The sequence below is a fragment of the Streptomyces sp. NPDC004126 genome, assembly GCF_050275515.1.
Taxonomy (GTDB): domain Bacteria; phylum Actinomycetota; class Actinomycetes; order Streptomycetales; family Streptomycetaceae; genus Streptomyces.
On the sequence record NZ_JBNNPF010000001.1, the window covers coordinates 290786 to 347932 of the forward strand.

The window sequence follows — 57147 nt, forward strand, 5'->3', positions numbered from 1 at the left end:
ATGAGACGAACCTTGCGCGGGTTGCACTCATTCGACCAGTCATGGGGCGTCATGCAGATCAGCGATCTTCCCTATCCGGATCCGGGGGTACCCGACGCCCGCTCCGGGCCCCGGTTCCTCTGGTGGCTGGGCCGGGGACAGCTCGGCGGCCAGGCCCGGAGCCTGGCCTGGGGCCTCGTGCACTTCTGCGGGGTGGCCGGGCTGCCCTACACCGTCGGGGTGGGCGTCGAGGCCGTCGTGGACCGCGACGGCTCCGGGCTGCTGCTGGCCGGCGGACTGCTGCTGCTGTTCGGGGCGGCCATCTCGGCCGGCGACGCCATGCTCCACCGCACCGCCGTCACCAACTGGATCACCGCGGCCGCGCGGGTGCAGCAGCTCCTCGCCCGCAAGACCGCCGAGCTGGGCTCCGCGCTGACCCGCCGGGTCGCGGCGGGAGAGGTCACGACCGTGTCGACGGGTGACGTCGAGAAGATCGGATGGTTCGTGGAGGCGGTGTCCCGCTTCCTCGCCGCCGCCTTCGCGGTCGTCGCCATCTGCGTGGGCCTGCTCTTCTACGCGCCGGCCATCGGCGTGGTCGTCGCGGCGGGCGTACCGGTGCTCGCCCTGTCGGTGCTGCCGCTGCTGCCGCGCGCCACGCGGCGCGCGGACCTCCAGCGGGAGAAGGCCGGCCGGGCCACCGAGCTGGCCTCGGACACCGTGGCGGGCCTGCGGGTACTGCGCGGCATCGGCGGTGAGGAACTGTTCCTGGGCCGCTACCGGGAGGCCTCCCAGGAGGTCCGCGAGGCGGCCGTGCGCAGCGCCCGGATGTGGGCGCTGATCTCCGCGATCCAGGTGCTGCTGCCGGGCGCCCTGCTGATCACCGTGGTCTGGTACGGCGCGGTGCTCGTGCGGGACGGCCGGCTGGCGGTCGGCGAACTCGTCGCGGCCTTCAGCGCCGTGGCCACGATGCTGTACCCGCTGCGGCACTTCGAGGAGATCGCGCAGGCCTACTCCTTCTCGCGGCCCTCGGCCGCGCGGGCGGCCCGGGTGCTGTCGCTGACGCGCACGGAGGACGGGGCCGAGAACGGGGCGGAGGGTGCCGCGGCCGGGCCGGCGGCCGCTCCGGCGCCGGGCGGGGACCTGTACGACCCGGGGACGGGGCTGCTGGCGCCGGGCGGGCGGTTCACGGCGGTCGTCTGCGGGGACCCGGACCTGGCGGGACGGCTCGCGGAGCGGCTCGGCGGGCATCCGGTGGACGGCGCGGGCGCGGCGGCCCCGGTGCTGCTGGGCGGGGTCGCGCTGGACGAACTCGCGCTGGACGCGGCGCGCGGGCTCGTCCTCGTACAGGACAAGGATCCGGTGCTGCTGTCCGGGACGCTGCGGGAGCTGTTCGACGTACCGGCCTCCGGGTCGGTCACGGCGGCCGCCGCGCTGGCCGCCGCCCGGTGCGGGGACGTCCTGGACGCCCTGCTCCAGTCGGCTCCCGAGGGCGTGGAGGACCCGATGGACGCCCGGATCACCGAGCGCGGCCGGTCCCTGTCGGGCGGGCAGCGCCAGCGGCTCGCGCTGGCCAGGTCCCTGGTGACCGACCCGGAGGTGCTCGTGCTGGACGAGCCGACGTCGGCGGTGGACTCGCACACCGAGGCGCGGATCGCCCAGGGGATCGCGGGGCTGCGCGCCGGGCGCACGACGGTGGTGCTGGCCTCCTCGCCGCTGCTGCTGGACCGCGCGGACCGGGTCGTCCTGGTCCACGAGGGGAAGGCGGTGGCGGCGGGCACCCACCGCGAGCTGATGCGCGGGGAGCCCCGCTACCGGGCGGTCGTCACGCGGGAGACGGAAGAGGAACAGCGGTCGGCCGCGTCCGGCGCGTCCGTACCGGGCGTACCAGCCGTACCGGGCGCACCGGCCGTACCGGCCGAGGAACTCACAGGGATCGAGGAATCCGCATGATCGGCGTGGCTCCGCCGCCCTACGACCCGGCGGCCCCCGAGACGGCCACCACCCTGCCGGTGGGCACGCCGGCGACCGTACGGGGCTACGTGCGCGGGCTGCTGCTGCGGCACCGGCGGGCCTTCGTGCTGCTGGTGGCGGTCAACGCGGTCGCGGTGGTCGCCTCCATGGCCGGCCCGTACTTGCTGGGCCAGGTCGTGGACGACCTCTCGGCGGGGACGCGCGAACTCCATCTGGGGCGCGTGGCGCTGCTGTTCGCGCTGGCGCTGGCCGTGCAGACCTGCTTCGTCCGGCTGGTGCGGCTGCGCGGGGCGATGCTCGGCGAGGAGATGCTGGCCGACCTGCGCGAGGACTTCCTCGTGCGGTCGGTCGGCCTGCCGCCGGGCGTCCTGGAGCGGGCCGGCACCGGCGACCTGCTGTCGCGGATCACCACCGACGTCGACCGGCTGGCCAACGCGATGCGCGAGGCCGTGCCGCAGCTGGCGATCGGCGTGGTGTGGGCCGGGCTGCTGTACGGCGCGCTCGCGGTCACCGCGCCGCCGCTGGCGCTGGCCGCGCTGGTGGCGCTGCCGGTGCTGGTCGCCGGGTGCCGCTGGTACTTCCGGCGGGCTCCCTCGGCCTACCGTTCGGAGTCCGCCGGGTACGCGGCGGTCGCGGCCGTGCTGACCGAGACGGTCGACGCGGGGCGCACCGTCGAGGCGCACCGCCTGGGCGGGCGGCGGATCGAGCTGTCGGAGCGGCGGATCAAGGAGTGGACGGCGTGGGAGCGGTACACGCTGTTCCTGCGGACGGTCCTGTTCCCCGTCGTCAACGTCACCTATGTGACGATCCTCGGCGCGGTGCTGCTGGTCGGCGGCTACTGCGTGCTGCGGGGCTGGATGTCGGTGGGCCAGCTGACCACGGGGGCGCTGCTGGCGCAGATGATGGTCGACCCGATCGGCCTGATCCTGCGCTGGTACGACGAGCTGCAGATCGCGCAGGTGTCGCTGGCGCGGCTGGTGGGCGTACGGGAGATCGAGCCGGACGCCGGTGACCGGGCGGTCGCCCCGGAGGGCCGGGACGTGCGGGCGCAGGAGGTCCGCTTCGGCTACCGGGAGGGCGTGGACGTCCTGCACCGGGTGTCGATGTCCGTGCCGCCGGGCACCCGGATGGCGCTGGTGGGCCCCTCGGGCGCGGGCAAGTCGACGCTGGGCCGGCTGCTGGCGGGCGTCTACGCGCCGCGGACGGGCGAGGTCACGCTCGGCGGGGCCCGGCTGTCGCGGATGCCCGCGGAGCGGGTGCGCGAGCACGTGGCGCTGGTCAACCAGGAGCACCACGTGTTCGTGGGCACCCTGCGGGACAACCTGCGCCTGGCCCGGCCGGGTGCGGCGGACGCCGAGCTGTGGGCGGCGCTGGGCGCGGTGGACGCCGACGGCTGGGCGCGGGCCCTGGAGGCGGGGCTCGACACCGAGGTGGGCTCCGGCGGGAGCACGCTGACCCCGGCTCAGGCCCAGCAGGTCGCCCTGGCCCGGCTGGTGCTGGCGGATCCGCACACGCTGGTGCTGGACGAGGCGACCTCGCTGCTGGACCCGCGGGCGGCCCGGCACCTGGAGCGTTCGCTGGCGCGGGTGCTGGACGGCCGTACCGTCATCGCGATCGCGCACCGGCTGCACACCGCGCACGACGCGGACGTGATCGCGGTGGTCGAGGGCGGCCGGATCAGCGAACTCGGCTCGCACGACGAACTGGTGGCGGCCGACGGGGCGTACGCGGCCCTGTGGCGGTCCTGGCACGGCTGACGGGGCCGTCGCCGGGGCGTGGAGGCGGCGGGCGGCCGGGGCTCAGATGAAGCCGAGGGCCGCCGCGCCGCCCACGCCGCCGAGGAGCATGAAGACCGGCATGAGCACCTTGAGCTCGACCCAGCTCCCGGCGCGGAAGCGCATCGCCTTCGGCGGGCCCACGGCGTACCAGCGCTTCCCGGCGATGGGCAGGGGCCACAGGACCGGGCAGCCGGAGACCGTCAGCGCGTCGCCGATGTCGTGGACCAGCGCGCCGAGCATGATCGGCAGGCCGAGCCAGAGGTATTCCTGGCCCGGGCCGGTGAACAGCCAGCCCGCGCCGTTGCCGGGCTCGTCGAGGACCCCGGCCAGGATCCACGCGCTGGTCGCGCCGAGCAGCCAGACCAGGACGTCGCTGGACATCCGGGCCGCCCGCCACAGCAGTCCCTCGACGGCCAGCACCAGGTGCACGAAGAGGAGTCCCAGCACGCCCCAGCGGTCGAAGCCGACCGCTACGGCCGAGGATCCCGCGCCTATGAGCACGGCCCAGAGCCAGGTGTGCGTCAGGGTGCGGTGGCCCCCGCTGCGGCGGGCGTCGCGCGGGGAGCGGGTCGCCTTGTAGACGGCGTAGGAGATCTTGTCGACCACCTCGCACAGGCCCCGGGAGAGGGGGCCGAAGGCGCGCGAGATCGTCGCCGACTTGTGGTCGAGGTCGGGGGCGAGGGCCGCACCGGCGCAGATGAGGGCGCCGACGACCAGCACGGGCCAGGGCATCGGGTGTCCGAACGCGGCCGCGCCCGCACCCACCCCCAGCCAGGCCGCCGCCCCTGACAGTGAGTGCGCCGGACCCATCATGGTCTTTTCCCGCCCCGGTCTTGTTGTGGTGGGGCCCTGTGGAGGGTTCCGGTCGGGCCGCCGCGACGGCCCAGCGTACCCGCGGTGATCTTCGTTCCGTCCGCCGGTTCCCTCTTCCAGGGGGAAGCCAGGCAAGATGGGGGGCGTGACCCTCATTGATCAGCTCCCGCCGACCGCCGACCCCGACGCCCTCTTCGAGGCCTTCTCCTCGTGGGCGGAGGACCAGGGCATCACCCTGTACCCGGCGCAGGAGGAGGCGCTGATCGAGGTCGTCTCCGGCGCGAACGTGATCCTGTCGACCCCGACCGGCTCCGGCAAGAGCCTCGTGGCGGCCGGGGCTCACTTCACCGCGCTGGCCCAGGACAAGGTCACCTTCTACACCGCGCCCATCAAGGCTCTGGTGTCGGAGAAGTTCTTCGACCTGTGCAAGCTCTTCGGCACCGAGAACGTCGGCATGCTGACCGGCGACGCGTCCGTGAACGCCGACGCCCCGGTGATCTGCTGCACCGCGGAGGTGCTGGCCTCCATCGCCCTGCGCGACGGCAAGTACGCCGACATCGGCCAGGTCGTGATGGACGAGTTCCACTTCTACGCGGAGCCGGACCGCGGCTGGGCCTGGCAGATCCCGCTGCTGGAACTGCCCCAGGCGCAGTTCGTGCTGATGTCGGCGACCCTCGGCGACGTGAAGCGGTTCGAGGAGGACCTGACCCGCCGGACCGGCCGCCCGACCTCGGTGGTCCGCTCCGCGACCCGGCCCGTGCCGCTCTCGTACGAGTACGTGACCACGCCGATCACCGACACCATCACCGAGCTGCTGGAGACCCGGCAGGCGCCGGTCTACATCGTGCACTTCACCCAGGCCCAGGCGGTCGAGCGGGCGCAGTCGCTGATGAGCATCAACATGTGCACCCGCGAGGAGAAGGACAAGATCGCGGAGCTGATCGGCAACTTCCGCTTCACCACCAAGTTCGGCCAGAACCTCTCCCGCTACGTCCGCCACGGCATCGGCGTCCACCACGCGGGCATGCTGCCCAAGTACCGGCGCCTGGTCGAGAAGCTGGCCCAGGCCGGCCTGCTGAAGGTCATCTGCGGCACCGACACCCTCGGCGTCGGCGTCAACGTCCCGATCCGCACGGTGCTGTTCACCGCGCTCACCAAGTACGACGGCAACCGCGTCCGCACGCTGCGCGCCCGGGAGTTCCACCAGATCGCCGGCCGGGCCGGCCGCGCCGGCTTCGACACCGCCGGCTTCGTGGTCGCTCAGGCGCCCGAGCACGTCATCGAGAACGAGAAGGCCCTCGCGAAGGCCGGCGACGACCCGAAGAAGCGCCGCAAGGTGGTCCGCAAGAAGGCCCCCGAGGGCTTCGTCGCCTGGTCGGACACCACCTTCGAGAAGCTGATCGCGGCCGACCCGGAGCCGCTGACCTCCCGCTTCAAGGTCACCAACATCATGCTGCTCTCGGTGATCGCCCGCCCCGGCGACGCCTTCCAGGCGATGCGCCACCTCCTGGAGGACAACCACGAGCCGCGCAAGGCCCAGCTGCGCCACATTCGCCGGGCCATCGCGATCTACCGTTCGCTGCTGGACGGCGGCGTCGTCGAGAAGCTCGACACCCCGGACGCCGAGGGCCGCACGATCCGGCTCACCGTCGACCTCCAGCAGGACTTCGCGCTGAACCAGCCGCTGTCCACCTTCGCGCTGGCCGCCTTCGACCTGCTGGACCCGGAGTCCCCCTCCTACGCCCTGGACATGGTCTCCGTCGTCGAGTCCACGCTGGACGACCCGCGCCAGATCCTGGCGGCCCAGCAGAACAAGGAGCGGGGCATCGCGGTCGGCGCGATGAAGGCCGACGGGATCGAGTACGAGGAGCGGATGGAGCGCCTCCAGGAGGTGACCTATCCCAAGCCCCTCGAAGAGCTGCTCGTCCACGCCTACGACGTCTACAGCAAGAGCCACCCGTGGGTGCGGGACCACCCCGTCTCCCCGAAGTCGATCATCCGCGACATGTACGAGCGGGCGATGACCTTCACCGAGTTCACCTCCTTCTACGAGCTGGCCCGCACCGAGGGCATCGTGCTGCGCTACCTGGCGAGCGCGTACAAGGCGCTGGACCACACCATCCCCGACGACCTGAAGTCCGAGGACCTGGAAGACCTCATCGCCTGGCTGGGCGAGCTGGTCCGCCAGGTCGACTCCAGCCTCCTCGACGAGTGGGAGCAGCTGGCGAACCCGGAGGTGGAGACGGCGGAGCAGGCCCAGGAGAAGGCCGACCAGGTCAAGCCGGTCACGGCCAACTCCCGCGCCTTCCGCGTGCTGGTCCGCAACGCGATGTTCCGCCGGGTCGAGCTCGCGGCCCTGGACCACGTCGACCAGCTGGGCGAGCTCGACGCCGAGTCCGGCTGGGACGCCGACGCCTGGGGCGAGGCCATGGACGCGTACTGGGACGAGTACGACGACCTCGGCACCGGCCCCGACGCGCGCGGCCCGAAGCTGCTCCAGATCGAGGAGGACCCGGCGCACGGCCTGTGGCGCGTCCGCCAGACCTTCGCCGACCCGAACGGCGACCATGGCTGGGGCATCAGCGCCGAGGTCGACCTCGCCGCGTCCGACGAGGAGGGCCGGGCCGTCATCCGGGTCACCTCGGTCGGCGAGCTCGGCGAGCTCTGACCGGAATCCGCAAGCCACCGCGGGCGGCCCCGCCCGGCCCGCCGGACCCGACAGTGGAGAACCTGTGATGACGAACCCCGCCGAGAGACTGGTCGATCTGCTCGACCTGGAGCAGATCGAGGTCAACATCTTCCGGGGGGCCAGCCCCCAGGAGTCCCTCCAGCGCGTGTTCGGCGGGCAGGTCGCCGGCCAGGCGCTGGTGGCCGCCGGCCGGACCACCGAGAGCGACCGGCCGGTCCACTCGCTGCACTCGTACTTCCTGCGCCCGGGCATCCCGGGGGTACCGATCGTGTACCAGGTGGAGCGGGTGCGTGACGGGCGCTCCTTCACCACGCGCCGGGTCACCGCCGTCCAGCAGGGCAAGACCATCTTCAACCTGACCGCCTCCTTCCATCACCCGGAGGAGGGCAGCATCGAGCACCAGCTGCCTCCCCGCCTCGACTTCCCGCACCCGGACACGCTCCCGAAGGTCGCGGACGAGATCCGCGAGCACCTGGGCACCCTGCCCGAGGCGCTGGAGCGGATGGCCCGCCGCCAGCCCTTCGACATCCGGTACGTGGACCGGCTCCGCTGGACCCCCGAGGAGCTCAAGGACGCCGATCCGCGCAGCGCGGTGTGGATGCGCGCGGTCGGCCCGCTGGGCGACGACCCGCTCGTGCACACCTGCGCCCTCACCTACGCCAGTGACATGACCCTCCTCGACGCCGTGCGCATCCCCGTGGAGCCGCTGTGGGGCATGCGCGGTTTCGACATGGCCTCGCTGGACCACGCCATGTGGTTCCACCGGCCGTTCCGGGCCGACGAGTGGTTCCTGTACGACCAGGAGTCGCCCATCGCCCACGGCGGCCGCGGGCTGGCCCGCGGCCGCATCTACGACCTGGAGGGCAGGCTCCTGGTGTCCGTGGTGCAGGAGGGGCTCTTCCGCCCGTACCCGGCCGAGAAGGCCAGGCCCGCCGTCTCGCCCCAGTGACACCCGGGGCGCCCGCGGTCTCCCGGGCGCCCGCTTCCTGCTGACCGGCCGTGCCTTCCCGACCGCCCGCGTCCTTCCGACCGCCCGCGCCTTTCCGACCGCCCGCCCTCCTCACCGAAGAGCTGATCGCACCGATGCCGACCCCAGCCCTCCCCTGCCCCTGCGGGCTGCCCGCCTCCTACGCGGACTGCTGCGGCCGCTTCCACTCCGGCGCCCGCCAGGCGCCCACCGCCGAGCTGCTGATGCGGTCCCGCTTCAGCGCCTTCGCGGTCGGCGACACCGCCTACCTCATGCGCTCCTGGCACCCCTCGACCCGCCCGGGCCGGCTCGACCTGGATCCGGACCAGCGCTGGGAGCGCCTGGAGATCCTCGCCACCGAGCGCGGCGGGATGTTCGAGACGGAGGGGTCGGTGGAGTTCCGCGCCCACTACCGCGAGGGCGGCCACACCGGCTCGCTGCACGAGCACAGCTCCTTCTCCCGCGAGGGCGGGGCCTGGGTCTACGTCGGCCCCCTCTCCCCCGTCGAGTTCGACTGACCGCGCGCGCCGGCCAGGGCGGAGTCCAGGCCGGCGCGGTAGCCGCGCACCTCCTCCGGCGGCTCCGCCAGCAGCAGCAGCCGGGCCACCGCCTCGGCCGCCGGAACCCGTGGGTGGCCGTAGGGCGGGGGCGGGGCCAGGGCGGCGAGCACGATCCGCTCCGCCGGTTCGGGCACGGCCTCCCGCACTTCCTCCTCCGGGAGCACGGACGCCAGTACGGCCGCCCGCGCCCAGGGGTCGGCGGTCCGTCTGAGCAGCAGCCCCACGTGCCGCTCCCGCCACCTGCGCGGCCGCAGGTCCGCCCCGGCCGCCATCAGCTCCCGGTCCTCCGGGGGCGCGGCCCCGGTCAGCAGCCCCGGCTGCCGGGCGGCGAACTCCCGCAGCTCCGCGGCCAGGTAGAGCCAGACGACGGCCCGGTAGCGGTTGATCCGGTAGCCGACGGGCGTGAGGTGCCCGCAGCGCGCGAGCCGGGTGAACCGGCTCGGCCCCACCTCCAGCACCCGCGCCCCCGCGTCGGCGCCGGCCGTGGTCTCGACCCGCGCGCGCAGCTCCCGCGGGAACCCCTCCCCCGCCCTGACCCGGTCCAGCTCGGCCCGGGTGAAGCGGACGGACCCGCCCGCCGAGCGGGGGCCCGGGCGGACCAGCCCCAGCTGGACGGCCCGGGCGAACTCGCCCCGGCTCAGCCCCAGTTCCCCGGCCGCGCGAATCCCGTTGAGCGGCGCGCACGCCGACGTCTCCACCTTCATCACAGTCCTCCCCCACGAGTGCCGATCACTCTGTGTGAAGACCGTAACCGGGAGTGAAGTCGACGCGCGAGGCCTGTGGACAACCGCGGACCAGGCCCGGGCCGTCAGCCCCCGGTGATCCGCCGCTCCGCGACGCCCAGGTGCTCCCCGACCCGGTTGACCAGCAGCGTCATCTCGTAAGCCACCTGCACGATGTCGGCCTCCGCGGCGCTCAGCGCGCACAGGCAGCTGCCGGAGCCGGCCGCCACCACGAAGAGGAACCCCTCGTCGTACTCGACCATCGTCTGACGGACCTCGCCCGCCCGGAAGTGCCGTCCGGAGCCCTTCGCGAGGCTCTGCAGGCCGGCCGCGACGGCCGCCAGGTGCTCAGCGTCCTCCCGCGCCAGCCCCGCGCTCGCGGCCGTCACCAGCCCGTCGTTCGACAGGACCACCGCGTGCCGGACCTGCTGGACCCTGCGCGTCAGATCGTCCAGCAGCCAGTCGAGCTGCTTGTCCAGTGCCATTTCCAGCCCCTCCCCGTTGACCCGGCCGACGTGGCCGCGGCCCGCCCCGCTTGGTCGTGCCGCAAGCCTTCCCCACCAGGGGCTTTCCGGCAAGGAGGATGGACGCATGGCACGGAAGATGACTCAAGAGGAATGGCGGGCGTTCGGCCGCCGCCGTGCCCGGACCCCGACGCCGTCCGCGGCCGGCGGGGACGGAACCCCGCACACCGCTCCCATCTGCTCCGTTCCGACCGGTTCCGACCGCGGGTGCCACCGTCTTCACCACCGGCGAGAAGGCCGTCAAGGGGCGGAATCCGGCCCCTTGACGGCCCGCCGGATCCCGCGGCGGGCCGCCCGGATCCGGCGGCGTCCCGGCCCGGTCCGCACGGCACGGCCTACGGGCCGACGGCGTCGAGGAGCCGGGCCGTGTGCACGCGGCCCGCGTACTCCACCAGCCTGATCAGCACTTCCTTCCCCGAGTCCTTGTCCCGCGCGTCACACAGCACCACCGGGGTGCCCTGCTCCAGGTCCAGCGCCCGCGACACCTCGTCCGAGGCGTAACTGCGTGCGCCACTGAAGCAGTTGACGGCCACCACGAACGGGATCCGCCGGTGCTCGAAGTAGTCCACCGCCGGGAAGCAGTCCTCCAGCCGCCGGGTGTCGGCGAGTACGACCGCCCCGAGCGCGCCCTGCGACAGCTCGTCCCACAGGAACCAGAACCGGTCCTGGCCGGGCGTCCCGAACAGGTAGAGCGACAGGCCCGACCGGATGGTGATCCGGCCGAAGTCCATGGCCACGGTGGTCGTGGTCTTCTGGTCCACCCCGCCCGTGTCGTCGACGAGTTCGCCCGCCTCGCTCAGCAGCTCCTCCGTGCGCAGCGGCCTGATCTCGCTGACCGCGCCCACGAGCGTGGTCTTGCCGACGCCGAAGCCGCCCGCCACGAGGATCTTCAGGGCGAGCGCGGCGAGTTCCTCCTCGGACGCGGCGCCCGCGCCGGAACTCCCGGGACCCGTCGTGCCGTTGTCGTGCAGTCCCATCACAGTGCTCGCAATCCCTCGATGACTTCCCGCAGAATCCGCTCGTCCGGCAGCTGCGCGGGCGGCACCGGCCGGCTGACCCGCACGTGTCCCGCCTCCAGCAGGTCGCCCAGCAGCACCCGCACCACGCCCACCGGCAGGTCCGCCTCGGCGGCGAGCTCCGCGACCGACTGCGTCTCGGAGCGGCAGAGCCCGAGCAGGGTCCGGTGCTCCGGGCCGAGCAGGGCCTCGTCCCCCGCCCCGGCCGCGTCCGGGTCCACCACGACCAGGGCGATCAGGTCGAACCGGACCCCGTGCGGGCCCGGTTTCGTACGCCCTCCGGTCATGGCGTACGGGCGGACCAGCGGGCCCGCCTCGGCGTCGTACCACTGGCCGTCCATGTGCCGGACCGCCGTCCTCACCCGGCGGCCGGGGGCCGGACCGCGAACCGGGGCGGTGTGTAGAGGTGCTCGCCGACCCGTCTGACCAGCCGGGCCATCTCGTACGCGATCAGCCCGATGTCGGCGCCGGCGGTGCTGAGGACGGCCAGGCAGGACCCGTCCCCGGCCGCCGCGACGAAGAGGAACCCCTCGTCCATCTCGACCATCGTCTGCCGCACGGTCCCGGCGTGGAAGTGCCGGCCGGCGCCCTTGGCGAGGCTGTGGAAGCCGGAGGCGACCGCCGCCAGGTGCTCGGCGTCCTCCCGGCCGAGGGCGCTGGAGGAACCCACCGCCAGCCCGTCGTTGGACAGCACCACCGCGTGGCGGACCTCGCGGACCCGCATGACGAGCTCGTCGAGCAGCCAGTCCAGTTCGCCGGATCTGCGGAGGCCGTCGAGGGCGGTCCTGTGGTGTTCGATCATCACACTTCTCCTTCGGTGCCTGCGTGGGGGGAGTCGTCCCGGGAGCCGCGCGCCCACCCGGCCCGGTAGGCGGCCATCCGGTCACGTGCCTGCTCCGGACTGCGCTCCGGCAGGTCCGCGGGGGGCCGCGCACCGTCCGGGGCCCGGTCGGCCGCGGGGGCCTCGCGCAGCTGCGGGACCAGGCTGGCCTGGCGTACGCGACGCGGCAGTTCGGTCACCGAGGCGGCCGGAGCGGCCGGCCCGGACACGGCCGCGGGCGCGGCCGCCGGTGCGGTACGGACGACCGTGCCGCCGGGGCCGCGCGGCCGCAGCGGCGCCACGGGGGCGGGTGCCCGGGCCGGCCGCGGTCCGGGACCGGGACCGGGTACGGCCGACGCCGCGGTCGCGGTCGCGCGCGCGGCGCCGGGCACCGGCTCCGGCGCCGCGGGCTCCGGCGCGGACCCGGACGAGGGCTCCGGCTCCGGACCGGCGGCGGCAGCGGCAGCGGCAGCGGGCGGGGCCTCGATCGCGCCCTGGAGCAGGGAGTTGGGCAGCAGCACCACCGCGGTGGTGCCCCCGTACGGCGAGGGCCGCAGGTGGACCTGGATCCCGTGGCGCGCCGAGAGCCTGCTGACCACGAACAGGCCGAGGCGGTCGCTGTCGAAGAGGTCGAGGTCCTCGCAGTGCTCGATGCGGCGGTTGGCCTCCGCGAGCGCCTCGCGTCCCATGCCGAGCCCGCGGTCCTCGACCTCCAGCACGTATCCGGCGCCGACGGGTTCGCCGCTGACGCGGACCCTGGTGTGCGGAGGGGAGAACTGGGTGGCGTTCTCGATCAGTTCGGCGAGCAGGTGGGTGAGGTCGGCGACGGATCCGCCGCTGACGGCCGCCTCGGCGAGGCGGCGGACCTCCACGCGCGGGTAGTCCTCGATCTCGGAGACGGCGGCGCGCACCACGTTGGTCAGCGGCACCGGCATCCGCCAGGCCCGGCCCGGGGCCGCGCCCGAGAGGATGATCAGGCTTTCGGCGTGGCGGCGCATCCGGGTGGTGAGGTGGTCGAGGCGGAAGAGGTCGCCGAGTTCGCCCGGGTCGTCGGCACGGCGCTCCATCGAGTCGAGGAGGTCGAGCTGCTTGTGGACCAGGACCTGGCTGCGCCGGGCGAGGTTGACGAAGACCCCGCTCACCCCGCCGGCGAGTTCGGCGCGTTCGACGGCGGCGCTGAGGGCGGCCCGGTGGACGGTGGACAGGGCTTCGCCGACCTGGGTGATCTCGTCCTCGGCGGGCGGCCCGGCCGGGGCCTCGGCCTCGACGTCGATGTCCGCGGCCCGTCCGGCGCGCAGCCGTTCCATGGCCTGCGGGAGCTTGCGGTGGGCGATCTCCAGCGCGGTGTTGCGCAGCGACACCAGCTCCACCACGAGCGCGCGGCCGATCCGTACGGAGATCACCAGCGAGGCCGCCACGGCCGCCAGGCCCAGCAGCACCGCGGCGCCCGCCGGGCTGAACGCGCCTTCGGCGAGCGGGTCGGCGCGCCCGGCGGACCCGGCGTGCGCGGCCTGCCGCACCTCGCGCATCGAGCCGCTCACGGCCGCGAAGGCGGAGTCCCAGCCGGCGGGCACCCCGCGGACCTCGCGCGCCGCCGAGGCGGCCGCCGACGCCGCGGGGGCGGAGGTCGCGGCGGCGGGGACGGGGTTCGGGGCCGGTGCGGGGGCCGCGGCCAGGGCCCGGTCCTCGGCGGCGGTGAGCTCGGCGTAGGGGGTGCCCTTCGAGACGGCCTCCCAGACGGAGCGCTGGGCCGCCGGCAGGTCCCGTGCGGTGGCGGCGGTGAGGGTGCGGCGGGCCTCCACGGCACCGGCCAGGCGGCGCTGCGCGTCGGCGGTGCGGGGGCCGGGCAGGGCCAGCAGCGCGTCCTCCCGTGACAGCAGCTCGCCGGCCCGGGCGAACTCCAGCAGCACCCGGGCGTCGGGGCCGAGTTCGGCGTCGGAGCCGCCGGAGAGGGTGCCCTCCGCGGCGAGGGCGGAGTCGGCGGCACGGGTGTAGGTCTCGTAGGCGCCCTCGGGGGTGGCGCGGCGGGCGGCGACGTCCTTGCGGGCGGGCCCGAGGGCCTCCGCGGCGGCGACGAAGGCGCCGAGGCGGGCGACGGTGTCGGTGCGGTAGTCGCCGGAGTCGGCGACGGTGTGCCGGTCGCCGAGGCGCAGCCGGCGTACGGCTTCGTCGGTGCGGCGGGACTGCTGTTCGAGGGCGGAGGCCTCCCCGGAGGCGGGGTCGGCCAGGAAGCGGACGGCGGCCCGGCGCTCGGCCTGGATCTCGGTGAGGGCGGCGGCGACGGGGGTGCGTATCTCGGCGTCGACCTGGCGGATCCGGCTGAGCCGGGCTATGTCCTGGGCGGTGCTGACGGTGGCGAAGCCCCAGAGGGCGAGCAGGGAGACGACCGGGACCATCAGCAGGGAGACGATCTTCGCCCGGACGGTGGCGGGCCGCAGCCGCTCCCACGGCCCGCCGGCCCGGCCGGTGCCGGCGCCGGCGCCCCCGGCCGGGGCGGGGCGGGGTGCGGGCTCCGGCGGTTCCGCGGCGGGGGGACCGGCGTGCGCGCGGCGGCCGCGCGACGGGGGTTCGGGGAGCCGTGGCGGCGCGGCTTCCGGTCTGCTGCGGGGTCTGCGCATGGGCTCCTCGTTCCGGGGCGGTACGGATCCTCAGGGGGCGGGCGGGGGTCAGCGGGAGGGGAGGGGGCCTTCGCCGAGCCGCCGAGCCGCCGCGCCGACGGCGGCTGTGGCTGCTGTGTCGGCTGTGGCTGCTGCGGTGCCGGCGGCGCGGGCGGCTGCTGACGGCGGGGCGGAGGCCGGGGCGGAGGCCGACGCCGCCCGCTCGTCCGCCGTCGGGGAGAGCGCCACGAAGGCGGCGGTGATGAAGAGGTAGGAGCCGAGCCCGACCGCGAGCGGGAAGATGAACTGCAGGGCGGTGGCTCCGGGCAGGGCCGCGTCCGAGGGGCTGACGCGGACGGAGACGGCGATCATCCCGGTGTAGTGCATGCTGCTGACGGCGGCGCCCATGACGAGGGAGGCCACGGCGACGGCCACCGGCGACTTGATGTTGAGGGCGGCCCACAGCGCGGCGGTGGCGGCGACGACGGCGATGGCGACCGAGAGGCCGACGGTGAGCGGGTCGTACTCGATCCGGCCGTGCAGGCGCAGGGCGGCCATGCCGAGGTAGTGCATGCTCGCGACCCCGAGTCCGGTGGTGAGGCCGCCGAGGACGAGGGAGCGGCCGCGGTCCCTGCCGTAGCCGACGGCGAAGACGCCGGCGCCGACGACGACCACGGCGACGAGCAGGCTCAGCAGGGTCATCGGCACGTTGTAGTGGATCTCGGTGCCGGTGACGTGGAAGCCGAGCATGGCGATGAAGTGCATCGTCCAGATGCCGGTGCCGATGGCGGAGGCGGCGGTGAGGAGCCAGTTGCGGCGGGAGGCGCCGGTCGCGGCGAGCGCGCGGACGGTACAGCGCAGACCGAGGGCGGCGCCGATCGACGCCATCGCGTACGACAGTGCGGGTGTCAGCCAGCCATAGGCGGCGTGGTCCAGGTGTCCCATGGCCACGGGACGCTAGTCCGGGTGAGGGCGCGAACAAGGGGCGCATTTCGAAAGACGCTGCAACTGCTGGAATATGACAGAGAGACGTTCATCTCCGATCACACCACGTGTCACCTTGTGCACGGTCCGCAGGGGTAGGGGCGGTGCGGGATCATGTGCGCATGAGCCGTATGAGTCGTACGAACGAAGACCACACGCATGTGCAGGAGTTCTTCGGGGCACGCGCAGCCGCCTGGGACGGGAAGTTCCCGGAGGACGGGCCCGCCTTCGCGACCGCCGTGGCGGAGTTCGGCGTGGGGCCCGGGGAGCGGGTGCTCGACGCGGGCTGCGGGACCGGGCGGGCGCTGACCCCGCTCCGCGCGGCCGTCGGGCCGGCCGGAACCGTGCTCGGCGTGGACCTGACCGCGGAGATGCTGGCCGAGGCGCGACGGGCCGGCCACGACCGCGAGGGGACCCTGCTGCGGGCCGACGTGGCCCGGCTGCCACTGCGGGACGGGGTGCTGGACGCGGTCTTCGCCGCCGGGCTGATCGCCCACCTGCCCGATCCCGCCGAGAACCTGCGCGAGCTCGCCCGCGTGGTCCGCCCCGGCGGCCGGCTCGCGCTCTTTCACCCCATCGGGCGAGCCGCGCTCGCCGCGCGCCACGGCCGCGAACTGACCCCGGACGACCTGCGGGCCGAGCACAACCTCGGCCCGCTGCTGTCCGGTTCCGGCTGGCGGATGACCTCGTACGCCGATGAGGACGCCCGCTTCCTGGTCCTGGCCGTGCGCGCGGGCTGAGCGGGGCGCGTCCCGGAGGTCTACGCCGGGGGCTGGGCCTCGGCCCCGGCCGGGCGGCGGGGGTGCGGCACGGGGCAGCCGCCGGCGCCGGCTACGGGGAACGTGCCGAGCTCGCCGACGTCGTAACCGTCGCGGTAGCCCTTGACCTCCGGGTTCTGCCGGGCGTAGTGCGGGGCGGTGCGCGGGGGCAGCAGCCGCACCGCGCGGCCGCGCAGCCGCAGCGCGCCCCGGACCAGGCGCTGGAGCCCGGGGCGGGGGGCCTCGTACCGGAAGGCGGTCAGCAGCGGCTCGTCGAGCAGGGCGAGGCTCGCGCGGCGCACGGCGGGGGCGAGCGGAGCCGGGTACCAGGAGGCCATCAGGTCGAGGGTGGAGTCGGCGACCGAGCGGCCGCCCTCGTCCCAGCCGAAGTGGGCCTCCTCGTAGGCGTCCAGGGTGGCCTCGAACTCCTCGTAGGAGCCCGGGATGTCCGTGATGCCCAGGTGCCGGCCGAGGGCCGCGTAGTAGTTGGCGCAGGCCCGGCGCTCGTGGTGGGTCAGCGGGCGCCAGCCGTAGACGTCGAGCCAGCGTGCCGGGATCACCACGAAGGTGCACAGGACGTACCGCATGTCGTCGTTCGAGATGTCGTAGCTGCGGTGCATCTGGTTGACGCGGCGGATCGCGGTGCGCGCGGTGTCGCTCTCGAAGCCGTGCTCGACGACCGCGTCGAGGAGCAGGGAGGTGTCGTCGTACCGCTTCTGGGCGCGCTCGGTGAACTCGGCGGTCTCGGCGAGGAGGGCCCCGATGGAGGGGACGGCGTAGGTCCTGAAGAGCGCGAGCTCCAGGGCGCGGGTGAAGTCCCAGGGGAACTCGTAGGTGGCGGTGAGCCGGTAGATGGCGAGGAAGTCCTTGTCGGGGTCGAGCCGGAGGATCTCCCTCAGCCGGTCGTAACGCTGCACCGGTCTCCCTTTCTGTGGCGGGTCCCCAACTCTACGTGCAGGTAGCGGGCTTGGAAATCGATGCCCGTCGGGTCTCGACGTGCGAGTTACCCGCTGGTTAAGGTGCGCCGACGAGAACGCGATCGGGAAGCACCGGGAGGCCACGTGTCCGACGAGGAGGACGGGGGCTCGCTGTACGTGCTGACGGCCGTGCTGCTGACCCCCGCGCAGTTCCCGGCGGTGCTCGGCGACGACTTCCCCGAGGCGTGCGCGCACCTGGGCGTGGAGCCGGCCTCCGACGGGTACGGGCTGGTGCTGGGACAGGACGAGGAGGGGGCGCGCTGGACGGTCGTCGTGGACGACGTCTCGCTCGTGGCCGCGGCCATCGCCTCCTGGGACTGCGGCATGGAGTACGACCTGTCCCCCGACGAGCGCACGATCGTTGCCTCGCTGGCGGGCTGGCCGCTGGAGCTGACGGTGTCGACGGCGGGCATCCCCGAGCCGCACGACCCGGAACAGGGCGCGGACGGCACGGGGCGGGTGCCGCTGGCGCCGCCGTCGGCCGAGGCGTGGGGGCCGGTGCAGCGGCGCCTGGGCGCGGACCAGATCGCCCGCGAGTGGGGGGACTGGCGCGAGCGCGTCGCGGAGGACGGCGGGGCCGCGGCGGCCTCGCACCCCGGGCTCGCGCGGGCGCTGGAGGAGGCCGCCGGTTACGCGCGGCAGGCCCCGCCGCCGGGACGGGTCCGGTCGGCCTTCGCGGGCGAGGGCGTACGGACCCTGCGGGCCGACGGGCCCGGCTGGTCGCTGGTGGCCCGGACGGGCGGCCCGGCGTTCGTCCTGCTGGACGAGGAACCGGGCGGGGTCCTCTCCGTCCCCCGCGAAGGGGACGCCGGGCTGCCGGAGCTGTCCGGCCTGCTGACGGCACTGGACGGCGTGGCGGCCCGGCCGGCCTGAGCGCCCGTGGCACGGGTCGCGGTCGCGGGCCACGGCTCACGGGCGGCCGGACGTCGGAGAATCGGCAATCCGCAGTCGGCAATCTGCAATCTGCAATCTGCAATCTGCAATCTGCAATCGGAACACGGGGGAACGTGATGGCGGGATCGATCGAGCCGGTGGAGTCCCGGCCGGTGGGTGTGGTCGTGGGCGGCCGGGCGGAGGTCGTCGACGACGACTGGGGACGCGAGCGGGCGGTGATCCGGCTGGACGCCGACCGCTTCGGCCCCGAAGCCCTGTACGGGCTGGAGGACTTCTCCCACATCGAGGTCGTGTACCACTTCGACCGGGTGCCGGAGGAGAAGGTCGAGACGGGCGCCCGGCATCCGCGGGGGAACGAGGACTGGCCCCTGGTCGGGATCTTCGCCCAGCGCGGCAAGAACCGCCCCAACCGCATCGGCCTGTCCCGGTGCAGGGTGCTCGCGGTCGACGGCCTGGACGTGCACGTGGAGGGCCTGGACGCGGTGGACGGCACCCCCGTGCTCGACCTGAAGCCGTACATGACGGAATTCGCCCCCCGCGGCGAGACCCGCCAGCCCCCGTGGGCGACGGCCCTGATGCGGGACTACTACTAGGAAAGCCCCTCCAGACACCCCCGCAGCCGTCCCCGCAGGGACGGGACGGCCGCGGCGTCACAGGACATGACGACGACGAACCTGCCCCGCTCGATGCCCTCGGGCCGCTGCGTCCAGGACCAGTGCCGCCCCGCCCTCAGCAGGACGTCGAACAGCAGCCGCTGCTCGCAGCGTACGTCCGGCCGGTCACGGGAAGCAGCAGGTCGACGGGCACGGCGCCCCGCTTCTCGACCACGTGCAGCCACGGCGGACCGTCCACCGCCACCCGCTCCGCCGGCCCGGTCAGACGCGTTCGAGCGGGACGTGCGGGAGCGGCGGGAGGGTGGTCGTGACGGGGTCGCCGGGGCGGATCGTGCCGCCCCGGTGGACCACGCCCATGATCCCGGCCTTGCGGACCACCCGGCCCTCCTCGTCCCGGCCGACGACCTGCTTGAGCAGGCCGTCCTGGAAGGCGTTGATCTGCGGGCACGGATTGCGCAGGCCCGTCACCTCCACCACCGCCTCCTCGCCTATGCGCAGCAGCGTGCCCGTCGGCAGGGCGTGCAGGTCTATGCCCTCGGTGGTCACGTTCTCCCCGAGCTGGCCCGGGGCGACGCTGAAGCCCGCTTCGGCGACCTCGTCGAACAGCTCCCGGTGGATCAGGTGGACCTGGCGCAGGTTCGGCAGGGTCGGGTCCTGCGCCACGCGCGAGCGGTGCTTGACCGTGACCCCGGCGTGGACGTCGCCCTCGACGCCGAGGCCGGCGAGGAGGGTGATGCTCTCCCGGTTGGGCTTGGTGAAGGAGTACTCGGCGTTGCTGCTGACGGCCGCGACCGTCGCGCCGTTCGCCGCCGTGCCGTGCCCCGTGGTGGTGCTCATGTGAAAGTCCCGTGTCCCCTCCTGCCGCCCCCGGCGGCCGAACTCCTGCTTCCGCCTGGTCAACGTGCGGGCGCGACCGTGTGTTCCCGGCCGGGTTCCGCCGCGGACTGGCCGACGCGACGCTTGCCGGGGTGCGGGAGCCGCATGACGATGGGGCCCTCCGCTCCGCCGGCTCCACGACCCCTCGGGAGGGTGACATGGGCGATCCGTCGTTGGCTCTGCCGGGCGGGGCCGATCCCGTCGAGCGCACGCGCGTCCTGCGGCGGGCGCACGAGGCCTTCACCCGGGACGGCCGGGTCGAGCCGCCGGTCCGGGCCGTCATCGCGCAGTCCTGGCGGCGGTGCGCGCGGGCGCGGGTCAGCCCGGAGTCCGCGCCCCGCCAGGCCCGGCCGGAGGCGGAGCTGCCGGCCTACCGGGAGCAGCACCCGCTGGCTCCGGTGATGCCGCTGTTCCGGGATCTGGTGGGGGCGTTCGCGGCGCGCGGGGCCCATCTGCTCGCGGTGTGCGACGCCCGCGGCGAGCTGCTCTGGGTCGAGGGGGAGACGGCCACCCTGGGCCGCGCCGAGCGGCTCGGCTTCGTCCCGGGCGCGCGCTGGGCGGAGTCGGCGATGGGGACCAACGCACCCGGTACGGCGGTCGCCGTCGGGGAGCCCGTGCAGGTCTTCGGCGCGGAGCACTTCAGCCGTCTCGTGCACCCCTGGACGTGCGCGGCGGCCCCGGTGCGGGACCCGGGCACGGGCCGGGTGCTCGGGGCGGTCGACATCACCGGCGGCGACGGGCTGGCCCATCCCCATTCGCTGGCGTTCGTCCAGGCGGTGGCACGGGCCGCCGAGTCCCAGCTGGCGCTGCTGGCACCGCAGCCGCCGGCCCCCCGCGACATCCTCGCCGCGCTCGGGCGGGACGAGGCGCTGCTGGTGCTCGGCGGCCGGCGGATCCCGCTGGGGCGGCGGCACAGCGAGATCCTGACGCTGCTCGCGCACCACCCAGAGGGGCTGTCCGGGGAGGAGCTGGCCTTCGCCCTGTACGAGGAGGAGTCGGTGGCGGCGGTGACGCTGCGGGCGGAGATGTCCCGGCTGCGCGCCCTGCTCGGCGCCGGGAACCTGCTCTCCCGCCCGTACCGCACCGCCGTCCCGCTGGAGGCCGATTTCACGGCCGTGACCCGGCACTTGGCGGCGGGGGCCGTCTCCGCCGCCCTCACCCGCTATCCGGGGCCGCTGCTGCCGGCCTCCACCGCCCCGGGCGTCGTCCGGCTGCGGCGGCGGATCGAGGAGCAGGCGCGGGCCGCGGTGATCGCCCGCGCGGACCCGGGGCTGCTGGCCGATTGGGTGTGCAGCCCGTGGGGCGCGGAGGATCCCGAGGTGTGGCGGGCGCTGGCCGAAGCCCTGCCGCCGCAGGGGCGGCCGGCCGCGCTGGCCCGCGTACGCTCCCTCGACGAGGAGCTCGGCGCCGGCCGTGCAACGTAGCCGCAACCTGCCCGCTCCTACGTTGCTCCCCGAGCGCTGTCCGACGGCGGCCGGCGCCCGGCAAGGGGAGGACACCCATGGCCCGTTACGCGGCACCCGGCACCGAGGGCGCGCTGATGTCGTACGCGTCCCGCTACGGCCACTTCATCGGCGGGGAGTACGTGGAGCCGGCCCGCGGCCGGTACTTCGAGAACCCCTCCCCCGTCACCGGCCGGCCCTTCACCGAGGTGGCGCGCGGTACGGCGGAGGACGTGGAACGGGCCCTGGACGCCGCCCACGCGGCGGCCCCGGCCTGGGGCCGTACGTCCGCGACCGAGCGCTCCACGATCCTGCTGCGCGTCGCGGACCGGATGGAGCAGAACCTGGAGGCCCTCGCCGTCGCGGAGACCTGGGAGAACGGCAAGCCCGTCCGCGAGACGCTCGCCGCCGACATGCCGCTGGCCATCGACCAGTTCCGCTACTTCGCGGGCGCGCTGCGCGCGCAGGAGGGCGCGCTCAGCCAGATCGACGACGACACGGTCGCGTACCACTTCCACGAGCCACTGGGTGTGGTCGCGCAGATCATCCCCTGGAACTTCCCGATCCTGATGGCCGTGTGGAAGCTGGCGCCGGCGCTGGCGGCGGGCAACACGGTGGTCCTCAAGCCGGCGGAGCAGACCCCGGCATCGGTGCACTACTGGCTGAGCCTGGTGTCGGACCTGCTGCCGCCGGGCGTGGTGAACATCGTCAACGGCTTCGGCGAGGAGGCCGGCAAGCCGCTGGCGTCGAGCCCGCGCGTGGCGAAGGTCGCGTTCACCGGGGAGACCTCCACGGGCCGCCTGATCATGCAGTACGCGGCGGAGCACCTGAAGCCGGTGACGCTCGAACTCGGCGGCAAGAGCCCGAACATCTTCTTCGACGACATCTGGGCGACCGACGACGACCTGCGCGACAAGGCCCTGGAGGGCTTCACGATGTTCGCCCTGAACCAGGGCGAGGTGTGTACGAGCCCGTCGCGCGCGCTGATCGAGCGCGGCCGTTACGGCGACTTCCTGGACGCGGCGGTGGCCCGCACCGAACTCATCGTGCCGGGCCACCCGCTGGACACGGACACGATGATCGGCGCCCAGGCGTCGGAGGAACAGCTGCGCAAGATCCTCTCGTACGTGGAGATCGGCCAGCAGGAGGGCGCGAAGATCCTCACGGGCGGCGGCCGCATCGACCACGGCGGCGACCTGGCGGGCGGCTTCTACGTGGAGCCGACCATCTTCGAGGGCGACAACCGGATGCGGATCTTCCAGGAGGAGATCTTCGGCCCGGTGGTGTCGGTTACCTCCTTCCAGGACTTCGACGACGCCATCCGCATAGCCAACGACACGGCCTACGGCCTGGGCGCGGGCGTCTGGAGCCGCGACATCAACACGGCCTACCGCGCGGGCCGCGCCATCCAGGCGGGCCGCGTCTGGACGAACTGCTACCACGCCTACCCCGCGCACGCGGCCTTCGGCGGCTACAAGCAGTCGGGCATCGGCCGGGAGACCCACAAGATGATGCTGGAGCACTACCAGCAGACGAAGAATCTCCTCGTCTCGTACTCGCCGAAGAAGCTCGGCTTCTTCTAGGAGCACAAAAAATGGCGCCTGACCTGGGCTTTTGCCCGTCAGGCGCCGTCGGCTCGACCCGCTCGACGCGGACGTTGATATTTCCTGTTCCTCCCAGTTCCTCCCACCCGTCTCCCACTCCAGACCGGCTGTTCCGGACCAGTCACGGACCAAACCGCGCTCACCGGGTGGGTGGGGCGCCCTTGCTGACGCGGTCCCACTCCTCCATGGACTGCTCGATGAGACGGTTGGCCTGCTCCTGCACGCCGTCCAGGAACTTGGCGTAGAACTTGAACAGGACATGGATGCTATGACCGGCCCGCCGCGCACACTCAGCGGGATCGACACCCGAGTGGAGCCAGAACGAGATCCCGGCATGCCGAAGGTCGTAGGGCCGCTTCGCCAGACCGCCCGCAAGCTCCGTGCGAGTCAGGACGTACTCCCGCGCCTTCGACCACGTGGTCCCATACGCCGCCGCCTCCACATAGTTGCCTGCCTGGTTCCGGAACAGCCGCCCGTCCGGTGCGACGCCGAAGCGCTCAATGTGGGCACGCAGGACGCGAACGAACTGTGGCGGAATGGGTACAGGTCGGGTCGCCGTCGCGGCACGGCGCTTGAGCGAGTGGACTTCATAGACCTCGCCGTCGTCCGTCCAGTCCTTGCCGGCCGTGACAACGCCGCCCGTCAGGTTGAGCAAGCCCCAGCCCGTCTCGGGCAGGTGGCACTGTTCGAGACGGAGATGGATCACCTCGGCCGGCCGCATGGCCGCGAAGTACATGCAGCCGAAGAACGCCTCAAGGTGGGGGCCACGGCCCCGCTGCTGCCCGACCGACGCCAGCAGGCGAGCGACCTGGAGAGGATTGGGGACGGATGCCGGGTCGACTTCGTCCTCGACCGACGGCGGGTTCCACCTGATCCCGGCAAGGGGGTTGTCCACGAAGTAGCCGTTCTCCACGGCCATGTTGAGCACTTCGCTGAACGCAGACCTCTTCCGGCGCGTGGTCTTGGCTGCAGCAGGCTTGCCGTCCAGTTTGAGGCACAGGGCGTCCAGCGCTCGACGTATGACGGCGGCGTCGTTCAAGGAACCAAGCGGCAGGGAATTCCTCTTGACCCAATCGAGCGCCTTCCTCCATTCCTCGGGCGGCTCCTGCTCCCACGCCTTCTTGTTGAACGCGTATGAGTACAGCGCCCTGCGCAGCACTCGCGGCTCCGGATAGACAGATCCCGGACGAACCAATGCAGGGGTGACGGTGGCAAACGCGTCTGCAAGGGTCCGACGCGTGTTGCCCGGCGTTCGGGCCCACCTCTGCTCGAGGTACTCATGCGCGAGGTCGTACCAAGTCGTCTTCTGCCGCAGCGCTCGCAGCTCCGACGCCGGCAGCCCCGACTCTTCTTCAAAGGCTTCACCTTCCCGGGCTGCCGTCATCAGTTTGGAACGTCGACTCTCGGCAAGGCCGAAAGTCATGAACGACTCTGATTTTTCGAGCCCGCTAACCGTCCATCGCACCATAAATGGCTTGCGTCGATCCGGACGCTCGCGTATGTCCCAGAAGCGAACGTTGTAACTCAGCGCCAAGTGTCCGAATCCCTTTCACAGGCCTCCCACCAGGCATCCAGGTCGGAGCGACGACACCTGAGTTCACCATTTGGCAGTTTGATCATGCGGGGTGCATTCCCGCGAGCACGCATCCGATAAAATGCCGACGGACTCATGCGGATTTCCGCCAAGACCTCCGCAAGCTTCAAGGCAGGCGGTCGAGCCACTTCCTTCTCCTCACGCAAACTCACGACATGGCCGCACTAGTGGGACCGACAGTCAACGGACACGAACAATCGCATCCATTCGATGACTGCTTCCCCCAACCCGCGCAGCGAGTGGACTGTTGCGTTCACATCGCCCCACCGCCAAGCGCAGCGACATGCGAACGAAGGAAATGGTCCGGACAATCCCCGGTTTCGGAAACCGGGGATCGCCCGCTATATTGCGCGCTGCCGGTCTCAGCGTCAGCCGGAGATGGAGTACGTCGGGACTGCAGCGGCCGGGTCCGCGCAGGACACCAGAGCCTGCTCGGCAAGCCGGGCGAGGCTCGTCTCAGCCTTGTGGTCAGAAAGGCCCACAGCCCGGGAGACACCACGCACCGTTGCCTTGGGATGCGCGCCCACGTAGGCAAGGACCCTCTGATCACGCCGGAGGCCGCGCTGGAGCTGGTCTTCCACAAAGAGGCCGGCGGCGCACACGCAGAGGCAGAGCGCGGTCGCCAGGGCACCCCGATCTCCGCCCATCTGGGCAGTGGCAGAGTTCAGGAGGCCAAGGGTGAAGAGCGCGGGCGCGGTGAAGCGAAGCGAGCTAAGCAGGTTCGCGGACAGTCGTCCTCCTCGGGCATTCTCGGGTCGGCATCGCCTTCGGATCGCCTCCGCCACCCGTCTGACTAGGGACGTTGTACGTTGACATGCCCGAACGGAAGGTTCCAGTCGTTTGGGCATCGTGGTCGTCTGCCGTGGGCGAATCAGGCACTAGCCGACTCGGCGCCTACAGAAGAGGGGTGCACCAGGGACATGCCGAGCGCGACGCCTCGGCCACCGGTGACCTGAAGGTCAACACCAGCGTGTCTCGCTTGCCTGATCAGAACAGGTGTCGACCGACCCGCGCCGCAGTGGCCACCTCGGCGACGATGCCCAACATGCCTGCAAGGGTGAATGTGTACGCGTGCACCTGTTCTCGGGCTCGCGCCTCCATGCCCTCGGGGGCCGCGAAGAAGCCGGGGGTCGTACCTTCGGGTTGCTGCCGGTTCCGCGCCGCCTCGTATTCCGCCCAGTCGATCCGGTGCACCCTGCGCGCTTCGAGGAGGTCCTCTTCGGGGACCTGCTCGGCGCGGAGCCGTACCGTGAGCTGCTGAGCGGCCATCTTGATCACGATGGAATCGGTCACCGTCAAGGGCATGTCCGGTCGACCGATGCCGCGCTCCAGCAGGGGCTCGCCAGCACTGCGCCACGGCGAGCACACAGCCGTGAGGGCCGAATGCAGCTTCCCCCAATCCGGTTTACGGGTCCGCTCCCCCTCCTCGATGAGCAACTGGACAGTGCGGCGTTGCTGGTAGGTGGCGGAATGGTGGGCGAACTGGTCCACGATGCGGCGGGCGTTCTCCTGCCGCCGGGCCCTGTTCGTCTTGCCGGTGGTCTGCGCGTACGTCCGAAGCGCCCTGCGCGCCTGCGCAACCGGGACGACCGTGTCACTGGTGAGCCAGACGAACAGCACCACCGGAATCATGGTGTGGTGCGGAATCCGTTTGAGCGGCGACCGTTTGCGGGCTTGCAGCAGTTCGCTGAACAGCCGGCGCTGGACCGCGGGGAACAGGCTGGGGTCTCGACCGTGCTGCGTGGACTTATGGAACTCGGGTGCGGCCAGAAGGCCGACCTCCACCCAGTCAGTGATCATCCTGGCGGAGACCTGCTCGACACCAAGGGCTTCCGCATCGCGCACGAGATCGCCCGCTGTGCCTGGCTCCCACTCCTTGACCTGGGTTTCTTCCACGTTCTGGAAGTTACACCGAGATGGGGCCAGTTTCCGGGCCGGCTCTGCCTTTGCCCCGACAGGGTGATGTGCGTCAGACAGGAGCCCTTGCGTAGATGGCCAGACGGCACCGAGCGCAACGGCAAGACCCCTTGGAGGATTCCATGACTCGACGCAAGCGGCACCGCACACACCCCCGTCCGGCTCGGCCCGCACGGCGGCAGGAAGGCAACCTGCTGGACAGGGTGCTCGGCGCGTTCGTGACCGGTGTGGTGGCAGTGATCGTCAAGGAAGCAGCCAGCCTTCTTCATCGCGGCTGAGTGAGCCAGCGGGGCTGGACGCCGCGCCGGCTAGCTGGTTGGCCGAAGCGGGCTCACCCTTCTGCCTTGCTGGTCGAGCCAGCCGATGCCGCGCGGAGAAAGACCAGCGCGGCCAACAGGACCATCGCGGTCTGGTGGCGCGGGGGAAGCGACTCCCACAGATCGTGCGCGATGATGTTCCGGACGTTCGGCCCCGCAGCCGGTTCGACAAGCAGCAGCAGGAAGCTCCTCGCCCATGCGCTTCCGGCCAGATCCGGCCTATCGGCCAGGGAGCGCAGGAGCCCCCCAAGCAGGCCGACGCCCCCGGTGGATTCGCCCTTGGCCAGGTGGATCACGGGAATGTGCTGCTCGAGGTAGCGGCGAAGAATGCCCTCGACCAGGGGGACAGCGACGAACACCGCGATCTCGTCGTACTCCCAGTACAGCCGAAAGGCGCGGGCCAGCAGTCTGGCGCGCTCGGCAGGAAGAACGACCGGATCGGTGAGCGCCGTCGTCATGTCCCGGACACTCGGCTCGAAGCGCTCCCACAGGACATCCAGCTGGTAGCTGATCAAGACGCCGGTCAGTTCGAGGCCTATAACCCGCTGGTCCTGTCCTGGGACCTCCTGCTGTCCCACGTTGTGGACGAGCACAGGGCCGGCCGTGTTGATGCGGTTCGTGTCGAGGCGGAGGAACGAGGGCTGCAGCCCCTTTTCGCCGCCCTCGTCCGTCGATTCGGGCTGCGGAGGTACCGGGTGACCGACGATGCGCCGCAGCGCGTCCTCCAGGTCCTTGGCCTCGCCGATGTAGGCACTGGCGGCGTCGAAGAGTTCCTCCGGCATGCTGACGTCGAAGCGAATCTTCTGGAGTTCCAGGTCCTCACGGGTTAGCGCCTGCTGCTTCATGCGGATGTCCGTATGCAGGTCGCTGAGGCCCTTGTCACGGGCATGCACGGCGGCATCGGTGAGCATCATCAACTTGGCTACACCCGTCAACCCTTCAGCCGCGTCGGTGTAGGTGGCGGCGATGGATCGGTTGGTCCGCTCGACACCACCGGGGTCGCCCTTGGTCACCGCCGCGAGGTTACGCAGGAAGGAGACCCGGACGTGTGGGTCGCGCCGGTAGTGCTCAGCTGCCCGCTCCGCGACAGGCAGGGCGTGGGCATGCCACTTGGACCTCGCCACGAGCGGGTCGAGCAGGGTCCCCACTACGCCTGGGCGCTCGTCGCCCTTGTCCATCTCCGCGTTGGCCCGACAGACCATGGTCGCGACGATGTCTGCGGCGGCGGGCAGGTTCACCGAGAGGGCAAGCTTGAACGCGCGCACGAGCGACTTCGCCGCGTACAGGTTGCCGCCCGACACCTGGGGCGCTGCCTCGAACCAGTCCGCCGACTCGACGTACGAATCCACTGCCGCGCGAAGGTGCTCGATCTTGGGACGGCCGGCGCTGACGGCGTGCAGAAGGTCGTGAAGATGGCCACGAACGCCCGGGTGGTCTGCCTCTGCGGCGTACTCAGCCCAGATTTCCACCGCCCGCCCGCTGATCTCCGACAGATCACGGGGCCACCGCTGCGACCCGGCCCCTACATACGCCCCAACGAAGGTGTCGTCGGGGCTCAGGTAGAACAGGAACCCGGCCCGCAGCGTTTCGACGTGCTCCTCGTCGAGTTCGCCGCCGGTGCCCCTCGTCGCGGCACCCAGCCGGTCGGAGATGTCGGAGTAGAACACGAAACCCTGGGACGCCGCGTTAAGAGCGTCCAGCGTGGCACTGTCGATCACGATCACGACTCCCTCTCCGAGAGGCCCCTCAAACGCCGTCCGGACAAAGGCGGAGGCGGCGGACGCCCGCGCTGCGGTTCAGCTGGTACCGGGCACAGGGTAGTGGCCGAAGTCTCGGCACTTGCTTGCATTTTCTTAGATGGCCCACTATTTGACAGACTGCCAGAGACCTGCGGTGCCCTGCTGCTATTGGGAGACCCGCAGGGCGCTACAGCAGGTCGCCCAACGTGGGCCGTGAGATCGAGGCCTGGCGCGAACGACGCATAGCTGGGGAGAGATAATGGCTCAGCCGACGGCAGCCGTGGTCGCGGTATCCGAGATGGCGGTGGTCCGGGCACTGGAACTGGCAGGCAACCGCCTGATGGGCCGGAACGGCCGGGGTGACCGAGGCACTCTGCAGCGCATGGCCCCTTGGGACCGACACTCGTTCTTCCGTGTGACCGGGGAGGAGGCGGACAAAGTGCTCACCGGCGTCTGGGAGGCTCCCGCCGCACGCGGGGTGCCGGAGGAGCTGCTGCGCGTACTAGATACCTACGTCCGGCTGCTCTTGGCATCCGGCCACTCCCTGCACCGTTCCGACCTGGTGCAGACGCTATCGCGGATGCACCAGCGGGTCCTCCTGCCCTGGGAGACAGACGAGGCTTCCGCGTCGCCTGCCACTCCGTGACCGGCCACGAACCGTCCGCTAGTGCGGTGGTCCTTCCACCGACCGTCCCTGCATAAATCCAAGGGTGGCTCGAGTGGCGCCTCGGGACAGAGCTCGAGCAGGCGGGCCTCCCTCACGTGCACCCTGTCGTCAGGAGGACGCCGGACCCCTATCTCGCAGGTGGGCAAGGGCAGCTGCGACGGACAGGTCGTAGCGGTCCTTGTCCTGCTCCCAGCGGGTCAGCACGGCAACAGTGGCGTCCGCAATTTCCGTTGGCAGGTCAGCCGCTCGGAGAGTTTCGGCGATGTCCTCCATCTCCGGGGCCCACCGCCAGGCCCGCGCAGCGACGCTGGGCAGATAGCCCGGATCCGAGAGGATGTTCGAGGCCATGGTTTCCGCCTCGGCGGTCAGCTCGGCCCCCACCCCATGCGTGGCGGCAAGGGCGTGGGCGACGCCGGCAAGGGCGCGAGCGGCCTTCTGATAGCTGGCGAACGCCATCTTCAGCGCAGAAGAGGAGCCAATGTCCCCACTCGCGCGCCGCGGCTCGAGGTGGGTGTCCTTGAAGAGTCCTTCAACGACGCTGACAGCCTGCTGGTCGCCGGCGAGGTAAAGGCGCGCCGTCCGCTGACCGCCCGGCGGTGGTCCGAAAATCGCGCCGTCGAGGACGACCGAACCCGGGCAGACCGCGCCCACGATGTGTTTCATGCGCTGCGGATTGATGGCGTTGGCGTCCACGTACACCCCGGAGAAGTCGTGGCCGGCGACCTCCATGGCCACGTCCTCGGCCGCCTGGGGCGGGCACACGGAGAGGACCACGGAGCTGCGGTCAAGCGCGACGGCCAGGCTGTCCACTGCTACTGCTCCAGCCTGCAGGGCCCGTTCACGTGTCGCTTCGCTTCGCCCGTCGGGCACCCAGAGCACCTCGTGACCTGCTGCCACGGCTTGGGCGGCGACAGCAGCGCCCATGGAGCCTGGGTGCAAAACGGTCACGGTGGTCACGGGCTGCCTCCTGGTGGAAGTTCGGCAATGGGACGTTCCCTGTGAGCAATGATCGACTCCCGTAGGCCGATCGCAACAGGGGCTCCAGCACCGGGGTGTTCCGCTAGCTGACGGCTGAAGTGACCGATCCGTCGGTCCACGCTCTCCGTTCGGCGGCGGGCGTTGGTCTCAAGAACCGTGTGAACCTGCTGCGCAGCGCCTTCGATGTCTCCCCGTCCGAGACGGGCCATGGCGAGGTCCATCCGGGCCAGGGACATCTCACCTAACCGCTGTCGTGCGGGCGGGGCCGCCTGGAAGATCGCCACGGCCTCGTCGGCACAAGCCTCCGCGTCCCCCAGATTCCGGCGTCCAGACAGCCAGAGGTGGGTGCTGCTGGCGTAGAAGAGCTGCTTCTCCACAGGGAACGCCATCATGCCGCCGGGCAGATCCCCGTCTGCCGCAAGTCCTTCGCGAAGACGCCCCGCGCCGGCCAATGCCGCAAGCGCCTCCTCGGCCCGGCCCAACTGGCCGTATGCACGTGCCTTGATGCTCTCCAGCCGGATGATCGCGGTACCGGAGTCTCGTGCGTACACCGCCCCAAGCTCCGCCAGCCGGATGGCATCCGCCGGTCGGCCATCCCAGTAGGAGATCAGGGCCTGGAGCCCGCGTACCCACACACGAAGGCCGTTGTGGCCAGCCAGCTCGCCCAGGAGGAAGGCGGTGCGTGCCTGAGTGTCGGCGGCGTCGTAACGGCCGAGGTCGAAGCTGGCGTTCGCGAGCACCCCGCACAGGATGCCGGCGCAGACGTAGAGATCGCGGGTGTACCGCGGCGGCTGACGGCCTTCCAAGAGTTCGAACGCTTGGTCGCGCAAGGAGCGGACCTCTCGGAACAGGGGGCCGACAGGTCGGTTGGGATACGTGTCGACTATCCGACGGATATCGGCTTCCAGCTGATCCATCGTGTGCGGTCCCACGTTGCTGCCCTCGGCCCGTGCCGCGAACCGTGCCGACTCGCTGGCGGCGGCGGTTACGACGTCTTCACAGCCGCTCTCAAACGCGTCCCCTGAAGTGCGCCCCTCCGCCCTCGGAGCGGGCGACGAGATCAGGTCGGAGGACGCTGATTCCAGGAGACGAGATGCCGGGATGCCCGGGAACATGAACTCCAGGACCCGGCGGGCGACCGTCTGAGGGGTGCGGACGTTCCCCCTTACCCATCTGTGGAATTGCCGCTTCTCGACGGTGGCGGTCGCGATCGAGAGGTCGTCCTCGGCATCGGCAAGCTGCTTTGCCGCCTGCTCGTACCGCTTTTTGAAGACCTGGTACTCCTGCCAGCCCCTCTGGTTAATGAGGGTCTGGAAGAGCGTAAGTCCTGACGGGCTCATGACCGCTCCTCGCTTCGACGCTTTTTCGACCACCACGCTAGATCTCAACGGCCCCGGACAGTCGATCACTTCGCCAGAAATAGCGATGCCGAGGCGAACTGACACAGGTTAGGCGCGAAAAGACCGCGTTTGGCTCTGGTTAGGACCTCGCTCAGGCAGCCCCAAGGGGGAACACTGCGACTTCGCCCGCCTCCCTTGGACAATGGATCTGCTCACCGACGCTCCGCCTGCGGTCGGCATCAGCACCATTGCCCGGAGGCTTCCTGACCGTCGACTCTCCGAGGCTGAGATTGCGCACGCGCCCGAGCGGTACCCCAGGATGTCCGCCTGACGACGTGGACGTGTCGCCGCCATCCACGGGCGAGGTCTTACTCGGGTCGGTTGGCCGCGGGCTCCCAGTAGTTCGCCAGCATCGCCGCCGGCCAGGCCGGAGCGGTGACCGGGCCGCGGGGGCCCATCTGCTCGAAGTAGGGGGCCAGGTCGTAGATCGGAGTCCCGGCCACGGCGTCAAGGTCGGTGACATGGAGGTCCCGGCCTTCCACTTTGAGCAGGCGGGGGAAGGACGTCGCCAAGCGGTTGGGACGTCGGTGGTTTCGGTGCACGAAGGTGCCGGTGGGCTCCCAGGTCGGGTCGTTGCGAGGGCTACGGGCTCCGAGGTGCAGGTCGGCGTCGGAACCCAGGTGGAAGCGCCAAGTCACGATCAGGTGGGAGAACTCGTCGAGTCCGCGCAGGGTGTCCAGTGGGAATTCCGGGCGCATGCGGATGATCGATTCGACTCCGCCCTGGTAGTCGTCGGCCGGCGTCTGGTGGCCACCGACGACGTGGGCGATGGCCTCGATCGTGATCGGGTCGTGCACGCATTCCTCCCCTGGGACTACCGGACCGGCTGGGCTACTGGCTCGGCTCGGACCGGTGGTGTGACGGCGCGGTCAGCGTACCCGGCTGATCACGGTGCGGGCGCGATCGTCCAGGCGGGCCAGCACGGTGCCGCCGCGACCTCTGTATGGGGACAGGGCACGGCGCATCTGGACGACGGTGTCCAGGGCGCGTCCGGACTGGACTCCCTGCATGGCGTCGAGGGCCTGGGTCCAGGTCGCGCACGCCACGTCGAGTGCGCCCCGCTGTATCTGGACCGCGCCCAGGAGGCCGAGGGTGACGGCGTGTGTGCGGGCGAAGGCCGCGCTCCTTCGAGTGCGGACGCTGCGCAGGAACTCCCGCTCGGCGCCCTGGAGATCGCCGAGGGCTTGCAGGGTGCGGGCTGTTTCGTGGGCGAGGGACGCCTCGGAGAAGAAGAAGACCCTTGCGGGCTCGTCGTCGTCGGCTTGGGCGCTGCGCAGGTCGTCCTCGGCTCGCAGCAGGGCCTCTATGGCCTCCTGCTTGTGGCCAGCGGCTGCCAGAGTGCGGGCATGGACGACGCCGAGGAGGGAGCGCTCGCGGGAGCTGGCGTTGGTGTAGCGACGCTGGGAGACGGAGGTCTCGGCCAGCTGGAGGGCCTGCGTGGGGTGGCCGAGGTCGAGGGTCTGGTGGGCCTGTGCGCGCAGGATGTGTCCTGCCAGCGGGGCGTCGTCGGCCTCGGCAGACAGCTGCAGGGCCAGGCTGAGCCACTTTTGGGCCAGCACGTGCTCGGAGGCGTCGAACGCTGTCCAGCCTGCCAGGTAGGCCAGCTCGCCGGCGGCCGCGAACATCTCCTGCCGGATGCGCTCGTCAGGGAACCGGCTGCCGAGGTAAGCGGCCACGTCCGTGCGGAGGTAGGCCACCAGTGCGGACCGTCCGTCTCCTCCCCCACGCCGCTGCTCGCGCTGCGACAGCAGCTGGGTCATCTCCCGTACGGCGGCCACGTCGTCCGGCCCGACCGTCCGGCCAGCTGGAGGCTGTCGGGTACGGGCGGCGGTCAGGGAGTCCTCCCACCACCCGGTGGACGGCAGGCTCATTCCGGCGAGCGAGAAGGCGGCGCGTTTGAGGGCCAGGCGGCGCTCCAGGTCCAAGTCGGTCCCCCCGAGATCCACGAGCTGTGCGATGGTGTCGCCGCCTTGAGGCCGCATCGAACCCGCTTTGTCGTCGGGGTCGTTGAGCCCGATGCCGGCAGGCGTGACGATGCGGTTCAGCCCCTTGCCGAGCAGTCCTCGCGACAGCGTCTCGCACAAGATACGGGTCGCCGTCGGTCCCGGGTGCGCTCCTCGGATCCACTGGTTGATGTGGGAGCGCGTGATGGTCTGCAGTTCCGTGGCGCCGACCTCGGAGGCGACGCGCACAACGTGCGCGGCTGCCGCGACCTGCGACCAGCCGATTTCCTGAAGTACGCCTTCCAGTCGCGTGTTCCGTTCGCGCGGCACGCTGCGCTCCTGTCCACGAAACGATCTTTACCCGCGTTACCCGTCCCCGATCGCGCTTCGGGATACCCACACGGGGTGAAACGCGGTTCGCTGAGCGTAACGGTAGCCCCAAGGGCCACTGACACGGCCGTAGTTCGGCCCTCGAATGCACCGGCACACGACTCCCCGGCGGGGTCTGCACGTCCGCGGAATGGAACGAGGTGAGGTGACCATGTCCCATCGGATCACGCGAAGCGACCTGCTTCGGGCTCTGGACTCCCCCGCCGCCGTCTCGGCGTGCGTGGCCCTGCCCAGCCGCCTGGAATCCGTCAGGCAGACCCGCCGCTTCGTCTCGGACCAACTGGGCAGGTGGGGCTGCGAGTCCCTGACCGACTCCACGGTGAGGATCTGCAGCGAGCTGGCCGCCAACGCTGTCACCCATGCCGAGCCGCACGCGGCGGGACGGGACGAGATCCTGGTTTCCCTGACGTTCGTTGCTGGCGAGGCGCTGATCGCCCAGGTCGCGGACTCCGATCCGAGCCCACCCGTCCCGAAGATCACCCGGCCCCGGGACCTCGCGGAGAGCGGGCGCGGTCTGTCCATCGTCACCAAGCTCTGCGACTACTGGAGCACCTCTCCCAGGTCCGATGGTCAAGGCAAGACCATCAGTGCCTACCTGCGCGATCACCAGCAGGCCCTTGCTCCCGGGGCGCCGCCGGCCGGGCCGGACCGTGTGCCTTCCGAGGATGCCGCTGGACTCGTGGCGGAGCCCGACGGTACCGCGCTGCCGCAGTTGGACTTCTCCAAGCCGGCGGTGGCACGGGTGTGTGACTACGTCACCGGCGGAACGGACAACTACCCGGCAGACCGGGCTCTGGGACGTCAGCTGCTCGCGTTGGCGCCGTGGCTTGACCGGGCAGCTGCCGCTGCCCGTGCCCACGGACAGCACGTCGTCAGGCATCTCGCTTCGCAGGGGATCGTGCAGTTCCTCGACCTCGGCTGTGGGCTGCCCCGTCGCCACGGCCACAACGTTCACGATGCGGCGCAGGAGGTCCAGCGCGAAGCCAGTGTCGTCTACGTGGACCGCGACCCGATGGTGCAGGCCCACGTCCGGACTGTGTTCGAAGAGACGCCCCGGGAGATGGGCCTGCACGCCGACATCACGCTCGCCGAGGACATGCTCGCCCAGCCGGCCATCGCACGCCTCGACCGGCGCAGGCCGATGGCGGTCCTGCTGCACGAGGTCCTGCCGTGGATCGATGACGACAAGGCCAGGCACCTGCTGGACACGCTCCGGTCGTGGGTTCCCGACGGCAGCTTCCTGTCCGTCGTCCACGCGGCAGCCGACAGCTACCCCGAGTCGACCCCCGACCTCGTCGCGCTGTACCAGGAGGCCGGCATCCTGTACCGGCCGCGAACCCTGGAACAGCTGCTGGCCCTTGCCGCCGACTGGGACGTGGCGGGCCCGGGCATCACGGCTGTTCCTCTTGAGGGGCTCCGCGCCGTCGACGACCGAGAGCCGCTGTACGGCTCGTACGCGTTCACCGCCTGCGCGTCCGAGTCGGCGGGCAGGCGGCTCGGCGCGAACGCTCTGGCACACACGCCGGTAGCCGCCGGCGGCGCGTACCGGGAGGCAACCCCGTGACCGCTCCCTACAGCGTGCGGGCCCTCACCCGCACCGACTACCCCCAAGCGGGCAGCCTGCTGTCCCGGCGCTGGGCCCGGGAGGCCGAGTGCGGGCGGCCGGTCGACCAGGAACGCGACATCGCCCTGGTCCGGCCGCTGCGGACCGGCGACCACAGCGACGATCTCCACGGTCTGTTCGAGGACGGGAGCCTCGTCGCGATGTGGGAGCTGGACCCCAGCGGTCCGGGCGCTGGCTGGAACACGTCCGAGCGCGCCGAGAGCAGCGTCGGCCTGCTGCTGCTCTACGCCGACCCCGTTCACCGGCACGCAGGCCGCCTGGTCTCGCTCTGGCTCGCCGATCAGCTCGCACGCCGCCCGCGCCCGCCGCAATGGCTGCGCTGCAACGTGGCCGACGGCCGGCTCGCGGACCACATCGCCCGCGCGTGGGGCTGGAAGAAGGTCCGCTACGACCACGGCCGTCACCTTCTCCAGCTTCCTTGCGACGTGAAGCCGACGCTCAGCGTGCTGATCACGGATCCAGTCTCTGAGCAGTCGTCCAGCTGTCCCTCCCTAGCCCCGCCCGCAGGGAGCGAACGCCCGTGACGTACACCGACTTCGGCGACGACCCCTACTGGACCGGGCTCGAGGACAACGAGCCGGAACCCGTGCACGACCGCCTGGCCGCCCGCACCGTGCGCGGTGCGCCGCCCGGAGAGGTCCGGGACGCGTCGCCCCGGGAGATCCGGGTCGGCGACTGGTTGGTCCTCGACGGCACGGCCTACGAGATCACCAACTTGTTCTCGCCCGGCTTCGACAGGTCCTTCAAGCGAGTCATCCTTCGCGGCCGCCCCGACCTGGTGGTCAAAACGCGCCAGGAGATCGTGCGCCCGTACGAGGTCTCGCACCCCGCCCCGCGCCGCCCCGGGAGCCGACGGTCCTCCGCGCACGGCATCGACAACTGACATCCAATTCCCTGTCCGAGGAGTTTCCGTGGGTCCGTCACTTCCGATCCCCACGCCGCAGTCCTGCTTACCCTCTCCGCCGTCATGGCCGAGGAGGGGTATTCCCAGCGGTGTCCCTCGTACCCCGCCCGAGGCGGAGCTGGCGACCTGGCGTCTGCTGCGTGCCCTCGCGGTCTCCCGGCTTGACGACATCACCAGCGAAGACAGCGGCCTCTGGGACACCCTCAATCTTGTCCTCGACGATGCGGTGGACTTGGGCGAGGTCCGCCCGCTGACTGCCAGCCTGGCTGTGGACCTCCGCTCGCTGACGGACCGGGCCTCCCGCCACGTCGAAACCGGGCTCACCGAGGAGACGCGGGCGCGGGCGTGCGGTCTCCTGCGCGAGGTCCGCGACCGGCTGCGCCGTGACACCCTGGACATCGGCCTTCTGCGCCGGCTGGCCTGGATGACGGAGGAAGTCGCAGGCGAGGTCCTGGCCCCGGCTCCGTCCACCGCTACTTCGGCGCCGGCCGCAGGGCGTGCGTCCGCGTGCTCCCCCGTCGCCTCGGGGTGCGCCGGGCAGTGGTCCAGAGGGCCTGCACCTGCCGCGTACTCGGCGGCCTCGGCATGACGGCCGGTGTCTCCGCTGCCACGAGGCCGGAGAGCATGCGGATCCTGGACCGGGCCTGCGTCATCGTGCACCAGCACGTCACCACCGTGTACCCGCCGGGTTCCTCTCTTCCGAGCACCAAGCAGTTGGCCCTGGCCTTGGGGCTGCCGGAGAAGCATGTGCACCAGGGGCTGCTGCGTCTGGACAGCCTGGGCGAGATCGCGCTGCACACCGGGAGTGTGCCGGTCCGGCTGCGCACGCGGGAACCGCACCCACGCGACCGCGGCCTGCACGGTGCCGTCCGCGACCGGATCCGCGTCGGCCACTACCGGCCAGGGACGGCACTGCCGACCGGTCTGCTGGGCGAGGAGTTCGGGCTCCTCCCCCACCACGTCCAGCGAGCGTTGCGGTTCCTCACGGTGGAGAAGACCCTGCGCTTCGAAGTGGACGGGGCCTACGGCCCGGGCCACTACGTCCCTGCCGGGCCCGTGGAGGCGGTCGCGTGAACGTCACGCTGCTGCCTGCCTCGCAGCACCAGGGCGAGCACGGCCGCCGCGATGCGGCGCCCTCCCTGGCCGATGCTTGTGCCAGCGTCCCGGTGAAAACCCCACCGACCAATGTGGGAGTGCTGTGGTGAGGGCCGTGCAGCGCCGCAGGCTCGTGCTGCTACAGCGGCTGGCCGCCGTGCCGGTGGCAGGGTCGATCGCAGGCTGGCTGGCCGAGGCGTATCTCCGGTGCACGGTCCGGCAGATGGTCTCTCGGGCCCGGCTCTATGAAGACCACACCGGTGCCGGGCTCTCGCCGCGCAGCTCGGCACCACCCAGAGACAGGGACTGATCCCTGCCGCCGCCATCGCGGCCCACGACTTCCCTCTCCGGCGCTTCCGAAGGGGGAGGCCAGGAAGCGCGCCGTCAGGCACCTGCCCCTGGCCAGTACCACACCGAACAAACCGAATCAGCAGAAGGAGTTGCAATGGCCACCAATCCCAACCCGGGCATGACCCAGGCCCAGTCCAAGGCCACGGCCACGGACGCGTTCCACCTGGACGTGGAGCTGGTCGAGGTCGGCGACGCGGGCGCCCTGAAGACGCTGACCGACGACGGCTGCGGATCGACCTGCGGCGCCTGCACCACCGGCGTCCACTGACCCACTCGCTCCGCCCTGACCGGTGCCGTCCCGCCCAGCGCGGCGGGGCGGCAACGGTCCGTCCGTTCCTTTCACCCTTCATGGAGGTTCAGGTGGCAAGCCCCGCGTTTCGGTCCGGCCGCACGGCGCTCGTGCGCGCGGTGGCGTCTCCCGCCCCTCCGCTGGTGCCCTGGCCCGACCTGGCCGACCGGTCCCCGGGGGACTTCACCGGGCAGCTTCCCTGGCTGCGTGCGATCCGCGACACGGATACCGGCAAGGCGTTGTGGCACGCCAGCCCGGCACTGGGCAGTGAGGTCGATGGCCTCCTGGCCGCCGAACGTCCCCGGCCTCGCGATGTGCGGCGGGCTGCACTCTCAGTGGCCCGGTACGTACTGCGAGCACACGGCCGCCCCACGCCCTTCGGATACTTCGCCGGCGTCACCACCGCCGGTTTCGGCGCCTCGGCCCATGCCGACTGGGGACGCGAGCATCTGCCGGTGGCCCGAGCGTCCGCGGAATGGATGGCGGAGGTCATCGCCCAGCTGGAGGCCGACGCCGAGCTGCTGGAGCGGATTCCGGTAGTCGCCAACACCACCCTCATCGAACGCGGCGATCGTCTCGTCGTCCCGTACCGGACGGATGCCGGAGCCGCCCGCCAGCACGCGGTCGAGGCCTCCGTCCGGATGACCGGCGCCGTGGCTGCCGTCCTCACCGCAGCGCGGGCGCCGATCCCAGTCGCAGACGTCGTCGCGAAGGTCCTGGCCGAGTTCCCCTCAACAGGGAAGCCCACCGTGAACGGGTTCGTGCGGGAGCTGATGGGGGTCGGCGTCCTGGTCAGCGCCTTGCACGCGCCGAGCACGGAGACCGATGCGCTCGGCTACCTGCTGGCCCAGCTCGACGCCATCGGCGCTGACGAGGTCGTCGGGGTATCGGAGACCCTCGCCGCTCTGAGGGCCATCCATGATGAACTCCACCACGCCGACGGGCACGAGGCCGCCCGTGCCCAGATGAGCGCCGTCGCCCCCCGCCTGCGTCGGGATCCGGTCGCCGTTGACGTGCGCCTGGCCGGGTCCGTCGTGCTGCCGGAGGAGGTCGCCCGGGAGGCCGAGCGGGCCGCTCTTCTGCTGGCCCGTGTCAGCCCGGCGCCGTTCGGGACGGCAGCCTGGAAGGCGTTCCACATGCGGTTCTACGAGCGGTTCGGGATCGGCTCCATGGTTCCGGTGCTCGACGTGGTCGCCGACAGCGGCATCGGCTACCCCGACGGGTATCCGGGCGCTGGCGCCGCGGACCTCAAACCTCGGTTGACGGACCGCGACCAGGTCCTGCTGCGGCTGGCGCAGGAAGCTGCCCTCGACGGCCGCCGCGAGGTCGTCCTCGACGAGGCCACGATCGAAGCCCTGACCGTGGGCAGCGAACCGGTACGGCTCCCGTCCCACCTTGAGCTCGGGTTCCGGCTCCGCGCATCCGACACACGCGCTCTGGACCGGGGAGACTTCCGCCTGGAAGCGGTCAGCGTCTCCCGGGGCGCCGGGGTCGGAACGGGCCGGTTCCTCCCTGTGCTCGAATCCGGGCAGCGGCAGGCCTTGATCGACGACCTCAGCGAGCTTCCGGCTTCCGACCCGGACACGATCGCCGTCCAGCTGTCGTTCCCGCCTCTGCTGCCGGAGAGTGCGCACGTCACCCGCACACCTCGCGTGCTGCCGACCGTGATCAGCCTGGCCGAGCACCGTGCTCCTGGTGAAGACGTGCTGACCGTCGACGCCCTGGCGGTGGGCTGCGACGGGCGCCGGATGTACCTCGCTGCCCCCGGTCGCGGGCAGCGTGTGGAGGCGGTGGGGATGCATGCCCTAAACCTGGACACTCACACACTGCCCCTGGCCAGGTTCCTGACCGAGCTGGGCCGCGCCCAGTGCGCGCAGGTCACCACGTTCGACTGGGGAGCCGCTTCCCACCTGCCCTACCTTCCCCGTCTGCGCACCGGCCGCATCATCCTGGCGCCGCTCCGCTGGCGACTGAACGTCGGGGAGCTGCCTGCAGCTGACCGACCGTGGGAGGAATGGGACGCGGCGTTCGGCACCTGGCGCGACGCCCGCAAGCTCCCATTGACGGTGAACGTCGGCGAGGGCGACCGGCTCCTGCCCCTCGACCTCACCGTCCCCGCCCACAGGGCGCTGCTGCGCGAGGAACTGGACCGTGCCGGTGCGATCACGGTCGCCGAGGCCCCGGGCGCGGCCGAGCTGGGCTGGTGCGGCGGCCGGACCCACGAGATCGTCGTGCCCCTCAAGGCCAACCGTCCACCGGCCTGGCCGCGCCTGCCCCAGCCCACGTCCGCTCGCACGGTTCGGAGAGACCTGGTCCACACGCCCGCCGTCTCGCCTGTCCTTCTGGCAAGCGTGTACGGGGACGTCCGCCGCCAGGACGTCCTGCTCGGGGAGCACCTGCCGGACCTCCTGGACCGGCTCGGCGGGCCGCCCTGGTGGTTCGTACGGTTCCGCGACCCCCACCAGCACCTGCGGCTCCGCTTCGCCCTGCCCACCCCGGAGGCCTTCGCCGCCACGGCGAGCACGGTGAGCGCGTGGGCGGATGAACTCCGGTGCGCTGGGCTGGTATCGGATCTGCGCTACGCCACCTCCTTTCCGGAGATGGGCAGGTGGGGCGAGGGGGCGGCGTGGGCTGCAGCCGAGGAGGTCTTCCGAGCCGACTCCCGTGCAGTCCTCGCGCAGCTCACCTGCGCGGGCCGGCCGTCCCGGCGGGCGCTGGTCGCCGCGCACAGTGTGGCCATCGCCGCCGCCTACTTCGGCAGTACGCCGAAGGCGATGGCGTGGCTAATCGACCACGTCCCGCCCGCGCCCCCGGCACGGGTGGCCCGCCCGGAGTTCGCTGATGCCGTCGCGCTCGCCAACCCTGACAACGACTGGGCAGCCCTGCGGTCTGTCGCCGACGGCAAGACGATCCTGAACGCCTGGAGCGACCGCAGCCGGGCCCTGGCCGTGTACCGGAACCACTTCCCTGGCCTGGATACCCAGGGCATTGATGCAGACGACGTGCTGACCTCCCTGCTCCACGTCCACTTCGTCCGCGCCGTCGCCGTCGACTTCGCCGAGGAAGCCGTCTGCCTCTACCTCGCACGGGCCGCCGCCCTCGCCTGGACCGCCAGGAGGTCCCGCTGATGCCCCACCCCGCCTTCGGCCTTACCCGGGAGATCGCCGACCGGCTCGCCGAGCCGGAGGCCCCTCTCGGTGCCCACGCTGCCTCCGACTGGCGTCGGCAGTCCCTCGGCCACGGCGCTCCCGGTATCGCTTTGCTGCACATCGAGCTCGCCGCCGCCGGCCTCGCGCCATGGGACCGCGTGCACTCCTGGCTCTCCGCCGTGGCCGGTCAGCCGCTGACCAGCGGGGCCGACAGCCACGCCTTCTACGGTGCACCGGCCTTCGCCCACGCCCTCGCGTGCGCGGCCGAACGCCTTCCCGGGGCGTACGGGGCCGCACTCGATGCCCTGGACCGACAAGTGGCCAGCGACGCACACCGCCGCCTGGCCGCGGCTGAGCAGCGCATCGAAGCCGGAGAACTCCCCGCGCTCGCGGAGTTCGACGCGATCCGCGGTATCACCGGGTACGGCGCCTACCTCCTTCGCCGACGCCCCGACAGCGACACCGTCCGCGCCATCCTCGACTACCTGGTCCGGCTCACCCAGCCGCTCACCCACTGGGGCGGGACGGTGCCCGGATGGTGGACGGCGTCCGGACCTTCTGGACGCCCCGACAGTCGCTACCCGGACGGGCACGCCAACACCGGGCTCGCCCACGGCATTGGAGGTGTCCTTGCCCTCCTTGCACTCGCCGGACTCCGCGGGACGATGGCCTCGGGTCATCGGGAGGCCATCGCCAGCATCCTTCAATGGCTGGACCGCTGGGAAGTCGACTGCGGTCGGGGACCGGCCTGGCCGTACTGGGTAACCCTGCCGGCCCTACGCACCGGTCACCTGCCCGTGGGGCCACAGCGGCCGTCCTGGTGCTACGGCACTGCTGGCCTCGCCCGCGCGCAGCAGCTCGCCGCCATCGCTCTCGGCGACCGGAGGCGGCAGCTCGCCGCCGAGCACAGCCTTCTGGCAGCGCTGACTGACCCCCAGCAGCTTCGCGAGACCACCGACAACGGTCTGTGTCACGGCTTCGCCGGCCTCGCCCACATCGCCGCTCGGGCAGCCTCGGACGCCCTCGCCGCTACCGCCGGTCAACTCCGGGCAGTGCTCCCCGCACTGCTGTCCGCCGTGCACCCCCCTGGCAGCGACCCTGCCGCCGTCGCAGCCGGGCTCCTCCGGACGCAGGAACCCGACCCCGGACTCCTCGACGGCGCCGCGGGAATCGCCCTGGCCCTCCTGGCTCCAGCCACCGGCACACCGCCCCAAACCTCCTGGGACACCTGCCTGCTCATCGCCTGAACGGCGCGCGCACGAACCCACAACCCACCACCGTCGTCCACCTACTTGAAGGACCTCACCGATGCAGGGCACCTGGCACCAGATCAACGTCACCTTCCGGGACCGCGCCGCCGCGCAGCAGGTGATTCCCCAGACGCTCGGCCCCGCCCTGCTCAAGGCCGAGGACCGGGGGGAAATCTCCGCCTGGTGGTTCATGAACAAGCAGCCGTGGAAGCTACGCGTGCGCACCACCGGCGACGAGACCCCCACCGTGTGGGACGCCCTCAGCGGGCTCGTCCATGACGATCGGGTCCGGCAGTGGATTCCCGCGACCTACGAGCCGGAGACCCTGGCCTTCGGCGGGACCGAGGGCATGGAGGCGGCCCACGAGCTGTTCCACACCGACAGCCGTCACCTGATGACCTACCCCGTCCAGACCGGGCACCTCGGCCGCCGCGAGACCGCCGTCCTCCTCGTCAGCGCGATGATGCGCGCTGCCGGTCTCGACTGGTACGAGCAGGGAGACGTCTGGGACAAAGTCGCCGCCGAACGCCCGACCCCGCCGATCCTCGCCTCCGAGCTGGACGCGGCCATGCACTCCCTGCTGACCGTCGACGCCCGCAGCCTGTGCCGGGAGGACGGCCCGCTCCACGGCCACGCCGACTGGGTCCGCGCCTTCGCACGGGCCGGGGCCGCTATCGCCGTCCTCAACGACGAAGGCCGCCTACGCCGAGGACTGAGAGCCGTCCTCGCCCACCATCTGATCTTCCACTTCAACCGGGCCGGCCTCCCCCTGGAGGACCAGAGCGCCCTGTCCAACCTCGCCCGAAAGGCCATCATGGGAACGAGTGACACCCCCGCAAGCACCCCCAACGGCACCCCGCCCCCCGATAGCGTCGAATCGGTGAACACCGACACACTCACCAACCCCGACCCGACTGCGGAACAGCTCCGCAACGCCCTCGTCGACCAGATCCGCCAGAAGGGCCACGCCACCAACCCCGCCGCCGAGGCCGCACTGCGCACCGTGCCACGGCACCTGTTCGTGCCCGACGCCTCGCTCCAGGACGCCTACGCCAACCAGCCGGTTCACGTGAAGTACGACACCGACGGCACGTCCATCTCCTGCGCCTCCCAGCCCGCCGTGGTCGCCCTCATGCTCGACCAACTCGACGCCCAGCCCGGCGAACACATCCTCGAACTCGGCGCCGGCACCGGCTACAACGCCGCCCTCATCGCCCACCTCGTCGGCGAGACCGGTCACGTCACCACCATCGACGTCGACGACGACCTCGTCGACGGCGCCCGCGCGCACTTGGCCGCCGGCGGGTACGCGAACGTCGAAGCCCTGACCCGCGACGGAGCCGTCGGCTACGCCGACGGGGCGCCCTACGACCGGATCATCGCCACGGTCGGCGCCCACGGCATCCCGCACGCTTGGCTCGACCAGCTCGCCCCGGGCGGACGGCTCGTCGTTCCCCAGCGCATCAAGGGCAGCGTCTCCCGCTCCATCGTCTACGAACGCCGAGACGGCCGGTGGCTCTCCCTCGGCAGCGAGATGAACACCTTCATGCCCCTGCGCCGTGGCATCGCGGACGACGACCGGCGGATCATCCCCCTCGTCACGGACGGGACCGTACGCCTGCAGGCGCCGACCGGAACGCCCATCGACGGCGAGGCGCTGGCCCGCGTGCTCGAAGAACCGCGGGTCGAGGAGTGGACCGGGATGACGGTCCGCGCCATGGAATCGCCCGAGTGGATGGAGCTCTTCGTCAGCTGCTCCTTCGACTCCGGCCTGGTCAGGATGCTGTTCCCGGCCGCTGCGAAGGGCACCACCCTCAGTGAGGACCCCTACCCCTCCTCCACCGCGGTCATCGACAAGGGCGCCCTGACCTACCTCGCCCGGCGCCTCTCGGACCAGACCACCCCCGAGGGCGGCAAGCTGTGGGAGTTCGGCGTCATCGGCCACGGCCCCGGCGGCGACGAGCTCGCCGCCAAGGTCGCTGAGACCATCCGGACCTGGAACCGCACCTACCGCAGCCGGGAGGCCAGCTTCGAGCTCAAGTCCCTCCAGACGCCGGCCCCCAAGGAAAGTCCCGGCCAGTTCATCGTCGACACGCCTCTGAACCGGATCGTCATCGGCTTCAACTGACCGTGCGCCCCTGACCGTGTGGTGCCCGTTGCCCCCATCTCCCGCAGCGGGCCCACACGTCGGGCCGACCCCTCGGAGAACTTCATGGACCCGCATGGCCAGTCAGCCCGACGCTTCCCCCTCGTCTCACGGTTCCGGCCCACCTGCCTTCCCCTTCCCGACCGCGTCCAGGCCCTCGCAACCCTCTCCGAGACCGCCGCCGCCCGCTCCGACCAGGGGCTCGGCTCGGCCGTCTACAACCAGGCCGCCCTGATCGCCAGCGACGTCGGACTGCCCGACCTCGCCCGCCAGCTGTGCCACCAGCACGCCGACGCCTATCTGCACGCCGCCCCACTCCCCGCCACGGCCGTAATCCGGGCCCTCGAGCCCGTCGTCAACCTGGCCCGCCTGCAGATCCGCGCCGGACACCCCGACGAGGGACGCAACCGTCTTCTGCGTATCTTCGACGTCGTCACGAACGGCACCGCCGACCGATTCGACGACGTGCACATCCCAGCCGACCTGGTCCAGTCCGAAGGCGGCCGGCAGGAAGTACGCGCCTGGCTGTGGCGGGTCCTCCTCGCCGACGGCTCACGGACCCTCACTGGAAGCGGCCGGTGGGCCGAAGCCCTCGCGCACGCCCGCGAACACCAGGGCATCGGCAAGCGGATGTTCGACGGCCGACAGATCGCCATCGTCGCCGCCCTCACCAGCGGAGACACCGAGCACGCAGCCAGACTCATCGCCGACACCGCCGCCGGCGAGCCGTGGGAGCACGCCGTCACCGCCTGCCTCCACGCCCTATGCCTCCGTGCCCGCGCCGACTTGAATCACAGCCAGCAGGACGAACTAGAGGCCGTGCTCCGCGCCGTCCCCGCCGAGGAGGGCATGACGGTCTTCGACACCCGCCTGCGCCTCACAGCCCTGGACACCATCGCCTCCCCGACGAGCCCTGCCGCGTACCGCATCACGAACGAGTTGCACCGGGGCATCGTCGGTACTCGTGACGGCTTTGCCGCCCGCGAGGCCCTGGACGACTCACTGTTCACCGAGCTCGCCGCCCCGAAACAGCTCCAGGACTGCCACGACCTCGTCGCAGCGTGCGCTCTGGGCTCCGGCGCCGTGCCCGCGCGCCTGCGGAGTGTCTTGGACACGGCACTGCATCGGAGCGACCGCGTGATCAGAGACAGCCTGTCGGCCCCCTGAGTCGCCCAGGTGTCCGAGCCGGTCCGGCGTACGCACTCGATCGGCAATCCTCCGCCCGGGTGACACGCCCCTGTTCGAGCGAGTTTCAACGCCACAGACCCAGACGCGCCAAGCCCACCCCGCCGGACGAGAACATTCGTTCCCGTTTTGCCTCCAATCCGGCCGTGACGGACCCGGATCGGAGCCGTTCTTAGAGCACCAGTACCAGTCGTGCGCCCATCTGGAGGACCCCCGTGAATCTCCTACCGAAGCACCTCGACACCCTCCCCTTAATCGAACACCACGCGCCTGCCCCGTGCCTGCGCCGGGCGGATGGGGGTCATGTTGACGCCTCATCTGCCTGCTGCCGCGGCTCACGAACGCATTTCGGGAGGGCTGCGTGAGCAAGGACTCGGCAAGTGGATCCGGCGCTGCGGGGGTGTCGGATTCCGAGCGGCTCCTCTTCGGCGGCGAGCTGGCCTACGACATCGGGTGGGACCAGCACGAGGGCGCCTGGCTCCGGCTCGGGCTTTGGACGATGGCGCGCCAGCTCCCCCGGCTGGCGGGGACCGGACTGCGGCTCGCCCACCTCGCCGACGCACGGGCCCTGCGCGTGGTCCTGGCCTCGGAGGCCGGGCGGGGTATCGCGCAGGCGGTCGGCCTGGTCGCGGTCAACAGCGTGCTCGGCCACGTCCTCGCGGCCGGCAGCACCAACGAGCGCCTGGTCCAGGCACTGCCCGCGCTCACGGTCGTGGCCGTCACGGCGTTCCTCGGGTCGCTCCTGCGCTCGGCCTCGACGGCGGCCACCGGGGCCCTGGAGCCGAAGGTGCAGCGAGTCGCCACCGAGCAGTACCTCGGCCTGGTGCACCGCACGGAGCTGTCGGCGATCGAGGACGACGAGTTCCACCGGTTGCTGGACGCGGCCCGCTACGGCGCCGACTCGGCCCGGCGGATGATCCGCTACTGCACCAACACCCTGAACTCCGCCGTGTCGCTGATCGCGGCGGCCGGCGTGCTCACCGTCCTGCACCCGGTGCTGCTGCCGCTCCTGGTGCTGATGACGCTGCCGAGTGCGTGGAGTTCGCTGATGATCTCCCGCCAGCGGTACATCTCCTTCCACGCCTTCGTCCAGCACGCCCGCGCCGGGCACCTCCTCGGTCAGCTGCTGACGCAGAAGGAAGCGGCTGCCGAAGTCCGCGTCCATGACGTCGGGCCCTTCCTGCTCGGGCACTTCCGCACCATGGCCGAGACCAGCGAACGCGAGCAGACCCGGCTGGCCCGCCGTGCGGCCCGCATCGGGCTCGCGGCCGACGGTGCCGGCGGTCTCGCCACCCTCCTCACCTACGGCGCTCTGGGCGCCCTGCTGTGGGGCGGGGCGATGGAACTCGCCGTCGCCGGCACGGCGGTACTGGCCATCCGCACCGGCGCCGCCAGCCTCGACAGCCTGGTGCTCCAAGTCACCGAGCTCCACCAGGAGTCCCTGTTCGTCGCCGACTTCGAGCGGCTGTGCCGGGAGGCAAAGACCCGGGCCATCCCCATGGGCGGGGACCCGCTGCCAGAGCGGCTGCGGGAGGTCCGATTCGAGAAGGTCACCTTCACGTACCCCGGCAGTGGCGGTGACGGCAAGCCGGAACCCACGCTGCGCGAGGTGAGCCTGGCGTTCCCGACGGGGAAGATCATCGCGCTGGTGGGTGAGAACGGCTCCGGCAAGTCCACCCTGGTCAGGCTCCTCGCCGGCCTCTACCTTCCGGACGAGGGCAGCGGCACGATCTGGTGGGACGACGTCGATGCCCGCACCGCCGACCGCGGCCAGGTCTTCGGCCGCGTCGCGCTGATGTCGCAGGACTTCTACCACTGGCCTTTCACGTTCCGGGTGAACGTCGGTATCGGCCAGCCCGGTCAGGCCATCGACGACCGGGCGGTCCAGGAGGCATCCGCCTTCTCCGGCGCCGACCAGGTCCTCGACGACCTGCCTCGTGGGCTCGGCACGCTGCTGGCCCGCGGATACCGCGGCGGACACCAGATCTCCGGCGGACAGTGGCAGCGCATCGGCATCGCGCGGGCCAAGTACCGCCAGGCCGAGATCCTCATCGTGGACGAGCCCACCAGCGCCCTGGACGCGGTCGCGGAGCAGCGGGTCTTCGACCAGATCAGGGCCCTGGCCTCGACCACCGGCCAGACGATCGTACTCATCACCCACCGCCTGCACTCCGTACGCCACGCGGACCTCATCCACGTCCTGAAGGACGGCCGGGTCGCCGAGTCGGGCACCTTCGAGGAACTCATGGACCCGGCTACGGGCACGGGGGACTTCCGCGACGCCTACCTCCTCCAGGCCTCAGCCTTCGATGCCACGATCCCCACCCAGCCGACTGGCGACCACGACACCCTGCACGCCCAGGACAACGCATGACCCCAGCCACTACGCCCCAGAAGCATGACGCCAGGGTGAACGCCCACCCGGAGGCGGGACGCGACGGCGTCCGACCGCACACCATCCCTACCGCCGAGGCCAGTGCGCCGGGGCCCGGAGCCGACCCTGCACTGACGATGCTCGACGGCCATCACCTCTTCGACCGGGTCCACTTCGGCACCCCACTGTCCGGAACAGCGCCCAGCATGGAGGACGTGACGGGCCTGTTTGGGTTCATCGCCTCCTACGGAAGGGCCACCACCGAGCACTGCCCGGACCACCGTCCGTTCTAGGAGACCAAGTTGACCTCGCGCGACATCATGCGGTCCAAAACCCTGCCCGCGACGGTGAGGCACTGGGCCGAGCAGCGAACCGGGCACATCGTCGCCGTACGCGATGCCTCTCACGCCTGGCCGCGGTCCCGCGTGTGGGAGCTGACGGGCTCAAGCGGGGCTTGCTGGTACGTGAAGATCTCACCTTCAACGAAGTTCTACGCCCGCGAGACCAGGGCCTATCGCCGCATCGTTCCCGCACTCGGCCACGGCCGGGCACCCCAGCTCCTGGACAGCCGCGCCCACGACCTGGTCCTCCTGCTCACCGCGGCCCCCGGCGATCCCGCGAAGGAGCTCGGCTTGGACGACGCCACATGGCGTGCCGTGCACCAGCAGGCCGGAGAGCTGTGCGCCCGGCTCCACGAAGCAGGCAACCTCGACGAATCCGACCGGGTGGAGGCTGAAGCATCATTCGCAGCTGCGGCCGACGGAGCGGAGAACAACTTGGCCCGCGCCGGGAACCGACTCACCGACGGTGAGCAGCAGGTTATCCGCAACTACGCCGCCCAACTTCGCCGTGTCGGCCCGGTCCCCGTCGGCTTCATCCACGGCGACAACCAGCCGCGGAACTGGCTGTGGTCCGCCTCCGCCTCCGGGCTCGCACTCCTCGACTTCGAGCGGACCCGGCCGGCCGCCCGCGTGCAGGACCTCGTCCTTCTCACCGTCACCCAGTGGGCCGACCATCCGGATCGCGAGAAGTCATTCCTTGACGGGTATGGGCGCCTACTCACCGACGCCGAGCGACACGCGCTGCGCTGTCTTACTGCGTTGGACTCGGTCAACTGCCTGGCCTGGGGCCCGGACAACGGTGACGTGGAGGTCACCGCCCGGGGGCGGCGGACCCTGGACCGGCTGATGAGGACGTCCAAGCCGTGAGCACCACCGCCCACTTCACTCCGCCCCTTCCCTGAACTGTGAGGTCTCTCTTGGCGCCCACCCGCTCGCACGTCCGCGATCTCATCATCTCCTACCTGGAACGGCACCTGGTTGAAGTTCCATTGCTGGCCCCTCTGTTGCGGTTGCTCGACGAAGACGCCGAGCCCACGAGCCGTTCGACCTTGCCGGGGCACATCACGTGCAGCGCGGTCGTCGTCGACCACGACCGCCGGGTCCTGCTCGTCCACCACAACACGTTCGGGCTGCTGCTGGCACCCGGCGGGCACGTCGAGGCCGGGGATCGCTCGCTGCTGGAGACGGCGCTGCGCGAGATCCACGAGGAGGTCGGCATCCCGCCCGGCGCCCTGTGTGCCACCGCCGCCTACGGGGACCTGCCCATCGACATCGACGTCTTCGACATCGAAGCCAACCCGACCAAGGGCGAGGCTGCGCACCAGCACTGGGACTTCCGCTTCGTCTTCCAGCTGGTGGACAGGGACGTCAAGGTCACGGTGCAGCCGGAGGAGGTCTCGGCCCCACAGTGGGTCGCCTTCGACAAGGTCACAGCCCCGCAGCTGCGGGAGAAGCTCTCCGCGTCCGGGCTCGACGGCCGCGTCGAGCCGGTCAACGCCTCTGCGCTGATCCACGACGGGCACGGCCGCTACCTGCTGCACCTACGCGATGACCTCCCCGGCATCTGGGAGCCCGGGGCCTGGGCGCTGCTCGGCGGCGGCCGCGAGCCCGGCGACACCTCGCTCGACGACACCGTCCACCGTGAACTGCGAGAGGAAGCCGGGCTCGAGCCGGGCGTCGTGGAGCCGTTCGCCGTCGAGCTCGCCACCGGCACCAACGGCCTGACCGTGCCGGTGCAGGTGTTCACCGCCCGCTGGAGCGGCGACCCTGCCCGCCTGCCGCTCACCGAGGGCGTGATGCTGGCCTGGTTCCGCCCCGACGCCATAGAGCGCCTGAGGCTGAGCCCCTCGACCCTGGAGCTCGTACGCCGACACGCCCAGCACGCCGCCCGCAGCGCCACGGCGCCCCAGGGCGGAGCCCTCGGGCCGGACGGGCCGAAGGCGGGCAGCACCAGCGTTCCGCACATCGTCGGCGTCCACCTCTACCTGGAGCGCGACGGCCAGGTGCTGCTCGGCCTGCGCCACCCCGGCTCCGCGTACGCCGGCGGCACCCATCACTTCCTCGCCGGGCACTGCGAGCAGGAGTCCGCCGTGGCCTGCCTGGTACGGGAGGCGCAGGAAGAGGCCGGGCTGCTCATCGACCCGGCCGACGTCGAGCTCGCCCACGTGGTGCACATGGTCGACAAGCCCGGAGACCAGCCGAGAGTCGGGTTCGTCTTCCGCGCCCGGCAGTGGACGGGAACCCCCGAGGTCCGGGAGCCGGACCGGTGCGTCTCCTGGGGCTGGTGGCCCGCCGACGCCCTTCCGGAGCCGATCGTCCCCTACACCCGAGCGGCGATCGAAGGCATCCGCGCTGGACGTCCCTACACGGAGCTCGGGTGGTCCTGACCGCCCCGCGCATCCCGCCCGCAGTGCCCGTCCCCCTGCCGAAGGAGTCGTACGTGCTCGATCCTCTCGTACCGCCCGCCCATGCCGGAGTCACCCTTGAGGAGAGGGCGGCAGCCGCGCGGGCGGAGATGGTCGCCGGACTGGAGGCCGCCGGCCACCTCCAGGCGGGCCCGGTCCGGGACGCGTTCCTCGCGGTGCGGCGGGAGGTGCTGATGCCGCAGGCGTACGTGCGGCGCAGCGGGCCGGACGAGACCCCTCCGCGCTGGGACTTGCTCGACTGGGGAGTGCCCGCGGACCGGGAGGAGCTGCTCGGGCTGCTGTATGGAGGGGAGAGTGTGCTGGTCCAGCACGGTGGAGCCGGTCCTGGGCCGGGTGCCGGGCCCGAGGTCGGGCGGGTCGATGACGGCGATGTCCAGCACGGCCGGCATGACCGTCGCGCGCCTCCAGCAACTGGATCTGCGGCCGGGGCAGCGGGTCCTGGATGTCGGGACCGGTGCGGGAGTGACCGCGGCCGTCGCGTGTCTGATCGCAGGTGATGCCGGGGTGGTCACCGTGGACCGGGACGAGCACGTCACCGCCGCCGCACGGGAGCGGCTGGCGTTGCTCGGCCACCGGCCGACCGCCGTGACAGGGGACGGGCAGAACGGCTGGCCTGCCGGCGCCGGCTATGACCGGATCTTCGTGTCGTACGCAGTCACCCGGGTACCGGAGGCCTGGTCGCAGCAGCTGGCCGTCGGCGGGCTGGGGCTGGCGACCTTGTCGACGTACTCGCCGTCCTGGCCGGGTCTGGCTGTCCTCACCAGGACCGGCAGCGGGCGCGTTAGGGCCCGTCTGGAAGCGGTGCGGCTCGGGCACCGGGCGGGCCACGGCTGGAGCCAGCTCTACCTGAAGCCCGGTCTGCGGAGCCGGATCGAGGCCGCGGACGGTGGCAGCACCCTCACCACGCACATCGGCCCGCCGCCGGATGACGCGCAGGGTCTGTGGCTGGCCCTGGACCACCTGCACCCCGGGCTCGTACGGAACTGGGCTGCCGACCACCTGGTCATCGGGGCCCCCGACTGCGGGTCCTGGGTCACTGCCCGGCCGGACGACTCCGGGACGTGGACGGTCACGGTCTGCGGGCCTCGCGACATCTGGGCGGAGATACAGGACACCGCCACCCGATGGCAGGCGGCCGGATCGCCGACCTCCTACCAGCTGCACCTCGAACCGGACGGAACCCAGTGGGTCAGCGCCGGCAGCGGCCCGAACGAGTTGTCCTGGCCACTGCCTGCCGCCCTCCAACCGGCAGGGACCGTCCCGCCGCAAGCCCACGAACCCACCCTGGTGCCGAAGGAGTTCACCTCATGACCTCACCCGCCCCCGCTTCCACCGCTGCCCGGTCCGGCGGCTGCCTGTGCAGGAAGGTCCAGTTCACGGTCACCGGGGAGCCCGATTACCCCCACACCTGCAGTTGCCGGGACTGTCAGGGCCTGTCGGGGGCACCGATGATGTCGTGGGTCTCCTTCCCGCTCGACGGTCTGACCTGGTCTGGCACCGAGCCGTCGTGGCACTACACGTGGCCGGACTCCAAGCGCGGCTTCTGCCCGTCCTGCGGCAGCCAGATCTGCGCCCTCGACGACGGCGCCACCAGCATCGCAGTCACCCTCTCCGCGCTGGGCAACCCGCCCGACCTGGTCCCGGTCAACCAGTCTTTCCGGGAGACCGCCGTGCCCTGGCTGCCCCAGGTCCCCGACACCCGCCGTTGAACACCACGCCCACACCACGAGATCGGAGACCCGTGTCCCTGTTCGACTCGGTGGACCACGACTACGCCCGATACCGCCCTCAGCTGCCCGACCAGGTGGTCCAGCTCCTGGCCCGGGAATTGGCCGGCGTGGCGGCGCCCAGGCTGCTGGACCTTGGCGCCGGCACCGGACAGGTCGCCCTGTCCATGCTCCCCGCCCTGCCTCCCGCCGCCCACCTGGACCTCGTGGACCAGGACGAGGCGATGCTCCGCACCGCGCTCGACGAGCTCGGACCCCAGCTGGGTGAGCGCACCGCCACCGTGCGCGCCATCCCGGCCGAGAAGTTCGCACCCGACCAACCCGGCTACCAGGCGGATCTGATCACCTGCTGCCGGGCGTTCCACTGGATGGACCGCCCCTCGCTACTGGCCATGGCCCATCGGGTGGCCGCCCCGCACGCCGCCGTCGCGATCATGGGCGACGGCAGCCTGTGGACCCACCAGGCCGAATGGACTGTCGCGCTCCGGGGCCTGGTCCAGTCCCACCTCGGAGCAGACCGCCGCGCCGGCACCACCGGCACCTACCGCGAGCCCGGCCGACGCTACGAAGACGACCTCTCCGAATCCGCGTTCAGCGACATCGCCGAGCACCGCATCCCCTTCAACCGCACGTGGACCCCCCGCAGCGTCCTGGGATACCTGCGGTCCACCAGCTTCGCCCGGCCCGACCTCTTCGCCGACCACGCCGGATTCGAGGACCAGGCCCAAACGCTCCTGCTCCAGCATGCGCGGGACGGAGTCCTGCACGAGGACAGCGTGTTCACCGTGCTGCTCGCCCGCCGCCCCGGGGCCGCACAGTGAGCGGCGGGGCCCGGCACACGGTGCCGGTCGACGTCCACCTCATCCTGCGCCGTGACGGCCAGAGCGGACCGGAGGTGCTGCTGTCCCGCCGGGCCGGACCGGTGTACGCATCGGGCCTATGGCACCTGCCGTCCGGACACCTCGACCCAGACGAGGACATGGTCGAAGCCGTCATCCGCGAAGCCCTCGAGGAAACAGGCGTACTCATCCAGGCGGAGGACGTGACCGCGGCGGTCACCGTCCACCACCACCCACCGACGGGATCCCGGTCCCGCCTCGGCGCCTTCCTCGACGTCCGCCGCTGGTCCGGCCAGCCTCAAATCATGGAGCCGGACCGGTGCGACGGCATGGACTGGTACCCGCTGGACGCCCTCCCCGACCCGATGGTGGCGTACTGCCGGGCCGGTCTGGAGGCTTACCGCGCCGGTCTGCCCGCCGCCGTGCACTTCCAACAGCCGGGCGACGCCATCGAGCACCTGCCGGACGGCCCCGACCGCACCCGCCTGCTGAGCGGACCGCCCGTCGGCGGGGTGGAGGTGCCTTACGGGCTGCGGGTGTTCGCCGAGCAGGCCATCGGCAGGATCGTGGAGGCGACGGAGGTGTCCTGGGTGCGCACCGGCAGCCGGGTGTGGCGGCTGGCAGGGCCCGGGGGCGGCACCTGGTACCTGAAGCGGCATCGCGGGGCGCGGTTTCATGAGCGGGAGGTCGCCGCGTACCGGTCCTGGGTGCCGGCCCTCGGGGCGCGCGCTCCCCGTCTCGTCGCCGCCGACATCGCAGCACGGGCCGTCGTCGTCACCGCGCTGCAGGGGCACCCGCTGCACGGCATGGTCCTCGGCGCTGGCGACGAGGTGCGCGTCCAGCAGGCCCTGGGCCGTCTCGTGGGCGTCCTTCACCGCAGCGCACCCGAGCGGCCCGCCGCAGCCGCCATGGCCGCGGACAAGATCAAGCGCCATCTGGACGGGGCCCGGCCCTGCTTGGCCGACGGGGATGAGGATCTGGTCCTCGCCCTCGTCAGCGCTTACGCGGACCTCCCGAAGCCCACGCTCGTGCCCACGCACGGGGACCTGCAGTACCGCAACGTCCTGCTGGACGGCGACGGGGAACCGCTGCTGTTCGACTTCGAGCGGTCCGAGTACAACACCGCGACCCGGGACATGGTGCGGCTGAGCGATACCTGGACCGGCCGCCCGGACCTGCGCTCCGCGTTCCTCGACGGGTACGGCAGAGCGCTCACCCCCGCCGAGGAGCTGCGCCTGGACTGCGAGGCCGCCTTCGACGCCGTGTCCGGCATCGCCTACGGCACCAGCCACGACGATCCCGAGGTCACCGAGCGCGGCCACCGCACCCTGCGCCGCCTCCGAACCCAACATCCCTAGCCTGTCCGCAACTTCCACCCGTCCAAGGAAGGACCCCCGTGCCCGAACCCCGCCTCGCCACCCCTGCCGATGCCGCCGAGATCGCCCGCCTGCGGTCGGAGAACATCCTGAGCGAACCCCTCGACGAAGTCTGGCTCACGACGTGCGCCGACCAGCTCGCCTTACGCCTCCAGGACGGCGGTGACGCCCGCGCGTACGTGATCGACTCCCCCGCCGGCGGGCTCGCCACCTGCGCCCTGGGCCTGGTCCACGCCGTCCTGCCCGCCCCGAAGTACCCCAAGGGCCTGGCCGTACGGATCCACGCGGTCGCCACCGACCCCGCACACCGCCGCCGCGGCTACGCCAAAGCCGCGCTCGCCGCCCTCCTCGACCACTTGGAGGACGACGGGGTCACCCTCTACGAGCTGTACGCCAGAACCCCCTGGCACCCGGCATGGTCGGCCGGACAGGCCCCAAGGGGTGTCCTGCCGATCACGAACAGAGCACGGGCGCAGGGTGATCCACTTGTCGCCGTTCGGCGACGGTGAGACGGCCAACGCGACGGGCTTCCCGTTCCCGTCCATCTCGATAACGGTGACTGTCACGGTTTCGATAGCGCCCCTCTCTTGCGCCCAGATGCTCCTGCGCCGTATCGAAATCGGTTCACTCGCGACGTTTTCGAGGACATCGTGGATGGCTGGCTGCTCGTTCGCGATGGTCGGCGCCGTCGCGACCCCGCTGGGTAGTTGTCGGCGCCACGTTTTAGTAATCACTTTCTATGCCCCTCGCCTGCTTCGGCCTGGCGGGGGGCTTCTTGTCGTTTCAGGGGGCGCTCGGTTCGAGTAATTGACAGAGCATCAGATGATCTAGTTGGCGCCCGGGGGCTCGTAGTTCATGAGGAACGGGAACGATGTGGGCGGTGATGATGCCGATCGGGCGGAAGTTTCACGTTACGTACCGCACTGGGAGGGCGTTGTGCTTCCTGGATGACGTGGGCCAGGCGCCGCTCGAGCGTGTAGCCCACCCCTCGCCACCACTGCTCTTGGCGTGCCCTGAACTGAACGGCTGATCTCGGGGGTGCCGTCGCCGGAAGCGGTGAACATTTCCTTGTCCGGTAATCCCCTTCAGATAGAAAGCTGATACTTGATGGCTGGAGACAAGGTCGGTTCAAGCAAGCTCAAGGGTGCCTCGGCCGAGAATGTGTCAGTGCTGAGTCTTCAACACGTGCGGCAGACCCTCGACAACAAGCTGCTGGTGGTGGCGGTGCTGCGAGTGGCGCACCGTACCGTCTCTGAGGAGAAGATGGTCACCTACCGCGACTATGGCACCGGCGCCAAGCATCGATCCTTCACCGAGCGCCGACGTAAGGAAGGGGGGCAGGTCAGATACAGCTGGACCGACGTGGCACCGTTCGATGACCCGTGGGCCGAGATCCACGTCTCGTTCGGGCGGGAGAAGGCCGTGGGCAGGGCCTCGTTCGAACGTGGCGAAACTGTTGCCACCACCTTGATGGATCTCAGCTCCCTGAAGCTGAAAGACCGCTCCCCGCTCGAGATCAAGCTGTTGAACGCCCAGAGCAAAAAGGCGAAGGCCTACGCCGAAGGTCACGGCCCGTCCGTACCCGACGAGACGAAACGCCTCGCGAAGGAAGCGCTGAACGAGCACAAGCTGCTCAGCTTCGGTCCCACGTCCGATGAAATCGCCTCGGCGATGGAAGGGTTCGACCTCCCGCGCAGCGGCGAGCATCTGACCCTGGACTGCAAAAAAGGGTGGGCCGAAGGACTGCACAAGCTGAAAGTAGGGCTGAACGAGTTCCTCCGTACCTGGTGGCCTGAGAACCCGGACAAGGATGCCCGCCTGGACCCGTTCGCCGTGTACGACGCGTTGGCTACCCATCCGGCCATCCTTCAGAGGCTGAAGCAGGAGGCCGAAAGGAGGAATGGGACGTCGGGCTTGTTCGATTATGTCGTCGCTTACCCTCAAAGCCTCGACAGGCTGCTGGTGCATGGGAAAAATGCGGTGGGCTGTCGCGCCTGGCTCACCTGGGACGCGTCACCTGGAGGCGAACGGGCTAAGACTGAACGTCCGAGCGCCAAGGATATCTACCTGTCCCCCGGCGCGGAAAAGTACCGCGACTTGCTCTTTGGCGGCCAGTGACGTGACGAGGACCCCTCCAGGTGGAGGGGTCCTCGTAGTTCCCGATCAGACCTGGCAGGTCTTCGCGTAGTCCGTGAACGCCGACCAGGACCCCGGCGAGACGGCCGTGGTGCTGGAGAAGATCCGTGTTCCGCGGACCGGGCCGGGTAGGCCGCGTAAGACACCGGACAGTCTGACCGCTGACAAGGCGTACAGCAACGGCCCATGTCGCGACTACCTCCGCAGACGCGGTATCCGGCACACCATCCCGGAGAAGACCGACAGCCGGGCCGCCCGACGACGTAGAGGCGCACGAGGCGGACGGCCCGTCGGCTTCGACAAGGAGCTGTACCGGAAACGCAACACCGTCGAACGGGCCATCAACAAGCTGAAGAACTTCCGGGCCGTGGCAACGCGGTATGACAAACGCGGCTACGTCTACCT

The 57147-nt window shown here is 71.4% G+C and carries 51 protein-coding genes and 1 pseudogene (1 of these 52 running past the window's edge); 33 read left to right on the top strand and 19 right to left on the bottom strand.

Going from position 1 to position 57147, the window contains the following annotated elements:
• Positions 1-51 precede the first annotated feature (51 nt).
• Together ACQKM2_RS01330 and ACQKM2_RS01335 are read left to right on the top strand one after the other, a co-directional pair.
• A complete protein-coding gene (locus ACQKM2_RS01330; protein WP_427705156.1) occupies positions 52-1929 on the top strand; it encodes an ABC transporter transmembrane domain-containing protein in 1878 nt (625 codons plus the stop codon).
• Complete coding sequence (locus tag ACQKM2_RS01335) at positions 1926-3707, top strand: ABC transporter ATP-binding protein (protein ID WP_427705159.1); 1782 nt, start codon at positions 1926-1928, stop codon at positions 3705-3707. The genes ACQKM2_RS01330 and ACQKM2_RS01335 overlap by 4 nt, the downstream gene beginning before the upstream one ends.
• A gap of 42 nt (positions 3708-3749) precedes the next feature.
• Here ACQKM2_RS01335 and ACQKM2_RS01340 read toward each other — a convergent pair whose 3' ends face one another.
• Complete coding sequence (locus ACQKM2_RS01340) at positions 3750-4541, bottom strand: metal-dependent hydrolase (protein WP_427705161.1); 792 nt, start codon at positions 4539-4541, stop codon at positions 3750-3752.
• A gap of 145 nt (positions 4542-4686) precedes the next feature.
• Between ACQKM2_RS01340 and ACQKM2_RS01345 the strand changes: the two genes are divergently transcribed.
• From ACQKM2_RS01345 to ACQKM2_RS01355, 3 genes are all read left to right on the top strand, one after another.
• Positions 4687-7209: a DEAD/DEAH box helicase gene (locus ACQKM2_RS01345; protein WP_427705163.1), complete on the top strand. Its 2523-nt coding sequence runs from the start codon at positions 4687-4689 to the stop codon at positions 7207-7209.
• A gap of 67 nt (positions 7210-7276) precedes the next feature.
• Entirely contained in the window at positions 7277-8179 is a 903-nt protein-coding gene (locus ACQKM2_RS01350) for an acyl-CoA thioesterase (protein WP_007262621.1), read from the top strand.
• 134 nt (positions 8180-8313) lie between these two features.
• Positions 8314-8715 carry a YchJ family protein gene (locus ACQKM2_RS01355; RefSeq protein ID WP_042802934.1) on the top strand — a complete coding sequence of 134 codons (402 nt, stop codon included), beginning with the start codon at positions 8314-8316 and terminating at the stop codon, positions 8713-8715.
• Here ACQKM2_RS01355 and ACQKM2_RS01360 read toward each other — a convergent pair.
• The 7 genes from ACQKM2_RS01360 to ACQKM2_RS01390 all read right to left on the bottom strand — a co-directional run bounded on the left by ACQKM2_RS01360 (position 8679) and on the right by ACQKM2_RS01390 (position 15381).
• Positions 8679-9461 carry a DUF6397 family protein gene (locus ACQKM2_RS01360; RefSeq protein WP_427705168.1) on the bottom strand — a complete coding sequence of 261 codons (783 nt, stop codon included), beginning with the start codon at positions 9459-9461 and terminating at the stop codon, positions 8679-8681. The two genes, ACQKM2_RS01355 and ACQKM2_RS01360, sit on opposite strands and share 37 nt — an antisense overlap.
• A gap of 104 nt (positions 9462-9565) precedes the next feature.
• Positions 9566-9964 (bottom strand): roadblock/LC7 domain-containing protein, encoded by a 399-nt coding sequence (locus ACQKM2_RS01365; RefSeq protein ID WP_042800536.1) that lies wholly within the window; start codon positions 9962-9964, stop codon positions 9566-9568.
• 374 nt (positions 9965-10338) lie between these two features.
• Complete coding sequence (locus ACQKM2_RS01370) at positions 10339-10980, bottom strand: GTP-binding protein (protein WP_427705170.1); 642 nt, start codon at positions 10978-10980, stop codon at positions 10339-10341.
• The gene (locus tag ACQKM2_RS01375; protein WP_427705173.1) at positions 10980-11360 is read right to left on the bottom strand and encodes a DUF742 domain-containing protein; all 381 of its coding nucleotides are present in this window, start codon (positions 11358-11360) and stop codon (positions 10980-10982) included. Before ACQKM2_RS01375 ends, ACQKM2_RS01370 begins: the two co-directional genes overlap by 1 nt.
• Before the next feature lie 17 nt (positions 11361-11377).
• A complete protein-coding gene (locus ACQKM2_RS01380; RefSeq protein ID WP_427705176.1) occupies positions 11378-11821 on the bottom strand; it encodes a roadblock/LC7 domain-containing protein in 444 nt (147 codons plus the stop codon).
• Positions 11821-14457 carry a sensor histidine kinase gene (locus ACQKM2_RS01385; protein WP_427705178.1) on the bottom strand — a complete coding sequence of 879 codons (2637 nt, stop codon included), beginning with the start codon at positions 14455-14457 and terminating at the stop codon, positions 11821-11823. Before ACQKM2_RS01385 ends, ACQKM2_RS01380 begins: the two co-directional genes overlap by 1 nt.
• A 48-nt stretch (positions 14458-14505) precedes the next feature.
• Positions 14506-15381, bottom strand: coding sequence for an MHYT domain-containing protein (locus ACQKM2_RS01390; protein ID WP_427705181.1), 876 nt, complete (start codon positions 15379-15381; stop codon positions 14506-14508).
• A gap of 170 nt (positions 15382-15551) precedes the next feature.
• On the opposite strand from ACQKM2_RS01390, the gene ACQKM2_RS01395 reads away from it, so the two are divergent.
• Entirely contained in the window at positions 15552-16160 is a 609-nt protein-coding gene (locus tag ACQKM2_RS01395) for a class I SAM-dependent methyltransferase (protein WP_427705710.1), read from the top strand.
• 20 nt (positions 16161-16180) lie between these two features.
• Here the strand turns inward: ACQKM2_RS01395 and ACQKM2_RS01400 are convergent, their stop codons facing one another.
• Positions 16181-17095 (bottom strand): oxygenase MpaB family protein, encoded by a 915-nt coding sequence (locus ACQKM2_RS01400; RefSeq protein ID WP_427705185.1) that lies wholly within the window; start codon positions 17093-17095, stop codon positions 16181-16183.
• A 144-nt stretch (positions 17096-17239) separates the two neighbouring features.
• Here ACQKM2_RS01400 and ACQKM2_RS01405 point away from each other — a divergent pair, with 144 nt between their 5' ends.
• Positions 17240-18028: a hypothetical protein gene (locus ACQKM2_RS01405; protein WP_427705188.1), complete on the top strand. Its 789-nt coding sequence runs from the start codon at positions 17240-17242 to the stop codon at positions 18026-18028.
• Positions 18029-18165: 137 nt separating this feature from the next.
• Positions 18166-18642, top strand: a complete 477-nt coding sequence (locus ACQKM2_RS01410) for an SAM-dependent methyltransferase (RefSeq protein ID WP_427705191.1) — start codon at positions 18166-18168, stop codon at positions 18640-18642.
• Here ACQKM2_RS01410 and ACQKM2_RS01415 read toward each other — a convergent pair.
• Entirely contained in the window at positions 18639-18887 is a 249-nt protein-coding gene (locus tag ACQKM2_RS01415; RefSeq protein WP_427705193.1) for a hypothetical protein, read from the bottom strand. The two genes, ACQKM2_RS01410 and ACQKM2_RS01415, sit on opposite strands and share 4 nt — an antisense overlap.
• Positions 18888-18924: 37 nt before the next feature.
• Positions 18925-19500: an MOSC domain-containing protein gene (locus tag ACQKM2_RS01420; RefSeq protein ID WP_427705196.1), complete on the bottom strand. Its 576-nt coding sequence runs from the start codon at positions 19498-19500 to the stop codon at positions 18925-18927.
• A gap of 197 nt (positions 19501-19697) precedes the next feature.
• Here ACQKM2_RS01420 and ACQKM2_RS01425 point away from each other — a divergent pair, with 197 nt between their 5' ends.
• Positions 19698-20963, top strand: a complete 1266-nt coding sequence (locus tag ACQKM2_RS01425; RefSeq protein ID WP_427705199.1) for a GAF domain-containing protein — start codon at positions 19698-19700, stop codon at positions 20961-20963.
• 77 nt (positions 20964-21040) lie between these two features.
• A complete protein-coding gene (gene exaC, locus ACQKM2_RS01430) occupies positions 21041-22564 on the top strand; it encodes an acetaldehyde dehydrogenase ExaC (RefSeq protein WP_427705201.1) in 1524 nt (507 codons plus the stop codon).
• Between the two features lie 160 nt (positions 22565-22724).
• On the opposite strand, the gene ACQKM2_RS01435 is transcribed toward exaC, so the two are convergent.
• The 3 genes from ACQKM2_RS01435 to ACQKM2_RS01445 all read right to left on the bottom strand — a co-directional run bounded on the left by ACQKM2_RS01435 (position 22725) and on the right by ACQKM2_RS01445 (position 26075).
• A complete protein-coding gene (locus tag ACQKM2_RS01435) occupies positions 22725-24119 on the bottom strand; it encodes a tyrosine-type recombinase/integrase (RefSeq protein ID WP_427705203.1) in 1395 nt (464 codons plus the stop codon).
• The gene (locus tag ACQKM2_RS01440; RefSeq protein WP_427705205.1) at positions 24110-24307 is read right to left on the bottom strand and encodes a helix-turn-helix transcriptional regulator; all 198 of its coding nucleotides are present in this window, start codon (positions 24305-24307) and stop codon (positions 24110-24112) included. The genes ACQKM2_RS01435 and ACQKM2_RS01440 overlap by 10 nt, the downstream gene beginning before the upstream one ends.
• A gap of 859 nt (positions 24308-25166) precedes the next feature.
• On the bottom strand, positions 25167-26075 hold the full coding sequence (locus ACQKM2_RS01445) for a hypothetical protein (RefSeq protein WP_427705208.1): 909 nt from the start codon (positions 26073-26075) through the stop codon (positions 25167-25169).
• Between the two features lie 143 nt (positions 26076-26218).
• On the opposite strand from ACQKM2_RS01445, the gene ACQKM2_RS01450 reads away from it, so the two are divergent.
• On the top strand, positions 26219-26374 hold the full coding sequence (locus ACQKM2_RS01450; protein ID WP_427705210.1) for a hypothetical protein: 156 nt from the start codon (positions 26219-26221) through the stop codon (positions 26372-26374).
• 53 nt (positions 26375-26427) lie between these two features.
• Here the strand turns inward: ACQKM2_RS01450 and ACQKM2_RS01455 are convergent, their stop codons facing one another.
• Positions 26428-28137: a hypothetical protein gene (locus tag ACQKM2_RS01455; RefSeq protein WP_427705213.1), complete on the bottom strand. Its 1710-nt coding sequence runs from the start codon at positions 28135-28137 to the stop codon at positions 26428-26430.
• Between the two features lie 274 nt (positions 28138-28411).
• Between ACQKM2_RS01455 and ACQKM2_RS01460 the strand changes: the two genes are divergently transcribed.
• Positions 28412-28798, top strand: coding sequence for a hypothetical protein (locus ACQKM2_RS01460; RefSeq protein WP_427705215.1), 387 nt, complete (start codon positions 28412-28414; stop codon positions 28796-28798).
• Positions 28799-28927: 129 nt separating this feature from the next.
• On the opposite strand, the gene ACQKM2_RS01465 is transcribed toward ACQKM2_RS01460, so the two are convergent.
• From ACQKM2_RS01465 to ACQKM2_RS01480, 4 genes are all read right to left on the bottom strand, one after another.
• Positions 28928-29776: a DUF1932 domain-containing protein gene (locus ACQKM2_RS01465; RefSeq protein WP_427705218.1), complete on the bottom strand. Its 849-nt coding sequence runs from the start codon at positions 29774-29776 to the stop codon at positions 28928-28930.
• Positions 29773-31137, bottom strand: coding sequence for a hypothetical protein (locus ACQKM2_RS01470; RefSeq protein WP_427705221.1), 1365 nt, complete (start codon positions 31135-31137; stop codon positions 29773-29775). The genes ACQKM2_RS01465 and ACQKM2_RS01470 overlap by 4 nt, the downstream gene beginning before the upstream one ends.
• Before the next feature lie 368 nt (positions 31138-31505).
• The gene (locus ACQKM2_RS01475) at positions 31506-31994 is read right to left on the bottom strand and encodes an SAM-dependent methyltransferase (protein WP_427705224.1); all 489 of its coding nucleotides are present in this window, start codon (positions 31992-31994) and stop codon (positions 31506-31508) included.
• Between the two features lie 72 nt (positions 31995-32066).
• Positions 32067-33470 carry a Tat pathway signal protein gene (locus ACQKM2_RS01480; RefSeq protein WP_427705226.1) on the bottom strand — a complete coding sequence of 468 codons (1404 nt, stop codon included), beginning with the start codon at positions 33468-33470 and terminating at the stop codon, positions 32067-32069.
• A 211-nt stretch (positions 33471-33681) separates the two neighbouring features.
• Between ACQKM2_RS01480 and ACQKM2_RS01485 the strand changes: the two genes are divergently transcribed.
• From ACQKM2_RS01485 to ACQKM2_RS01585, 21 genes and pseudogenes are all read left to right on the top strand, one after another.
• Positions 33682-35094: an SAM-dependent methyltransferase gene (locus tag ACQKM2_RS01485; protein WP_427705229.1), complete on the top strand. Its 1413-nt coding sequence runs from the start codon at positions 33682-33684 to the stop codon at positions 35092-35094.
• Positions 35091-35678 carry a hypothetical protein gene (locus ACQKM2_RS01490; protein ID WP_427705232.1) on the top strand — a complete coding sequence of 196 codons (588 nt, stop codon included), beginning with the start codon at positions 35091-35093 and terminating at the stop codon, positions 35676-35678. Before ACQKM2_RS01485 ends, ACQKM2_RS01490 begins: the two co-directional genes overlap by 4 nt.
• Positions 35675-36037, top strand: a complete 363-nt coding sequence (locus ACQKM2_RS01495; RefSeq protein ID WP_427705234.1) for a hypothetical protein — start codon at positions 35675-35677, stop codon at positions 36035-36037. Before ACQKM2_RS01490 ends, ACQKM2_RS01495 begins: the two co-directional genes overlap by 4 nt.
• Before the next feature lie 289 nt (positions 36038-36326).
• Positions 36327-36647, top strand: coding sequence for a hypothetical protein (locus tag ACQKM2_RS01500; protein WP_427705236.1), 321 nt, complete (start codon positions 36327-36329; stop codon positions 36645-36647).
• 35 nt (positions 36648-36682) lie between these two features.
• A complete protein-coding gene (locus ACQKM2_RS01505; RefSeq protein WP_427705238.1) occupies positions 36683-37132 on the top strand; it encodes a hypothetical protein in 450 nt (149 codons plus the stop codon).
• Positions 37129-37263, top strand: coding sequence for a hypothetical protein (locus tag ACQKM2_RS01510; protein ID WP_427705240.1), 135 nt, complete (start codon positions 37129-37131; stop codon positions 37261-37263). Before ACQKM2_RS01505 ends, ACQKM2_RS01510 begins: the two co-directional genes overlap by 4 nt.
• A 359-nt stretch (positions 37264-37622) precedes the next feature.
• Positions 37623-37772 (top strand): FxLD family lanthipeptide, encoded by a 150-nt coding sequence (locus tag ACQKM2_RS01515; protein ID WP_327388731.1) that lies wholly within the window; start codon positions 37623-37625, stop codon positions 37770-37772.
• A gap of 80 nt (positions 37773-37852) precedes the next feature.
• Entirely contained in the window at positions 37853-40921 is a 3069-nt protein-coding gene (locus tag ACQKM2_RS01520; protein ID WP_427705243.1) for a lantibiotic dehydratase, read from the top strand.
• Positions 40918-42189: a lanthionine synthetase C family protein gene (locus ACQKM2_RS01525; RefSeq protein WP_427705712.1), complete on the top strand. Its 1272-nt coding sequence runs from the start codon at positions 40918-40920 to the stop codon at positions 42187-42189. Before ACQKM2_RS01520 ends, ACQKM2_RS01525 begins: the two co-directional genes overlap by 4 nt.
• Before the next feature lie 61 nt (positions 42190-42250).
• On the top strand, positions 42251-44320 hold the full coding sequence (gene fxlM, locus ACQKM2_RS01530; protein ID WP_427705246.1) for a methyltransferase, FxLD system: 2070 nt from the start codon (positions 42251-42253) through the stop codon (positions 44318-44320).
• 84 nt (positions 44321-44404) lie between these two features.
• A complete protein-coding gene (locus tag ACQKM2_RS01535) occupies positions 44405-45505 on the top strand; it encodes a hypothetical protein (protein WP_427705248.1) in 1101 nt (366 codons plus the stop codon).
• 517 nt (positions 45506-46022) lie between these two features.
• Positions 46023-47897, top strand: coding sequence for an ATP-binding cassette domain-containing protein (locus ACQKM2_RS01540; RefSeq protein WP_427705714.1), 1875 nt, complete (start codon positions 46023-46025; stop codon positions 47895-47897).
• A 302-nt stretch (positions 47898-48199) separates the two neighbouring features.
• Positions 48200-49105: a phosphotransferase gene (locus ACQKM2_RS01545; protein ID WP_427705251.1), complete on the top strand. Its 906-nt coding sequence runs from the start codon at positions 48200-48202 to the stop codon at positions 49103-49105.
• Positions 49106-49248: 143 nt separating this feature from the next.
• A complete protein-coding gene (locus ACQKM2_RS01550; RefSeq protein WP_427705253.1) occupies positions 49249-50625 on the top strand; it encodes an NUDIX domain-containing protein in 1377 nt (458 codons plus the stop codon).
• Positions 50626-50958: 333 nt separating this feature from the next.
• On the top strand, positions 50959-51975 hold the full coding sequence (locus tag ACQKM2_RS01555; RefSeq protein WP_427705256.1) for a protein-L-isoaspartate O-methyltransferase family protein: 1017 nt from the start codon (positions 50959-50961) through the stop codon (positions 51973-51975).
• Complete coding sequence (locus ACQKM2_RS01560) at positions 51972-52373, top strand: GFA family protein (RefSeq protein WP_427705259.1); 402 nt, start codon at positions 51972-51974, stop codon at positions 52371-52373. The genes ACQKM2_RS01555 and ACQKM2_RS01560 overlap by 4 nt, the downstream gene beginning before the upstream one ends.
• Positions 52374-52405: 32 nt before the next feature.
• Positions 52406-53212, top strand: coding sequence for a class I SAM-dependent methyltransferase (locus tag ACQKM2_RS01565; protein ID WP_427705261.1), 807 nt, complete (start codon positions 52406-52408; stop codon positions 53210-53212).
• Positions 53209-54588 (top strand): NUDIX domain-containing protein, encoded by a 1380-nt coding sequence (locus ACQKM2_RS01570; protein ID WP_427705264.1) that lies wholly within the window; start codon positions 53209-53211, stop codon positions 54586-54588. The genes ACQKM2_RS01565 and ACQKM2_RS01570 overlap by 4 nt, the downstream gene beginning before the upstream one ends.
• Positions 54589-54626: 38 nt before the next feature.
• Positions 54627-55115, top strand: coding sequence for a GNAT family N-acetyltransferase (locus ACQKM2_RS01575; RefSeq protein WP_427705266.1), 489 nt, complete (start codon positions 54627-54629; stop codon positions 55113-55115).
• 598 nt (positions 55116-55713) lie between these two features.
• Complete coding sequence (locus ACQKM2_RS01580; protein WP_427705269.1) at positions 55714-56724, top strand: hypothetical protein; 1011 nt, start codon at positions 55714-55716, stop codon at positions 56722-56724.
• A 109-nt stretch (positions 56725-56833) separates the two neighbouring features.
• Positions 56834-57147: pseudogene (locus ACQKM2_RS01585) on the top strand (transposase) (its annotated part continues 46 nt past the right edge of the window); the annotation flags it as partial.

What these genes read in the sequence shown, in the direction of transcription:
- ACQKM2_RS01350 (WP_007262621.1), top strand. Translation starts at nt 7,277, where the DNA reads ATGACGAACCCCGCCGAGAGACTGGTCGATCTGCTCGACCTGGAGCAG.
- ACQKM2_RS01505 (WP_427705238.1), top strand. Translation starts at nt 36,683, where the DNA reads ATGCGGATCCTGGACCGGGCCTGCGTCATCGTGCACCAGCACGTCACC.
- ACQKM2_RS01395 (WP_427705710.1), top strand. Translation starts at nt 15,552, where the DNA reads ATGAGTCGTACGAACGAAGACCACACGCATGTGCAGGAGTTCTTCGGG.
- ACQKM2_RS01340 (WP_427705161.1), bottom strand. Translation starts at nt 4,541, where the DNA reads ATGATGGGTCCGGCGCACTCACTGTCAGGGGCGGCGGCCTGGCTGGGG.
- ACQKM2_RS01335 (WP_427705159.1), top strand. Translation starts at nt 1,926, where the DNA reads ATGATCGGCGTGGCTCCGCCGCCCTACGACCCGGCGGCCCCCGAGACG.
- ACQKM2_RS01450 (WP_427705210.1), top strand. Translation starts at nt 26,219, where the DNA reads ATGACTCGACGCAAGCGGCACCGCACACACCCCCGTCCGGCTCGGCCC.
- ACQKM2_RS01390 (WP_427705181.1), bottom strand. Translation starts at nt 15,381, where the DNA reads ATGGGACACCTGGACCACGCCGCCTATGGCTGGCTGACACCCGCACTG.
- ACQKM2_RS01540 (WP_427705714.1), top strand. Translation starts at nt 46,023, where the DNA reads ATGGCGCGCCAGCTCCCCCGGCTGGCGGGGACCGGACTGCGGCTCGCC.
- ACQKM2_RS01385 (WP_427705178.1), bottom strand. Translation starts at nt 14,457, where the DNA reads ATGCGCAGACCCCGCAGCAGACCGGAAGCCGCGCCGCCACGGCTCCCC.
- ACQKM2_RS01410 (WP_427705191.1), top strand. Translation starts at nt 18,166, where the DNA reads ATGGCGGGATCGATCGAGCCGGTGGAGTCCCGGCCGGTGGGTGTGGTC.
- ACQKM2_RS01485 (WP_427705229.1), top strand. Translation starts at nt 33,682, where the DNA reads ATGTCCCATCGGATCACGCGAAGCGACCTGCTTCGGGCTCTGGACTCC.
- ACQKM2_RS01360 (WP_427705168.1), bottom strand. Translation starts at nt 9,461, where the DNA reads ATGAAGGTGGAGACGTCGGCGTGCGCGCCGCTCAACGGGATTCGCGCG.
- ACQKM2_RS01420 (WP_427705196.1), bottom strand. Translation starts at nt 19,500, where the DNA reads ATGAGCACCACCACGGGGCACGGCACGGCGGCGAACGGCGCGACGGTC.
- fxlM (WP_427705246.1), top strand. Translation starts at nt 42,251, where the DNA reads ATGCAGGGCACCTGGCACCAGATCAACGTCACCTTCCGGGACCGCGCC.
- ACQKM2_RS01460 (WP_427705215.1), top strand. Translation starts at nt 28,412, where the DNA reads ATGGCTCAGCCGACGGCAGCCGTGGTCGCGGTATCCGAGATGGCGGTG.
- ACQKM2_RS01580 (WP_427705269.1), top strand. Translation starts at nt 55,714, where the DNA reads ATGGCTGGAGACAAGGTCGGTTCAAGCAAGCTCAAGGGTGCCTCGGCC.
- ACQKM2_RS01560 (WP_427705259.1), top strand. Translation starts at nt 51,972, where the DNA reads ATGACCTCACCCGCCCCCGCTTCCACCGCTGCCCGGTCCGGCGGCTGC.
- ACQKM2_RS01370 (WP_427705170.1), bottom strand. Translation starts at nt 10,980, where the DNA reads ATGGGACTGCACGACAACGGCACGACGGGTCCCGGGAGTTCCGGCGCG.
- ACQKM2_RS01515 (WP_327388731.1), top strand. Translation starts at nt 37,623, where the DNA reads ATGACCCAGGCCCAGTCCAAGGCCACGGCCACGGACGCGTTCCACCTG.
- ACQKM2_RS01375 (WP_427705173.1), bottom strand. Translation starts at nt 11,360, where the DNA reads ATGGACGGCCAGTGGTACGACGCCGAGGCGGGCCCGCTGGTCCGCCCG.
- ACQKM2_RS01520 (WP_427705243.1), top strand. Translation starts at nt 37,853, where the DNA reads ATGGAGGTTCAGGTGGCAAGCCCCGCGTTTCGGTCCGGCCGCACGGCG.
- ACQKM2_RS01535 (WP_427705248.1), top strand. Translation starts at nt 44,405, where the DNA reads ATGGACCCGCATGGCCAGTCAGCCCGACGCTTCCCCCTCGTCTCACGG.
- ACQKM2_RS01425 (WP_427705199.1), top strand. Translation starts at nt 19,698, where the DNA reads ATGGGCGATCCGTCGTTGGCTCTGCCGGGCGGGGCCGATCCCGTCGAG.
- exaC (WP_427705201.1), top strand. Translation starts at nt 21,041, where the DNA reads ATGGCCCGTTACGCGGCACCCGGCACCGAGGGCGCGCTGATGTCGTAC.
- ACQKM2_RS01330 (WP_427705156.1), top strand. Translation starts at nt 52, where the DNA reads ATGCAGATCAGCGATCTTCCCTATCCGGATCCGGGGGTACCCGACGCC.
- ACQKM2_RS01355 (WP_042802934.1), top strand. Translation starts at nt 8,314, where the DNA reads ATGCCGACCCCAGCCCTCCCCTGCCCCTGCGGGCTGCCCGCCTCCTAC.
- ACQKM2_RS01365 (WP_042800536.1), bottom strand. Translation starts at nt 9,964, where the DNA reads ATGGCACTGGACAAGCAGCTCGACTGGCTGCTGGACGATCTGACGCGC.
- ACQKM2_RS01380 (WP_427705176.1), bottom strand. Translation starts at nt 11,821, where the DNA reads ATGATCGAACACCACAGGACCGCCCTCGACGGCCTCCGCAGATCCGGC.
- ACQKM2_RS01470 (WP_427705221.1), bottom strand. Translation starts at nt 31,137, where the DNA reads ATGAGCCCGTCAGGACTTACGCTCTTCCAGACCCTCATTAACCAGAGG.